This window comes from Pajaroellobacter abortibovis (genome assembly GCF_001931505.1).
In the GTDB taxonomy this organism is placed as follows: domain Bacteria; phylum Myxococcota_A; class Polyangia; order Polyangiales; family Polyangiaceae; genus Pajaroellobacter; species Pajaroellobacter abortibovis.
On record NZ_CP016908.1, the window covers coordinates 172,462 to 230,132 of the forward strand.

Sequence of the window (57,671 nt, forward strand, 5' to 3'; positions counted from 1 at the left end):
TGTCAAGAGGCTGTCCGAGAAGCAACAGGGGAAGATGCGATAGTGATGCGCGGTCATGCCGTGGAGTAATTCCTTCGGGGTGGGTATCTGGAGGAGGGGCTCCAGGCGCTCGAGAGGATCTTGGCTGCGGTGGGGATAAGCATGCCTAAAGCAGCGTGGCATAGAACGCTTTCTCTTTTGTGGCATCGACTGCGGCTTTCGATACAAGGAACTAATTTTACCGCCGAGATCCGGATCAAATGAGTCCGCAACTGCTGCTAAAAGTGGATGTGTGCTGGGCTGCGATTGTGGGGCTATGCATAATGTATCCGAGCCAGGTGGTCAATTATCACGCCCGATACCAGCGTATGGCTTTGGAAGCAGGGGGCCCCTCCTGTAGGGCACGGGGAATGACGATGGAAGCCATCTTTTTTCCTTTTTTGAGGAAAACCTCTCAACGCACTACAGAACTCCTCCAGGTAGCGGAAAGTACCTGGCAGAGAGACAGGCCAAGTAGGAGTGTTGGGACTCATTGAACTTGCAAAAGGAATTATTTCTTGCCAGATTAGTTACTGGAAATGAGCGCGAGAGCAAATCGAGTCAGCGGTAGGAATCCTTTGTCAGCAGAGGGGAGGGACAGCATAGAGGTTAGCGACTGCGCAGGCGTTTCGACTGGTCACTCTATCTTGTGGAGCTTGGCGAGTTATCCTCTGAAGTTCACATGTTTCTGCAGGAAGCCGAAAGATGTGGAGACTTGTATGCTGTGGTGAACCTGCATCTCAATCATACGAATGCAGCATGGCTGTATGCTGATCGACCGGAGGAGGCTGGACGAGAAGCCACCATAGGCGTAGATGTAGAGAAGTTGCCTTCCCGAGACCATATGGCCCAGCACTACTACTTCTTGCTCGCGATAACCCAGGTGGATCTGTAGGAGGGCAAGGGGATTACGGCCCTCGAGCGGGTGAATGGAGATTGGCCTACCTTAGCGAGCACTTCGTTGTTTGGTGCCCATCAGGCGTTGCGCATCGAGGCTACGCATCTGAAGCTCCGTGCGACGCTAGCTGCAGCTCTTGTGGATGGAGGAGCGCCTAGCAAAGCTACTCGAGGATGCTGAAGCCCTGGCGAGCGTACTCGAACAAAAGTGGATAGGGTGGGCTAGTATGCCAGGCTACCCTCAGCCGAGCTGCTATTTACACGCGAAAGGAGGAGAGGTGGCAGGCCATCAAGGCATTTGGTCATGCAAGCCAATCCTTGTCCTTGGACATGAGTGGTTATACGTTGGCTGCCCGTCGACATCAGGCGCAGATGTTGGGAGAAGCTCCAGTGGGCCTCTCCTCGAACTTGGAGAACGAATGGTTTTTTTACGCAATAACGAATTGTTCATCCCTTGAGAGTGGTAGCCATGCTCGCTCCCGGATTGGGAGATGAGCGGCAGTAAAACCCCACCTTTCTACTAGTGGCCCATAGCGTTCTTCCCATGAAGTCTTTCTTGTTCTTTCGACAAGTCTTGTACGATCAAGCAGATGGAAGTGCCGCTCTTTTTATACTGCTGACAGTAGCCGTCACGGTTTTGGGAGCGATCGTAGAATTTACCTACCGGACTCGTCTGCTACCTGCTCCACGCTCTGCGATGTGTGAAGGGGGAGAGTGTCCTAATGGTGAGAGCTGTTTACTTGAGAGTTTGGTCGATCTGCACGCTAGGAGGGTTCTTCACGAGCACAGTCAATGAGGAGAGGACCTCTTGACCTTGTGGACAACGGACCTTATCGCGCCTTGCGCCGTCCCTCCTATCTGGCGATGCTGCTTGCTCTTGAAGCTGTGTGTTTGCTATTGAACTCCACTTTCTGCACCTTGTTATCGATTCTGCTTGTGCTTCTGTCCTATCTTTGTCGCGTCCAACGAGAACAGCGGGTGTTCGAGGCCGAACTGGGTAGCAAGTATGGTGCTTATCGCCAACAAACGTGGAAGTTACTCCCTTTTCTTTTTTGACGGTCTTTGAGTCATCAGCTTGGGATACGCACTGAGTGTGTTTTCATTTGAACGGAAGGAAGGCATGGGTCTGCTTCCTTTCGCACTGAGTCCGAAAGAAAGAAGATGAATGTTTCTGTCATTTCCAATCAGCAGGGGTGCCCTTTTAGGAAAGTTATCGTTTAGAACAAGGAATGAGGGGGAAGTGTTGTCGAGTTACGATTGCCTTCTATTTTTCCCAACATAGCAGATTACGTTAACTAGCCAATGTGCCAAGAAGAGAGCGTTCCGCGTCATATGGATACGTGTGGTCAAAGGCACCTCATAAAAAAATGGGACCTACCTCGGAAAATCATCAAATCATCGCTTGAGCAGGGGAGAAGCGAAGTGCTTATTGTGGAGTGCATACGAACGAGCTGGCTTACGCCGGATCGGTTGGCGTGCATTCCGACATACGTTTGTCTCTTATTTGACTATGCTTGGCGCTCCCATGAAAAACTATCTGTGGAGAATTCTTAGGACAGGACACTTTACGACAGAGATGACGATGCGGCATGCATAGCTGGGCTTTAATACACGTCGTGCTACCGTGTGTTTGCTGGATGGAGGGGGTCCAAAATTACGGCTACCTTATATAGGAGGAAGTGCAATTGTATGTAATAAGAAAAAAGTAGTGGAGGCGCTGGGAATCGAACCCAGGTCCGAAAGCAATGCATCTTATGCTTCTACGTACGTAGCTGACATACTTATTTAACTCAGAATCAGCCTGTCAGCAGGCTTTTTCGTGAGCGAGTAACCTGTTTGATTTCGCCGTACATGCGGTTACCCCGTTTGGGCTAGTCAGCTCGATACATCTTTCAGTCAGTGCTGACATACTGCTGGAAGACGGCTTTTACTTAACCTTAGGCGGCTAGCGCAAAAGCACTTGTTTCAGCGAATGCATATTCGCTGCTTGCGTTATCGTTCGCAGTTATGGTTTCCGCGGGTTTTTACGTGGTCCTGCGGGCCACGGTACGCAGCTATAAAACTATTACCTCCGTCGAATCCAAATCGCCCCCTTTCCATCAACATAATGTATGCGGTTGATCATCTTTGTCAATAACAGAGGACATCTTTGTTGTTTTTGTAAGGTTTTGTTTGAAGCCTGCTTCTCCTTTTCATTTGATCGCTTTTGCGTTAAAAAAGAAGGGATCGCGATGAATGCTTCCTATCCTCCTCTCCCTCCTAAGAAGAACGTTATTCTTGCCCTTCTGGAACTTTCCACGGTTTTTATTCACCTGGATCCACGTCGAGAAGGAGTGGCCGTCCCTCCTTGGCTTAAACGGCAGTTCAATCTGGTTTTGCAGATCGGGTTTCATATGCCTATTCCTATCCCTGACCTGAAGATTGATGAAAAGGGGGTTCACTGCACACTTAGTTTCCAGCGTTCCCCTTTTTTCTGTGTGTTGCCTTGGTCAAGCATCTATGCGTTGGTGGGGGGGGAAGGATCCCCTACAATGCTTTGGCCAGAAGATATCCCTCCTGAGGTGATTGCGCAGGCGCGTTCTTATCAAGAAGAACAACCTGCAGTAAAAGGAAAAAAAACGGATTCTTCCAAGTCCACTTTTGAAGTGATTTCTCCTCTCCCAGATGCTCAAGGTGCAGAGCGGGTATCTAGTGAGAAAGAGGCATTGGAGCAGCCCTCTTCTCCATTGCCAACAGGGCGCAAAGAGAAAAGAAAGCTCCCCCCATACTTGCGTGTTATTAAGTAAGTAAGCGTTATGTTCGGTTGGAAAAGAACCGTGGATGAGTGATCTGCTTTGGTTTAACAGCAGTCAGTCGTACCGCTCGGTATGCAATTGATGGCGCGATGCATTTAATTCAGTTCGCAGGATCTGTCTAACAGCTCCCACCATATCGGAAAGACCGCAGATATAGGCATGAGGTTCTCCTTGTTGACTAGCCATAAGTGTATGCCAGAGCTCTGGTACGTGCTCTTGGACATGTCCTGTGCGCCCTTTCCATTGGGCATGAGACCGAGAGAGTGTAAAAAATAGTTGTAAATTAGGGTGTGATGCTGCCCATTGCTCAAAATCATTTCGGTAGAGAATATCTTCTTCGTAACGACTCCCAAAGAGGAGCCAGAGGGGACTCTTGTCTCCTTGATTGAGAGCGAATTGAATCATGCTTCGAAGAGGGGTAACCCCTGTCCCATTCGCTACGAAAAGAGAAGCTGTGGTGACGGGCAAAGGGCGAGTAAAAAAACCTTGTGGGCCATTCATTCGAAGGATTTCTCCTACCTGAAGCTGATGTAGGTAGGTTGAGCCGAGACCATCCTGAACGTGAGTGACTGCGAGCTCAAAAGAAGGGGTTCCATTCGGGGCTGAAGCGATGGAGTAGGCTCGTCGTGCTTCCGGTTCGGAGATGGGCAAAAAAAGGTTGATCCACTGCCCTGGTTCAAACAGGAAAGGGAGTTCATCTATTCTTGTGAACACAAGCTCCCGCACGGAAGGGGAGAGCATGCGAGCGGAGGTAAGGCGGGCGTAAAAAGTAGGTGGAAGAGCCATGAAAGTCTTGGTATAGGAGGGGGAAGTGTTGGACCCAAATAGTGCAGATATCTGTTTCGGAATGGCTGTAGCTGCTTATAGCGCCTCTACGCTCTCTTTTTTTAAATATTTAATAAGAAACAGGCGAGATAAGCGACCTGCGGCAGTGGCTACTTTTTGTCTTGGGGTGGGGGTTGTTTTTCATTTTTTCTACTTGGGAGTTGTCTCGCTTTCATCGCATGCCTGTCCAATAGAGGGGGCTCCTGTATTGATTAGTATGATGTCTATGTTGGATTGCACCCTCTATCTCATTCTAAGGCGATTTTATCGATTAGATGGGATAGGGGCCTTTCTTACACTTCTATGCTTGGTTATCTTTCTAGCTTCAAGGTTGATTCATCCGGAGGTGTTGAAAGGGGGATGGGAGGAGGCTGCCCACACCAAGAGTTTGCTGTTGCCTATTCACGCGACCGCAAATCTTTTTGGAACGGCCTTTCTCATGTTAGCTTTTGTCGTTGCAATTGCGTACCTTATTCAGGAAAAAGGACTTAAAGAGAAGCGGTTTAAAATGATTTTTGAAAAACTCCCTCCCCTTGATTTCTTGGATCAGGCGGAGGGAGTTTTTCTATATGCAGCTTTTCCCCTTTTGACGCTCGGTATGCTCACTGGCATTGCAGATAAGAGGGTAGTTGTTTTCCATTTGGCAAACATTCTCCGCGTTGTTTTTGGTGTAATTTCCTGGCTTTTGGTCGGTGGATTTCTCAGCCTGCGCGTGATTAAAGGTTGGAGGGGGCGTCGGATAGCCTATGGAACGATCTTGGGTTTTGGATTCATTGTTATCATTTTTTGTTTTTATTTGTTGCGGCAAGAGTCCTCTCCGTGGGTGCTCAAAGGGGGTGCTGCATGATTATTTTGATGGGCCTTTCTCATCACACGGCCTCTCTTCAGGTGCGGGAGAAGCTGGTGATTGATACAGGGGCTCTGTCCCGGGTTTTATTGCAATTAAAAAGCCGGAAGGAGATAGGCGAGGCTGTCATTCTATCTACCTGCAATCGATTTGAAGTGTATGCGTATGCCCACAGAGGGATTGAGAAAGCGAAGCGTGCAATTGGAGAAGTGATAGCGGCGCTGAATGCCCTACCTCCCTGTTTATATGAGCGGGGGGGGAATGCAGCTATTCGACATCTCTTTCGGGTAGCGTGCAGTCTTGATTCAATGGTGGTCGGGGAGCCTCAGATCTTGGGTCAAGTCAAGAATGCCTATGAGATGGCAAAACAAAATAAGTTGGTTGGTCCCTTTTTAAGTCGCAGTTTCCATTCTGCTTTTCATGTTGCCAAGAGGGTGAGGGCCAGGACTGCAATTGGAACAGGCATGGTGAGTATTGGAAGTATTGCTGTGGATATCGCACGGCGTATCTTCGGGGATCTCTCCTCTCGAACAATCCTTCTCCTGGGAGCAGGCAGGATGGCTGAAGCGGTGGCAAAACGGCTTGGCAAGGGGGAGAAGTCGATCCGTGTATGCAATCGAAATAACGGACGCGCACAAGCCCTGGCCGATTCTTTTTCAGGTGTTGCAGTCCCTTGGAGTGAATTGGAAACTAACTTGACCCAGGCAGATATTGTGATTGTGAGCACAGCGAGCTGTGGTTTTGTGATTTCTTGTGAGATGGTCAAACGTGTGATGAAAAAACGGCGCGGTGCTCCCCTCTTTTTCTTGGATATCGCGATGCCACGCAATGTCGATCCTCAAGTGCATCAGCTTGAGAACGTCTTTGTTTTCAACTTGGAGGATATTCTCCATCAGGCGCGTCAGGGAGCGCAACAGCGCGGGCAGAAAGTTGTGATGGCAGAGGCGATGATCGAGGAAGAAGTGAGTCGGTTAGATGCTTGGTTTAAAGAGAGAATGATTCAGCCCACCGTTGTTGCGCTCCGTTCGAAACTGCATGAAACGATGCTTGTAGAGTTAGAGCATACGTATTCTTTACGGCTTCAACATTTAAAAGAAGAGGATAAGCAGATACTGGGTCAAATGATCGAAAGCGCGATCAATAAGTTCCTTCATCTTCCTATTGCTCGTATCAAGGAAGGGGCAAAAAATGGCAATGGGAGAGTCATGGAGGATGTATTGAGGCAGATTTTTGATATTCACTCTGGACACCCCCTCTTGCACTCTTAACTTTGGATACAGTGGCGTATGGGATGAAGATCACAAACAATTGGCAGATTTCTGCTGGGTAAGTTCTTTCCCATGAAATCACCGCTCGTTTATGTTACACGTCGCTCGCTTCTCGCTTTGATGCAGAGCAGAATGGTTATTCATCAGCTCCTTCCGCATGTGCAGGGGGGGCAAGCAGCGTTCTCTGAATTGCAGGTAACCACTACAGGAGATCGCATCCAGCATGTTCCTTTGACAGAGTGGGGGGGCAAAGCGCTTTTTGTCAAAGAGCTCGAAGAAGCGCTTCTGCAGCATCGAGCGGATTTTGCCATTCATTCTGCGAAGGATCTCCCGGCCCAATTACCTTCCGGTCTTGGGATCGCGTCGGTTTTAAAACGTGGGCCGACGCAGGATGTCCTCGTTGCACCTAGCTTCTCTTCGCTCGATCAGTTGCCTCGAGGGGCTCGTGTGGGGACTTCCAGTCTTCGCCGTGCGTTTTCTCTCCGCGCCCTGCGCGGTGATCTGGATATTCTGCCGATGCGGGGGAATCTAGAAACGCGTTTCCGAAAGGTGGTATCCGGGCAGTATGAGGCTATGGTATTAGCCCAAGCGGGGGTTCTCAGACTCGGATGGGGTGCCCGCATCACTCAGGTTTTTACTCCTGAGCAGATGTTGCCTGCGGTGGGGCAGGGGGTTCTGGCCGTTGAATGCCGAGAGGAGGACCAGGAGGTCAAAGCGCTGTTTTCCCTCATTCATGACGAAGAGACTGCGATTTGCCTTTTTGCAGAGCGTGCTGTCATGCATGCGCTTGGGGGGGGGTGCAAAGAGCCTCTAGCCGCTTATGCCCATCCTTTCATCGAAGGGGGGATTCAGCGGTTATCTCTTCGAGCGTGGGTGGCGCATGTGGATGGTTCTCACTACCGCAGTGGAGAAGAGCAAATGCTCTGGCCATGTGATGAGAAGGTCGCTTGGGAAGTTGGCTTATGCTTGGGTAGAAGGCTTTCAATGAATTCATGAAGAGGGGTGGTTTCACAAAGAATGTGTGGGGATACCAAGCATCTCAAATGCTTATCCTCATGATCGCCGTATGGGGGCTATCGGGGAGTGTGGCTGCTGCCCCTAAAAAGTCGGTACCAGAACGCAAGCTGCAAAAACTGGAAATTCCTGGCGCTTCCCCTGCTTTCTATTTTAAGCCTAAAAAAAAAGGAAGATCCCCTGTCTTTATCTATTTGCATGGGAGACACGGGTATCCTGAGAGCGACTGTCAGAGGTGGTCATCGTTGGTCTACGATTTAGGATGGCTTGTCTGTCCGCAAGGCCCTACAAATGAAGGGGAGGGAGCAAGAAGTTGGAATAATGGCTCCATTGTCGGACGAAGGATTATGGAAGCCGCATTGATTGCACTCTCGAAAAAATATAAGGGCCGAGTTCAAATGAGAGGGAATCTCGTGATCGGCTTCAGTGAGGGGGCTTACATTGCCATGCAAGTGGGGCTCTATGATCCTGGCCGATGGAGCCGTTGGTTAATTTTAGGTGCAAGCGATCAGTATTGGCTGGGAGATCGGGATCCCTTCTTGCAAAAAAACAAGAAGAGGATCGCGCGCGTCTATCTACTAACCGGAAAGCACGATGAAGTTGCTCCCCAGACATTGCGCGTGGGAGCTACACTCAAAAAGATGAAAATTCCCCACCACGTTCAGATTATCAAAGGTCTTGGTCACGAAGTTGCATTGGAGAAGCGAGCATCGATCTACCGCAAAGCTCTTCAGTGGTTAATAACAGGCCGATCTTAACTTTCTGTGTATAGCAAGAGCTGATCGCGCATTACCTGTTCCGTAATCCCTGTACGGAGGTGATCTTTAAGGCAGTCAGCCAAGGTAATCAGAAGTTCTTCAATGCCGTTGTCATCTATTAGTTTTTGAAGCAATGCTTTCGCTGCGCAACTCTCATCGTTGCGCAGCAACTGGCGTATTGTTTCAATGGAAATTTCCCCTTGAAAATCAAGATAGATATTCTTTAATAAGTAGTCGACGAGCTCTTTCACGTACATTCCTCCTGCGCGAGTTGATGATTGCCGAATAATGGGGCTATATCTCCCCCGAATAACTCAACGCAAGGAAACTTTTCTTCTTTTTATGGGAAGACAATCGATTCATCCAGTTTTGTCGCTCCAGCAACAGAGAAAAATCCTAGAAAGGGAGGGGTGCTCTCTTGAAGCATGATTTTTGCTCAGCTTTTTGTAAGCTTTAGCTTTTGGAGATGAGGAATGTGGTCCACACTAACGTGATCAGTCCAAGCACCAGCCATACGAGGGGTAACAACATCTTCCATTTAGGTGACCTGGCCGAACGCGAAGAAGAAGGTTGGATCGGAAAAGGATTTCGTAGATTGGGTCTCTCAGTAGAGAGGTGGGTGGTGGTAGGTGCAGCAAAAGGAGGAGGGGGGAGCGGCTGTTTTTCCGACAGGGTCCATACAGCACCCTCTAATGTGTCATCTCTTGAGTTGTGAAGTGCGTTCAAAGGAGAGTGTGATGAATGTTCCCCTTTTTGTATGGGAGGGAGGGAGTTTTTCGCACCCGAGTTTTGAGAAGGGAGGGAAGTGAATTCCAGTAGCACTTCTTGGATCAGTTGGTTAATCCACGAATTTTCCTTATTCCGTGCACCCTTGCGGGTTCCGACACTTTCTTGGACCAATTGCGCGATATCAAAGCTGCTGACGGGTGTTCCATAAGAAAAGAGGAATCGGCATAGGTCTTTCCCAAGTTCCTCTGCGGTACCGTATCGGTCACCGGGCAGTTTTGCTAAGCTACGATGAATAATTTGCTCGAACAAAGGAGGAACATTATGGTTGAGCGAAGAGAGGGGAGGAACAGCAGCCTGTTGCACTTTTTGTACTGTTTGAAGATCAGTCTCCCCTAGAAAAAGGCGTCTTCCCGCAAGTAGTTCCCATAAAATGATCCCTACTGCAAAAATGTCGGTTCGTGTGTCGACAGTATATCCAAAGGCTGCTTCGGGTGAAAGATAACTGTATTTTCCCTTGATAATGCCAGGTTGGGAACGTTCTAGTTGTGAATTCGCTTTAGCGAGACCGAAGTCTACGATTTTGACTTCGCCGTATTTGGTGATCAAAATGTTAGGGGGTGAGACGTCGCGATGCACGATCCCAAGGGGTGATCCTTCTGCATTTTTCAGGGTGTGAGCATAAGCAAGCCCTTTGCAAATTTCGTGACCGATCCAAGCGGCAAAGGCGATGGGAAGGGTTTGAGAAGATTTTTTCATATATTCCGAAATGGTTTTTAAACTGGCTCCATCCACAAATTCCATCGCAATAAAGTAAGTGTCTTTTCCCACACCGATGTCGAATACCTGGACGCAGTTCGAATGATTGAGATTGGCGCTGAGACGGGCTTCGTCGAGGAACATCGAGATAAATTCTTTTTTTTTCACCAATTCGGGGAGCACGCGTTTGATGGCGACCTGCTTGCGGAATCCTTGAAGACCGATACTTTCAGCTCGAAATACTTCGGCCATCCCTCCTGATTCTAATCTGTCAAGGACTCGATATCGCTGTTGAAAATTAACCATACTAAGCTTTGCTGTTTAGAAGAGATTCTCTTAGCAAGAGGCCACCCAATAAAATTAACGTGCCATTTGATTTGCTTTGAATTTACATTGGATTGAAGGCTTTTTCTATGGTCTCTTTTTGGCCTTGTGCATTGATATGCTCGCTACAGTCCTCAGTACAGCTCTGGTGTGCCTTAAGGCTTATCCGATTGGCGTTTAAGTAGAAGTAACGAGAGGGGTCCCTCCCTTTGATTTAGTGTGGTTTGCAGAGTTTGTGGTTCGGAGGAGTCGAGTTAGGGTGAAAAGCGCTTTGTCAAAGTTTGAGATCGATTTGGGGGGTCGTTAGAGCGTTGTGAATTTAGCCCCTGCAGATGTGAAAAGGGAGGGACCAATTTTGATTTAACGATTACTGTGACTATGCTTGCTGCGCTGCAGGTGATCCCTCTCGACCTGTTGAGGGGTATATTCCTTCTCGGTGAACTGTCTTTAACGGAATGCGTACATCCAGTTCGCGGCGTTCTGCCTCAGCTCCTCAGTTTACAGTGCACTTCGATCGATCGCATCTTGCACTCCGAGGAAATGAAGCTGAGGCCGCTCTTGTCCAAGGATTAACAATCCATACGGTCTCGCTTCTATTGAAGCGACTTGTCAAATTCATTCGGGGAGAGATTCGATTGCCTGGGATCTTGCCCCAACTTTCCTACCAAGAAGCACTCGAAGTGGCTGCTACGTATAACCTGATGGGTTGTGAATGGCTCATACAGATCAGCCAAGCTATCTGCGACCTTTCCGAGCTCCTTATCATACAATCAGCAAAGAAGCTCTGATTGGAGGTGGGGAAGATTTGCGCCCTGGGGAAATAACCCTTGCTCACCATGGTGTTCTTTTTCTGGATGAATTGCCCGAATTTTGTCGCTCTACCTTGGAATCGTTGCATCGGCCTTTGGAGGATGGGATGATGCATATTTCGCGTGCTCACGGTTGTCCATTCCATGCCGCTCTTAGTCTATGCCATGAATCCTTGCCCATGCGGATGCGAAGGGGATGGGACGGAGTAATGCCTTTGTAAGCAAGAACAAATAAGGGTCTCCCGCCATCGGATCAGCGGTTCTCTCCTCGATCGTATCGATGTACATGTCATTTTACTTCCTCTGAAAGTAAGACAGTTGCAAAATAAGGTCTCGAAGCGGAGTCGACATTGGTTGTGCGTCAACGTGTGAAAGAAGCGCGAAATGTTCAAAAGATGCGGTTGGGACAAAACAAAGTACGAGCATTTCCCAATGCGCTGCTCTCGCTTCGAGAATGAGAGCAAATCACTTCTCTATGCAAATCTGGGCGCCATTTGTTTTGGATATTGCGATGAGCAACCTTTATCCCCCCGCAAGGGAGGCAGGTCGAGATTCGAGGGCCTGACACGGGGAGGCAGACTACTTTGGCTTTGCATGCTGTTGCGGCAATGCAGCTTCTTGCGGGATTGATGTGGAAGAAAAGTCAAGCAAGGGCTCTTTCTGTGCGTCTGCGTCTCTTTTTTCTTTCTTTTCTTTAGTGCGTTTACAGAAAAGGGAAGTTTTGGTTATGGCTTTTCCGGGTGGAGCTGCAAAACAATTGCGTCAAAGCTGGTGGATGGATAGGGTGTGCTATTTTTTGTCTTGGTTTCAGCTGGTGATCTCTCCTGCCATCTCTAGACAAGGGTGGTACAGTGGAATTCGTGGGGCTTTGGTTCGTGTGTTCGCGCGTCATACCGGAGGAGAATCTGGTTCTTCATGGGGGGGATCCATTCGGCTCTTCATCCAGTATGGGCAATAGATTGAACGGGAGAAGGTCTTAAGTTGTTGCTGATTTCGGTTGCGCCATCCAGCGAGGTAAGCAATGATTTCAGTGCCTTTAATTTCACCCAGCACGATCAGTAAAACGAAGTAAAGAATGCACAATGCGAGGGCGATGAATGGCAAGACTAAGATTGGGAGGTGTGAGAAGCGATGCCCGATCATTACGACACTACCCCACGCTATTAGAACTCGCACTACAGTTCCCATTTGAAGGATTGCTGAAGCGTGGTGCCGCACAAAAAAGAGAGAGCAGAGAAAAGTGAGGACAGTAGAGCAGCTCATGATCAGAGCAGTAGCTTGTAGCTGTAAAAGGCCAAAAGGGAGTTGAGGGACAAAAAGCGTGCATCCGATGATGGCACAAAGTGCTGCGCTAAAGCTAAGCAGAGAAGAAAGTCGCTCGTGTCCGAGGCTTGTTAAAATCGAGTTGTTAAGTTGGAAAAGTGCGAATGCCCCTTGTCCAACGGCTAGAATCGCTAAGGTGCTTTTCCCTCTGGACACGATAACACTTCCGTAGACCGCTTGAAGGAGATGTCCTGGAAGAGCTGCTAAGACACTGGTGAGGAGACCACACACGATCAATCCAATGCGCAAACCGTGAAAAATATGAAGCCGGATTGCTTCGCGCTGTTGATGGGCTTTATCTCGAGCGAGGATGGGGAAGAGCACATGGGTCATGCTGATGAGTAATTGGTAAGGGAGAAAGGCAAATAGCTGACAAGCTCGGTAAATTGCTACCCACTCATTGGCGGATGTTTCTGCGGCAGTTTCTTCTAATCCTGAGCGGAGTGCGGATTGAGAGAGGAATCGTCCTAATAGGGTTAGATCAGCTTGCATCAGGAGATTGGTGAATAGATAAGCGCTTACAAGAGAGCCAAGGAGAGTCCAGTAGGAGCGGATGGAGTGGGTTGGATCAGGGCGTCGGATTAGATTTGTGAGCCAGGAAAACTTCAGCCCTGTGGAAGCAAACGCAATCGGAAGGATAAGGGTGGCAGCGAGCGCAGTCCCTGCAGTTGCGCCGAATGCACCAGATTGACGATATCGAGTTAACAGGAAGCCGAGGCTAAGCATCCCTGTTGTACGCAAAAGAGCGAAGAGGATGTCCAAGCTTGCTTGTTTAAAAAATGAGATCTGTCCATTGAGGACCCCGATCAGAGGGGCATAGAGGCTGTAGGCAGCGATAGTGATCCCCATGAGAGCGAGGGGGTGTGCGATCGAAGGGGCGTGCTCGAGGCGAGCTAGCCAGGGGGCAGCGAGGATGAATCCTCCTCCCCCTAGGATGGCGAAGAGCAGGTGGATGCGCGCGAGGGAATGCAAGGTGGCTTGCTCATTTGCTGGGGAGCTTGCTACTGTGCGGCTGACCGCTTGAGTGAAACTTGTGATGATCACGTTGGTGATGATCGTCGATAGGGCGAGAATTCTCGAAAAAGCGCCGTAAGCAGCAAGACCGAGCAACCAAGGCAAACTGATGTGTTGAATGAAACCGTTGGCAATAAAAAAAACTTTGGCTGCTAGAATAGCGATCCCCCCCTTCTGCCATGACGTATGGGATTTTGCGGGATGAAAGGAAGGGTTCATAGCCTACAATGTATTCTGCAAGCAAAGCGGTCGAGCATAGAAAAATGACTGAGGAGACCTACCACCGCAGGAGCGCGCTCCCCCAGTGAACTCCTGCCCCGAGTGCGAAGACCATGTTGAGATCTCCTACTCTAAGCTTCCCTTCTCTTGTCAATTCGTCGATGAGAATCGGAATTGTTGCTCCACTTGTATTGCCGACTTGTTCAATGTTGGAGGGCATTTTCTCTTTTGGAATTTCTAGCTTTTTCCGGACGTACTCATTGATACGTTCATTTGCTTGATGTGCGAGAAACCACTCAATTTGCTCGAGTGAGGTTGATGTCGAATGCGCGAGGGCCTGTATACTCTCGGGCAATTTGGTGACGGCGAGTTTGAAAAGATCTCGGCCATACATGCGGGGAATATGAGCATCCTGTTGAAGCATTTCTTCTGTCCAATAAGGCCGCCGGCGAAACCCTCCTCCAGGGACATGCAACAGATCAGCATATCGCCCGTCCGAGTGCAGATCGATCCCTAAGAGCCCAGCCTCCCTCGAAGTGGCGCGAAAGACAAGTGCTCCTGCTCCATCTCCAAACAGAATCGCAATTGATCGGTGATGGCTGGCCAATGCCCATTGTTCCTTGCTGACGACGAATTCTTCAGAATCGACAAAGCTCCAGTCCGTCCATGGCATGAACCCAGCATGTGTTTCCGCTGCAACAAACAGAATCACTTTGGCAGCTCCACTGCGAATAAGACTATCGACAAGATGCAACCCATACAGCATCGCTGCGCATTGCTGTCGAATATCCAGAGAAGGGATTCCATCGAGCCCTAGCTTTGTACCGAGCAAACTGGCAGATCCAGGAAATACATAATCCGGGGTCATCGTGGCGAAGATAATGTAGTCAATGTCTTGAGGATTAATCTGGGCTGCAGCAATTGCTTTTTTGGCTGCTTCTGCTCCCAAATCGCTCGCTCCCACTCCATCGGGAGCAAAATGGCGCTGCCGTATCCCTGAACGTTGGACAATCCAATCATCTGAAGTATCCATCGTCTTCATCAGATCTTGGTTTTTTACTGGCTTTCCAGGCAGATAAGAACCTGTTCCAATAATCTCAAACCCTAGGCGCATCAAATCGTCTTCTCAACATGCAACGGATAAATAAGCTACAAGACATTCCGCTAATGATATCATTGAAATGTAAATTGCTTTACATACCACGATTTTCAGAGAAGGATCCAAAGAAGTCTCCGATCCTACAATGACTTCGGTGTTTTTCTTGGAGGGAGAGTGTGTATGGCAATCGGCTTCTGAGGGAGATTGACGGAAGTATCTTCAACGAAGACACAGTTGCCTTTATGATGAAAGAGATGAATAGGATATTGAAGGTCTTTTTGCTGCCGATCTCCTACCATAAGCACTTGTCCTGTGCTGTTGAAATCAATACCCCACAAATCATAGTGTGAGGTGGGGCCGAACAGAGGCTTAGCGATGGAGGCGACCAAAGTTCCGGTGTCTAGTCGGAACGTAATCAGGGAAGTGCGATTCCAGTCGGGGGTGGAATCCATGACAATCGCAGCTCCACATGTTTGAGAAATCGCTATATTGACTGGAATGGCCTCTAATTCCGTCTTGGATAGAAGCATTTCACTGGTTCCCTCCACCAGATCGATACGTTCGATCCCACCGTTTTCTTCCTCTTGAAGAGTAAGATTTCCAGCTTGAGTGACCCATAGGCTTTCTTGAGAAAAGACAGGTGAGTGCAATGGATTCCGTCCCTTCAGTTGAATCACTTCTTCTATCTGCTTGTTATCGACATTGATGGAGAGGAGAGAGGCTGGGTTCTCAGGTTTCCAATCGCGATTTAGATTTTGAAGAAGGACGAGCGCTTTAGTGAGCCCTTTGAATTCTCCGATCCATAGGGCGCTTGCGTGAGGGTTTCCATTTGGGCTGTAGGGAGAAAGATCGATGGATGTACTCCATTCCCCTTTCTGATTGAATACGGCAAGAACCGGCACATCATAGTAAACGACCCACAATTCTTCATTGGGCGATAGGGCTACGTCATGGGGACTTGAAAGGGATTGGGTGGAAGGTAGATGGAGGCTCATTTTTTGTACAGGCGCTCCACACCGATTAAGCAGAAAAAGGAGCTCTCGGTCTCGCGACAGCAGAAAGGCGCGATTGGTAGAAAAAGAAAGAGAAAGATCCTGCCCGAATTCTTCGTTAAAGAATGAGGATATACCCGTTGAGGCGGAAGGGATTCCCTTGGGTGGGATAGTCAAAGAGCCGACCCAGCTTGATGTGAAATCGCTCGCTACCCACATGACCTGATGATCATAACAAGTGGGGTCCTCGTCCAGTGAAGGAGCTAACTCGAGATCGAATCCATCCAGCACCGTGATGGTAGGGTCAAAATGACAGCCTTGAATTGTCAGGAGGGAGATCTCCCCCATCCTTAAGAAAAAGCAAAGCATTGTACCCTGCCCCAGAGGGAACCATCTCATTTCGTTAGGAGTTTGTGTAGGAGAATATAGCCATCTTGCCTAAATGTGGTATGCGGAGACAACCAATGATGGGTACGTACACTTTTTCTTATTTCATAAATATATTATATTGGATTGTATTGATCAATGGAAATGCCTGTAAAGAGGAAGAGGTTTCTCAGTCTGTTCCTCCCTCTCTTTCTCCTTCTGCTATTCCGTTGAAGACGGGTGCGCACCTCTGTCTGTAGGAGAAAGGTGCCTCTCATTTGTCACAGGTGATACCTTATTTCCTCTGGATGTTGCTAGGTATTGTATCGATTCGAGCGAAGAAATTCGGGTCTATGGTGTGGGGGATCGCTATTCCATGGAACAAGTCTGCACCACTGCCTTTGATGGAGAGTGTGAGATCTACAGGTGGCTAGGCGTTCAAAAAGTGACCGCTCTTCGATACAAAGGGGGGACCAGTGCGATTGAGGTGTATCTCTCTGAATTTGCTTCTCCGGTTGGGACGTATGCGGTGTTTACCAAACGGAGGGTTGCTGGTGGGGAATCCTGCCGACAAAACTGTGCCGGAATCCTTAGAGTGGGGTGGAGAGTCTGTAATGGGTATGGGGCGCGCTTGTGTTTGGGAAGGCCCTTATCTCGTTGAAATGCAGTACATCACGAATAATGACGAGGAACCTCTAGAGGAATTGGTAAGCACAAGCTGGCAGGTTTTCTCTGAGCTGGCTAAGCGAGTCGGAGAGCAGTTGCCGGGTACGACCAATCCTCCCACTTCTGTGGCGGCTTTACCTTCTGCTGCTCACATTAGCATTAGAAGGAAGGGGGTTGAATACGTTCTTACGGATCCCTTGGGAATCCCCCTCTATAGGGGAGGGGCAACAGGGTTCTATCAGGAAGGCTCAAAGTGGTATCGGATGATCTCTTTAGTCCGCACTAAGGTAGCCAAGGCCAAGCAAATTATGGCTGTGTTGACTGCTCTCCCCACTGCCTCCAGGCTTTCTGGAATTGAGGACGAAGCTGTTCGCGTGATGCTAAAGAAGTATGGAAAGGAGCAGTTGCGCTATCTTTTTGCTCGTAAAGGAGTTCAAGTCTACAGCATTGGGGATAAAGAGTTGGTACAGAAGGGGGTGGTGGATTCCGCCGCCTCACAGGAGGTCAATCTCTCGGAGGAGGTGAAAATTGGCCTGCTCAAGCAATGGATGAGTGCTTCCCCAGGCGCTCGAAGCAAATCAAAGGTAAGCCCCGATTCTGGCGGCTCTGGGCGCTTTTCTCAATAAAGCTTCGGGTGATCGGGTCGTTGTACCCACTTGCAAGAGGTAATGTTGAATCATTGTGGTGATGATATCGCACAATCCGTCTCATCAGCGTATCCCGAATCCATTTCCCGACGAGGGAGGCAATACAAACGAGCAGATGATGCGTATCAGCGTCTTGTACAAAACGGAGGCGTCCGATGGACTGGATTTTATATTCACTGCAGGCTGAGTTCTCTTGCACGGTGTTGCACGGATATTGACTTAGCAGTTCGAAGTGATGGGGATAATGGCTCATTCCCCCTACTTTTCCACAAGTGATCGAGCAATTCTCCATCGGGTGGCAGGTTGCGGTATGGAGTACCAATTGTTCCATTGCGTGGAGATCCATCGCAAAACGTGATTTTTTCTCTTGATAGGCTTGATTGAGGCGTTTGGTGCAGAGGAGGACACTGCGCGCTTCTAGGACATCGATGCCCTGTTGAGACAGTTCATCGAGATCCTGCAATAGACGCTTGACCAGAGCCGATTCCGCTTCGAAGTGCTCGTCTTCTGCTCCCCAGCACTGAGCTTGGTGGAGGGGTGGACAGGGGACTCTGAGGTTTTCTCTTGGCTCAAGGGATATCTGATGAATTAAGTCATCTGGATTCAATGGCCTTTTCGAGGAGCGGAACGCAATGGCTCTAGCCCACGCCTCCCCCAGTGCTCTTTCATGGAAGGAAACTAGCTTCTTAGAGTCTCCTATTCTTCTTGCAAGGGAAGGAGAGGGAGCTGCTTCAGCAATGGTCAGGCCTTGACTGCACGTTTTTGCGCGGACACAGGTCACCACAAGAGGTCCTAAACGGGGGCCTAGCCCGTTCTCATCAATCCCCGCGACGATAAAAGTTCCTCGCTTCATAGAGCTGTTAACTTGGTTGACGTTGAAGCAATGCATGCTTATCTTTTGCTAGTACATTATCTTACAGAAGAGCATGTCCATTCTAGTTTTTCTCTTTCGTAAGATAAGTACGATGGAGTCTGACGAATCACGAGCATCAACATGGAGCTTGGGGTGAATAAAGCAACGCTCAAAAAATTTAAGGTTCTTTTAACCGAAAAACGGGATGAAATCCTGAAAAAAGCCAAGCAGACGCTTGAACAGGATATGACGCTTGATGTGGAAGATTTGTCCGATGAAATGGATTTGGCTTCAAGCGAGTATTTGCAGTCATTCACGTTTCGTCTACGCGGGCGTGAAAAAGGCCTTCTTGAAAAGATAGAACAAGCTCTGGAAAAGATAGAGAGCGGAGAATTTGGGCAATGCCAGTCCTGTGGGGAAGAGATCGCCATTAAGCGACTGGAGGCGAGACCTGAAACAGACCTCTGTATTCACTGCAAAGAGGAGCAGGAGCGGCTGGAGAAGAACTATACGTGATTGTCCTTAGGCGTGCACGCTCAAAGATTGCGGTCTTCTGGAATTCGGTCTGATGGAGGAGGATGCCTTCTTTGAGCAGCTTGCAGGGCGAGAGTCATGCGGGCAAAGTCTTGTACGGACAGCGTTTCTCCTCGGGAGTTAAGGGAGATGCCGCATGTTTCTGCGCTTTGGACAAGGATTTGCGGCTCAATCCATCCGGCCCACGCATTGCGGAGAGTTTTCCTCCTCTTTTCAAATGCTTTGTGAACAAGCCACTGGAAAAGAGAGGTTTCTTCTGTGATTCTGGGGCGTCGGGGGAGGAGGTGCACGAGTGTGCTTCTGACATTTGGGGAGGGGAAGAAGCAAGAAGGGGGGATATTTTGAATTCGGTGGATTGCAAAGGCATTGTGCACAAAGACGGTTAATGCGCCGTATGATTTGGCCCCTGGAGTTGCGAGGAGTCGATCGGCTACTTCCGATTGAAGCATGAAGACTGCTCGTGAGAGGTGTTCTACCTGCTCCGTGGCTCGGCGGAGCAACGAGCCGGTGATGAAGTAGGGTAAATTCCCTACTAGGATATGAGGGGAGGAAGGGGAGGAGACGGCGAAAAGGGAAGCAATGTCTAGTGTTTGAGCATCTGCTTCGTGGATAGAAAGTTGGTTTGCGCGGAGTGGTTCTTCAAACACGCTGTGGAGAATAGGGATCAGATCTCGATCGCGCTCAACTGCGCTAACACGTTGAGCACGTTCAAGGAGAAAAGATGTTAATGCGCCGACTCCTGCCCCCCACTCGATCACGTGCGCTTTTCCTCTTTCCTCTTCCAGGATGCTGACCTCAGCGATCGTACGGCCGATCGATTCAACGACAAGAAAGTTTTGACCAAACTTCTTTTTAGGGAAAATTCCAGCTTCTTGTAATAAAATACGGGAATTGAGCAAAGCGACCTAGTCTTGTTATTCCAGTGTTCCAGCGTTTTTTTCGTTGGTTCCGCAGCGCTCGAGCAAACCGGTCAAACTCCGGATCAGACGATCCATTCTTGAATCCAGCGTTGGGTGAGAAGGGGTCCCATCCTGCTTGAGTGCTTTTTCGACTTCGGTGATTTGCAGAAATGGGGGGATTGGCAGCCCCGCTCTCGGTCTGGTGCTGTTCAAAACAACAACAATTTTTAGCGGATTTGAGATCAGAGCACTCATTGCAGTGGGATGCGGAAAGAGGGGTGAGGCTGTAAGGAATTTCCAAACGTAAAACAAAGTTGTAGAAGTTGCATTGTTTTTTAATTCATCTGTTTAAAAAAATGCTGTGAAAGAGGGGTTCTATAGAGCTCGACAGCACTGTTTTAATAGCGTATCAAGTGGATTGAGATGGATATTTCTGCCAATTTGAAAAGTACATATCGAGTAAGGGTATGAACCGTTCTAGCTATCGCAACTTGATAAGAGCTATGTCCCTTTTTTGGCTTGGGTGTTATGGAGGAGGGGGAGGGGTTGATCCGCCTTCTGGCCTCTATTTTCCTGTCTCCATGGAAGTTTCTAGAGGGGGGAATGCCTTGTATGTGCTGAATTCCGACTTTGACCTGCGCTATAATGGTAGTACTCTTGAGAGCTTGAATCTCGCTCAAATCCGTCTCGATGCGGCCCGCGCGATCGCAAATCCACTGGATCCCTTGTTGCCCCGCTTATGGAAAATGGAGACCTCTGGGGGGGGTAACCCCTGTCCTCATCACCCACCCCTCTCAAAGCCTGGTCGCCCTGGCGAGCCCCAGTTGCCAGGGGATACATGCATTCCTCGGGTCAATGCAAGCCGATATGAGAAGGACACTGTCGTCTTGGGAGCATTGGGATCAGAAGTGCAGCTTAAGAGAGGCGAGACAGGGGGGGATCAGCTTTTTGTTCTCACACGAGGGGACATGGCATTGACATGGGTGAATGTCTCCAACGATCAGTCGTTGGCTGATGTAGATCCAATCCAAGCAGAGTCGTATCCCTCTTTCTTTTTCCGTTGTGATCAGGATGCAAAGAAACGCTGCAGTGGTACGCATCGAATTACGAGTGGGAGAGGGGGAGAGCGTTTAGTTGCAGACCTCACCATGCCAGCCGAGCCTTTCAGTATGGCGCAAAGTGTAGATGGCTCCATGATCGTCGTGGTCCACCAGTCTGAACCCAAAGCAAGCCTTTTTATAACAAGTGCGGATGGGAAAGCCCCCACCATCCAATTCGTCTTAGAAGGATTACCTCTTGGGGGCGTCGGAATTGCCGCTCTTTCTGATGGGTTTTTCCCAGAGAAGGGGTGTAGTCCATCATTTCTCCTGACGAGTCGGAGTGCTGCACTGGTTACGTTAGTTCGCGCGTATCGACCGGCATCGGCTGCTGCAAAGTCAGGTTATTTTTTGGTGAAGCGAGGACAAACCCCTTTGGTGGCGAATGCGGGGTGGATGGATTCGCGGGGGATTGCTGTCGATCCCACACTCCGGATCAGTTGTAAGCTTCGCGTAGCTCCTGTCGATTTAAAGATCAATCCCCCTCGGACTCAGGCTCAAGTAGACGAGGAGCAGGCGACTTGCCTGCGGTTGCCTGAACGGGTCTTTTTGATCAATCGCAGTCCCCCGTCTCTGCTGATCGGTGAGGTGGGAGATCGCACTGCCGATGCGCGTGGAAATCGCGTTCCTGAACAGTTGCGCATTGCTTCGAGCATCCCTTTACCAGCAGGGCCTTCTCGTGTTTATCTGGCACCCATTGTGGATACAGATGGACGCTATAGCCTTCGGGTTTTTATTATTTGTTTTGATGCCTCTCTTGTGATCATGTATGATCCTGATCGCAGGGCGATTGCCGACATCATTCAGGTGGAATCTGGACCTCATGCAATGGCTTTCGACCCATTTTCATGGGAAGATGTGGCGCGCCGCGCGGTAGTGCCAAAGGATGCGAGATGGTCATCCTTTGAGCTTCAACGCTATCAATTCGGTTATGTGGCAAGCTTTCGGAAGTCGTCTGTACAAGTGTTGGATCTTATGGCAGCTCACCCAACCACTTTTGGGAGACCTGTTCTGACATTAGGGGCAGCTGCCCCGTGAAGAAGCGATGGCTGCTCCGTATTTCTGTTTTGATTCGAATGGGGGTGGGGCTGATTGCGGCTTGTGGGGATCGGCAGCTTCCTCTCCAGCACAGTTCTATTGAACTTCCACAAGATGCTGCTTTCGTTTGCCTCAAGGTGTTCAAACCGGATCCAACATCTCCCGATCGCATGCTCCCTCAACTTCCTGAGCCAGTACCGCTGCCTCATTGCAGTGTCTCCAATGCTGCAGCTAATCTGGCTTATTCCCCTTATCAACTGTTTGCTCTGGTTATGCAGGGGAGCCGGAATGGGCTTGCAGTCGTCAATTTATCGACGGGGGTTATTGTCGATGTCAATCAGGCTTCGCCGGGAGTTCAGGCCGTCCCGATCGGAAATCAGCCAACGGGAATCGCGACCTCTCCAGATGGTCGATCGACTCTGGTCACGACAGCAGAGCCTGGGCGATATGCCCTTTGGGTAGTCGATAACGCGCGTATTTTGGGAGATTCGCAGGGGATTCGGCAAGACCCTCGCCCGGCCCCTCCCCTCTTGACAGAATGGATGGTGTGTGGCCTTCCTCAACCTCCGATGACGGTCCTTTCCGTCCCACGCGCTCCCTCTTCCTCTTCTTTCAGTGGGACTTACGATATCGCTGTTATCTTGCAATCGAATGAACGAGGCCAAGCGAAGGCTTTGATGATCGACCCGGATTCGCTCAAGCAAATCCCTCTTGGCCAGTACCTTCCGTGTCCTTTGGAGGGGGCCATTGAGTTGGCTGCGGATCTTCCCGAGAACTGGACAGCAGGCCCCTCTTGGCCTGATGGAATTCCGTACGCAAGTGGTGGGATCACGCTTGATCTTCCCCAGCCTCCCTCTGTATGTAGTGCAGGATGGGAATGGCAAACACCCCCTAACCCTTTTCCGAAGATAGGAGGTGCTTCTCCTCAGCCAAGAGGTGCAGCTTTTGCCGATCGGATCCTATATATTTCCGATGGTTCTTTCCCGCTCATTCACCGCATTGACCTTTCCAATCCAAAGCGACTAGTTGAGCTGCAGCCCCTTATCGTGACAAGTATGTCTTCTCCGGATCGACAGGTTTCTGTTGGGCCACTAGCAGTAAGCCCTATCACTTCTGACTACCGTCGCTATCTGTATGGGATTGAGAGTGATATCAATGGAAATATTTTGGTGTACGATATCACACAGCCAGATCGTTCCCCTCTTGTCCCTCTGACAAATCCCTATCCTGTGCTCAATCCGCTTCAATCTCCAGACAGGATCTCTTTTGAAGCCCCTGCTGTAGCTATCTCTTTTGTTAGCCATGATGTCCCTGTGACCAAAAATTGGGACGGGACGGGACGGATGGGTGCATTGACAGGGCTCCTCTGCAATCCGAATCCAAACGCTTTTGACCAACAGGGTAATGTGGTTGATTGGGGAGCGTTCTATAGGCCGGGAGAAGCGCTCCTTTCGCGCGATACGAGCTTGCTTCCGAACTCCCTTCGAGGCGTGTTCGCTTTTGTTGCTTTGACAAACGGATCGATCCAGATCGTCAATGTAGACGATTGGGACGCCCCCTGCCGTCGCCCTGTTTTGCTGACGTCTGACGCTCAAGTGAGCTCTCTCAGTCTCCCCCAGCCGGTGCCTTCCTCTTTGGAAGACACAAACCCCTTCCATGCCCCTCGTGCAGAAGGGCGATTGGGGGCTAGTCAAGCTGTTACAGGTGAAATCTTTTTCCCTATCATTAGTCCGCATACAAAACGGTCTAAGTACCTCTTCTCCTTTGATTTAAATCACGGTGGGCAAGTCCCTTATCTGTTGAGTCCGCCTAAATTATTTCTCAATGAGATCTCTCTTCCTATTGATTTTGGAGAGCAGGGAACAAATCCAATTTTATTGCAGGTCCAATCCACATTTGCATACCCGCATTCGGTAGAAGGACAGGAAAATTTGCAGGGTGTGGTCTCGGGGTACATCCCTGTGGAAAAATCTCCTGGAATCCTATTTTCTTTGGAGGATCCTTCTGTTCATAACGATGATGATTGGACCATTGTCTATGAAGGGCAGTTGCCTGGCTTTGAAGGAATTCGGGCAGATATGTCGACGAACGACGATTTTCATACGCTGACGCTGACTACCCAAGGGGTTTCACTCTGTTCCTTGGGGGTGCATGATGTCAAAACAAGCCTAGCGCGCGCTCAAAAAGCGAGGGAAGAGCTGGCGCAGGCAGTCCCCTCTACAGTTCTTTCGCCTTCTGCTCTTGAGCAGGTCGGTGCGCAGATGGGGGATTATGTCCAGATAGCGGATGATTTGTTGCCTGGCGATAACTCCTATTGGAATCAACAGGCAGCCTGTTGGGATTTGGGTGGAACTTCTCTCCGCACGCCGGCAGAGCGCTACCACACCTGTGAGGTGATGTATGGAGCGGTTCAGGACCAGAGCGTTCACAGGGATTTCCCCATCCTTGAAGCGTATAGTGATCATCTTGTGCTTGGCACTTTCTACGGGCCTTCTGGTACACTTATGACACCAGCGAATCGACAACGGATTGGAGCACGTTCCGATAATGTCCCTTGGTTCAAGTTACTGTACTGCTGTTTCCAAGGGAGGGCTTCTTTCCGAGTGCGTACAGGAGGCCAATGGATTGCCATAGGAAAGAGAACGGGATATCTACACCATGTGGGCACTTCGGGGACGGATCAAGCCTGTGTCGATTCTTGTCTCGTGCGCGATGCGCTCCTCAATGCGCGCATCATGGAAGTGCCTCGCACCGCCTCTAGCTCTTTTATGCCTTCTCGGAATAGCGTGCTTGCGCTGCGCAATCCTTTCTTCTCCTTTTTCATGATGGGGGGGATGTTGTCGGCTTCCAGTGATTTCACTGCTTCAAGTCGGGATATGACTTGGAAGTTTTCTACGCGAGGTGGATTTTCTCCCCTCCGCCTTCAGGTGGGGGTGAGAGGGGGGATCCCTTCTAACCGTTATCGTGCGAGCCCTCGTTCGATCCGTTTCATTGAGCCGTACGGTAGGCTATTGGTGATCGATGGGGCAGGGCAGGGGCTTCAACAGATCAGCCTTGATAAAGTCGACTTTATGGGTCCCTCTATTCTATGAGAGGGGGAGCTTAAATCTTCTTTGGAAGATGAGTGAGAGTGATCAAGAATAGGTCAAAAAGATGAAATCAGCTACCTCTGAGGCATCAGCAACTCCTGTGATGAAGCAATACCTCGCTATTAAAGCGAAGCATGCGGATGCTCTTCTTTTTTTTCGTATGGGGGATTTTTATGAGCTCTTTTATGAAGATGCCATCATTGCTGCCCGTGCACTTGATCTGACCTTGACCAGTCGCAATAAAGGGGTGAAGGAGGAGATCCCAATGGCGGGGGTTCCTTATCATGCGGCAAGCTCTTACGTGCAACGGCTTCTTGATACAGGACATAAAGTGGCCATCTGTGAGCAGATGGCTGACCCAACAAAAGTTAAAGGGATCGTTCCCCGCGAAGTCGTACGTATCGTGAGTCCAGGGGTTGTGTTCGATGAGGCAGGCCTCAAAGCGAACCAAAATCATTATTTTTTAGCGATCGAAAAAGGGCCGCAAGGGATATGGGGGGTTGCAGCGTTTGACTTAACGACAGGAGAACTGATCGCTTGTGAACTGAGCGATCGGGAGGATGTTCTTGCGGAAGTGATCCGTCTTGACCCACGCGAGGTCTTCTTGGGGAATGATTCCCATGAGCTTGGAATCGAAATCGAAAATGCGTGTCCCCGGAGGGTGGTCCGCTATGAAAAAAACGGGTTGACTCTCGACTCCGTCTACCGCTTACTTGGCTATGTTCCTGCACAACAATGTGAGCGGGTGACGTGGTCCCACTCGGTTCAGCATGCGGTGGCGCGTTGTATCCACGTAGCTTGCACGAGTGAACCGGGTAAACCTCCACCTATCGCTTCATTCCAGGTGTATCAAGCTAGCCAGACCCTTTTACTGGATCAAACAGCTCAGAGGCATCTCGAGCTCGTGCAGACGATGGGAGGGGAATACCAGGACTCTCTTCTCTCCCAAATCGACCTCACTCAGACTGCTCCTGGTGCGAGACTCTTGCGGAAAAGACTTCTGGCTCCATTAACCTCAGTGTCTGCAATCCACAGCCATCACAATGCGGTTGAACTATTTTTTGAACACTCAGACTTGCGGCGAGAAATTCGAGAACGACTTAGCCGTTTATCTGATCTGGAGCGACTGGCTGTCAAACTCTCCACTCGCCGTCTCCATCCCCGAGATCTGGTTGGACTGCTCGCTTCTCTGCAAGAGCTTCCTTCATTGGTTAGGGCATTCGAAGCATGTCCTAGCCCCCATGCGCGAAGGTCTTTGGGAGTTCCAAGCGAAGGAGCATGGTTGGACAGGTGTGAGGAGGTGGAAGCGCTGCTTCGGCGCGCTCTTATGGATGAGCCGTCCCCACGTTTAGGAGAAGGGCTGATTCTGCGTGAGGGATATGATCAAGAGCTGGACGAGGCTCGTCTGTTAGCGAGGGATGGGCAGCGACTAATGATCGACCTCGAGGCACGTCTCAGGGCGGAGTTTCAGATACTCAGCCTTAAGGTCCGGTATACACGTGTGTTTGGCTGGTACCTGGAGGTGACGCGCGTACATCTGGACAAAGTCCCAAAGGCATGGCGCCGCAAGCAGACCATCGCTACCGGGGAACGATTCACCTGCCGTGAACTTGATGAATTAGCAGATCGGCTAGCGCATGCAGAAGAACGCTGTGCTTCACGCGAATCAGAACTGTACCATGCCCTGATCGAGATGGTTGCCCAACATGAAAGCCGTTTTCGGCAGCTGGCTTCACAACTCGCAGCATGGGATGTGGCCAGTTCTCTTGCAGAGGTTGCCCACTGCCGCGATTACATTCGTCCAGAAGTAGATGAATCACTGCAGTTGATCCTTGAGGGTAGTCGGCATCCAGTCGTGGAAAGATTTACGGGAGTAGGGGGATTTGTACCCAATCACATTCGGCTGGAAGCAGGAGGAGAAGGTCCAGAGGAGGGGCTTGAGGGGCATCAACAGGCGCACCTGTGGTTAATTACAGGGCCTAACATGGCTGGCAAATCGACGCTGATGCGTCAGGCTGCACTTTGTGTCATTTTGGCGCAGATGGGCTCCTTTGTCCCTGCTAAACGAGCAAAAATCGGGATCGTTGACCGCATCCTAACTCGGGTAGGGGCTAGCGATAATGTGGCATGTGGGGAGAGTACATTTATGGTTGAGATGAAAGAGACTGCCCATGTGCTTCAGACCGCAACACGCCGTTCGCTTGTGATCCTCGACGAAATTGGTCGCGGGACAAGTACCTACGACGGTCTTTCGATTGCGTGGGCAGTTGCTGAATATCTGCACGATGTTACCCGATGTCGCGCTCTATTCGCGACCCACTACTATGAATTGACACGTCTATCCAAAACCAAGCAAGGATGCCAGAACTGGAGTGTTTCCGCTCAAGAACACAAAAAGGAAGTAATTTTTCTGCATCAATTACAACCAGGTCCAGCCTCGCGCAGCTATGGAATTGAATGTGCCCGATTAGCAGGTATCCCTGAATCGGTTCTGTCGCGCGCTAGTACTATTCTCAAAGAGCTTGAAGAGGAAGCAAGTGGGATGCGTCCCCTTGCTAGGGACGCGAAGGCAGAGGAATGCTCCCCTCCTGCTGAGGAAATTCTAAAAAGGGAGGAAGCCTCTCTTCTTTTATATTCCATTCTTGAAGAACTTAAGGCTGTCGATCTAAATCAAATGACACCACTAGAGGCTTTTCAGTGGATTGCTTGTTCTAAGAAACGATACCTTACTTGAATTCCTCTTAGGGGAACATTCGGTCCTCGTGCGACTTATTCTATCTTCTCTTCTATTTCCACCTTCTCTGAATCATCAAGTCAACTGCCTTTCCCTAAACCCCTTGCCGATTGAGCCTATGAGCGTCCGACCTACCTCGCGTACCGTTTCTTTCTTGGGTTATTTGATGGTGAGCATTTCTGCCTTATCGTGGGGGACATGGCCCTTTATCCTGCGTTATGCGGAGCAGTTTTCTAGACTTACTCCGCAGCTTGAATCAGTGCTTGTGTTTCTCATCATTGCGGTGAGTACGGCCCCGTTCGCTTGGTTAAAGCGCACTCCTCAAGGGCTCTCCTATAAAAATATAGTAGGCCTTATTTGGCTCGCTGCGTCGAACGCTTTGAGTATCCTCTGTGTCTTTGCCGCTTACCGACGGACGAGTGTGGCGATCGCTGTCTTATTACGCTATTGCATGCCTGTTTTTTCGACCTTGGCTGCCCCTTTTTTTGTTCGGGATAAGTTGTCCAAAGTCACTTGGCTCGCGATGGCCCTTTCTCTTTTTGGCTTGTTTATCTTGCTTGCCCCTTGGGAAGCATATCATCGCGCGCATGACATCCGAGGATGTGCCCTGGCCCTGCTAAGTGCGATTTTTTATGCCTCTACAGTCCTGATGAATAAATGGTTGGTTTCACGGCTGTCTGCCATGGAAATCATTTCCTTTAACTCATTTATCGCATCAGGCATTTTATCCCTTTTCGTGTCAGGCAAGGATTGGTGTCAACTCTCTTTTCCCCCTGCGGTCATCATTGGGATGGGGGGGATGGGTCCTGGAGCACTCGGTGCATTCTTTTTTGTCAAAGGCCTCAGAAAGATTTCAGCGGTGCATGCATCGCTGCTTACCCTGCTCGAGCCATTGGTGGCTGTTGTAGGAGCAAGCCTGATGCTTCATGAAGCTTTAAGCCTGAATGTGGGGATAGGGGGCCTTTTTATTGGAATAGGAGCTATCTTAGTGATGATAAAAGGGTAGAATCGCTTTATGCTGAAACGTATCTTGGTAGCTTAAGAAACGATGACAGAGGGGATGCTGGGTCCCTCGCCTCAAAATAAAGATAAGGATGATAAACGATGAATCACTACCGCTTTACTTCGGAATCTGTCACAGAAGGACATCCTGATAAAATTTGCGACGCGATTTCGGATGCAATCTTAGATGCTATCCTTGAACAGGATCGATACGCCAAGGTTGCTTGTGAGTCCCTTGCCAAAACCGGGATGGTGGTTGTGGCGGGTGAAATCACCACGTCTGCCTGGGTCGACATCCCCACGATCGTTCGCAATACGGTTCGGGAGATCGGGTATGTACATTCCGATATGGGGTTTGATGGGAATACCTGTGCGGTATTGACGGCGATCGAACAGCAGAGTCAGGATATCGCGCAAGGTGTGCTCGAAGGGCAGGGGCTTTATCACGAACAAGGGGCTGGAGATCAAGGGCTTGTATTTGGATATGCTACCGATGAAACACCTCATTTGATGCCTGCTCCAATTTACTATGCGCATCAATTGGCTAAGCGGCTCGCGGAGGTTCGGAAGGAGAAAGAAGTTCTTTTCCTGCGTCCTGATGGGAAAACGCAAGTCACCCTTGAATACCAACAAGGGGTACCCGTCCGTGTCGATACCGTTGTAGTAAGCGCACAGCATGATGAGTCGGTAAGCTTTGAAGCTTTGCGCGATGCGATTGTGTCCCTTGTGATCGAGCATGTGATCCCCTCGACGCTAGTCGATAAGAACACCAAGTTTTACATTAATCCCACAGGTCGCTTTGTGATCGGGGGGCCCATGGGAGATTGCGGGCTTACAGGCCGGAAAGTCATCGTCGATACCTATGGAGGGATTGGTCGACATGGAGGGGGGGCATTCTCAGGAAAAGACCCTTCCAAAGTTGATCGATCTGCCTGTTACTATGCTCGCTACATTGCCAAAAACGTGGTGGCATCTGGGCTGGCTTCTCGCTGTGAAATTCAGATCGCTTATGCCATTGGAGTTGCAAAACCTGTTGGAGTCTATATCAACACCTTTGGAACAGGTGTTGTGGAGGATGAAATCTTAGAAAAATACATCACCGAACACTTCGATATGAGGCCGAAATCGATCATCCATGAACTGAACTTGCTCTCCTCTATTTACAAACCAACGGCTACCTATGGCCATTTTGGCCGAGATATCTTCCGCTGGGAGCAAACGGATCGCGTGGCAAAAATCAGAGAAGACTTCAAAAGCAAGCATTACGGAAGAGCTTTTTCCACCGTATCGACTCAATAAGCTTTTTTAGACTTCTGTCGAAGAAGCTCTTCAGCTTCAATTAAGAGGGGTTCGAGTTGTGTTGTCGTGGATGGATGTGTGTGTTCTCAGATAGGTTTAAGAATCTAAGCGATTCATGCAGTAGGTCTGAACTCGTCAACATTTGTAGAGAAGTGAGTGGGATTTCATCTGTAATGTCTAAGATAAGTCCGGTTAGTTTTGTTGCGGAAATCAGTTGCTTCTTCACGAAGGCGGCTACCTCTAGTGTAAAGCAGATATGGAGGAAATCAAAAAAGGTTTTCTCATCGAATAGCTTCTGAATATTCGAATTTTCTGATGTGAGAGAATGAGAGAGGTGGGTGTTTCTATTGTACTTTCTAAATGCTTTTGACGTAGAGAGGTGTTTAAGTCCTTCGATGAGTGCATCGGTAGTCCCATGGACGGAGAGATACTTAATCTTAGACGCAATATTTCGTAATCAGCTACTGCAATTGGTGAACGTAGCCTGAGATCCATGGCTTCGATAGGTACTAGCGAATCTCCAGCAAGCTCTCTGAGGATACGGGGAATATTCCTATCTTTGCGTGCAACCAATTCAAATTCTAAGGTCATATTCTATCTTCCTTCTCTAGTCTAGTTTCTTTTGCTTTTGGATTGCAATAGCGTGCTCTTCGAGTGAATAAGGTGACATCTTGAGTGGAACCTTAGATGTCCGAGCTACAAGTGTACCTTCGATTTCTGCTAGAGTGAGACCGACATTATGATGAAATACAATCGACCAAGTTTTAGGAAGTTGAGAGGCTTGTTGGAAGAATCCTTTCATGAGATCAGGGCTTAGGAATACCAGCTCTATGAGTTGACCATCCGTTTATGCAACCAGCTTTTAAGACTGTTATCTCTTAAGAGAAGAGGCCCATCGAGCGAGCCATTTCAATGGAGGCTTTTGAGCCAGATGGCTTGAATCCTAGTATCTTTTTCTTCGAGACGAGAAAAGTCACCCTGAATGGCAAACTCCTCGAGGCCTTGGTCGGTGTAATCTGCTTCCAGTAAGACTAGCGTCTTCAGGAAGGGGGGTGGTTCTTACCAATTTGAGGAGAGAGAAATCGACCCACTGCTCAACCTTTTAATTCAAGATATTCCAGTCGAGGGAGCGGCGGGAGAACTTCAAGGGGAAGAGCTTCTGTTGCAGTGGTATGTAGGGGGGAGTTGATTGCCAAGACCCTATCGATTTTAATGACCAAAGCCTCCCGTTTGAATATTTCTGTCGCGCCATCATTTGCAAGTATCTTAAGGATAGTAAGAAAGTATCTTACTTTTCTGATAGCCTGATGAGAGCCTTCTCATCGGATGATACCTGAGATTTCTAAGACAGTCTTTGGCTTTATTCCAATTCGTGCTCTGAAAACCAATAAGACCATAAATTCACCGTAGAGGGGTGGGTGATTAAGGATTGGATAGGAGGTAGGGACTTTTGATTTTGTGAAGAGCCTGGAAGGACAGCATGTTGCGAAACCGTTGGATGCTCTTGTTCGAAAGAGGTCAGTACTCTACATTCTGTGTGAGCAAGAATCCAGCATATAAAAAAAGTAGACTTTGACGCTTGTATCTCATCTCGATCTCTCCTTTAGAAGGTGTCTTGAACAGTTCAAGTGCCTGACAGCAGTCTAAGCAAGGGATACAAGCAAAGTCGGACAACGTTTAAGGATTTTTTATTCTTCAATCTTCCAGAAGCGATTGATAGAGAGAGCGATTGCGGTGCCGAGCCAGGTCCCTGCGATCAAATCCCCAAGGAAATGGAAATTCTGAAGCAGGATAGCAAGTTCTGTCAGGACGATGCCCAACCAAAACAGCCAGCGGGCACGTGGAAAAAATAAACTGAGGCTGACCATTCCAGCGGTGATACAGGTCGCGTGTCCGGAAGGAAATGAAGCGTACTGCACCCCCTTATGGAACCAATGGAAACCATACACTCCATTGCGAATCAACGAAAGGTTTCCATTCGTCCATGTGTTTGGCCACGTTCTTCCGAAAACAGGCTTGAGGACATCCTGCATCCATGCAGAAAGAGCAATAGAAAGAGAAAAATGAAATCCAAAATCACTCAGCCGGGATTGCCTTGCTCCTAACCCGAGTCCGCCGAGAAGGCATAATACCACGAACGCAGTCGGAATGAACAATTCAGGAATTCTCTCAAACAAACGGAACTCGATCCGATAGCCATAGTGCAAAGCCTCTATACGGAAAGCAAGGGGACGATCGATCCAAAAAAAACAGATGATCACTGCGATTAGCAGGCTTGTTAACAGAGACTTTCGCTCCACACCTCACCTAAAAAAAGAGAGTCGAACACCGTCTTCCCTATTCATCAAACAATCGTTTCAAGCGGACGTCCAAAGGTGCATCTTTTACGTGTGCAGAAGAGAAAACCAAGGTTAAAGGATCTGCTAGTGTATGCCAATAAAGAAGAGACCGTGGACGGTTCTGTGGGGGTAGTTCTTGTAGTTGGTGGAGTGCTGAGGTAAACGCTTTCGCTGTATAAATGGGATCCAACGCCATCCCAGCTTGAGCAATTTTTTCTTTAGTCATGGGGTGTTACTATAAAGGATAACCGTAACCCTTTCCTCGATAATTCCAACCGATCTTGAGCAATTCAAAAGCCATCCTTTGCTGCTCGATACCACACCTCTTAATTTTTAGAGCGTGCAGCAACTGAATTATATACCCTTGTCAACCAGCTAGGACGCACCACCACGACAGCACGAACAGGAGTCGGCAGTCCCTCCAAAACTAAACCCACTACAAGTCCTACCGCTGTCTCCCCTGAACCAAGCGGTACGATCACTGCATGAGGGTAAGGTAAACATGCAGCTCGAATTTGTTCCACCAATTCCCTGGCAGCCTACACATATTCTAATGAACTCGTGACATTACTTTCCCCAGGGGGGGTCCAATAAACGCGCCCCCTTTGATCGGAGCGACCAGAGCACAGAGGGGCGACGCCCAATGTGTTCGATCGGGTGTGCATGGATTTCATGTGCCAGAGTAGCTCGCAAATTGTTGACAGCATGAAGACTATACAGCTGAGGGAATAAAAGCGCATCGACTTCCCACTCCTCTTGCTGTGCGAATACAGTAGTTGCAAGGGCATGATGACTCCCTGCAGCCCCACGCTGATGAGTCTGTGTTGCCCATCGGTCTCTTGCTTGAAAGAATCTCTCCAATTTCCCAATTTTATTCCTACCATATCGCTCACTCGTCAGATTATCTTGTTTAATTCACAATTCGCTTTTAGGAGAACAAATGGATGAGATGAGGACAACAGTCGTTGAGTGGTGACCTAACTACCGGGATCGTTCTACCTTATCCAAGAAACAGCCTTTTTCATTCATTTTCACTTGGAGATGCCTTATATTAGCGTGGAGGAGCGAGAACATGAGCCTAGACAAAATCAGTGATCTTTCAAAGCGGCACGGTGCTAAGTTTGTGGATTTGAAATTTGTCGACTTTTTAGGAGCTTGGCGACATACGACGATCCCCGTTCATCGCCTCAATCAAAGTCTCTTGACTGAAGGGATCGCATTTGATGGCTCATCCTTGCGTATGTGGCAGCCGATCCACGCATCGGATATGGTGATGATCCCCGATCCTGAGACAGCCAAGATGGATCCTTTCTTCGTGCAGTCCACCCTAAGCATGATCTGCTCCATCTATGATCCGCTGGCGAAGGCCCCTTACCCGCGCGATCCTCGCTATATTGCTCGGAAAGCAGAAGCTTATCTCCAGCAAACAGGGCTTGCAGATACGTTTTTTATAGGCCCAGAAGCTGAATTCTTTATCTTTGATGACATCCGTTTTGACCATTCTCAATCTCACGCGGCTTTTTATGCGATTGATAGCATAGAAGGGGGATGGAATAGCGGTCGAGACGAGTGCCCTAACTTAGGATACAAGCCACGCCATAAAGGGGCCTATTGTCCCATCCCCCCTACAGACACGCTGGGTGATTTTCGACAAGAAGTGATGCTCGTTCTTCAAGAAGGGGGGATCGAGGTGGAGGTCGGGCATCACGAGGTGGCCAGCGCGGGGCAATGCGAAATTGGCATCAAGTTCCACCGTCTCTTGCCATCTGCTGATCAGCTGATGTGGTTCAAGTATGTTGTTAAAAATGTGGCTCGTCAGCATGGGAAAACGGCCACATTTATGCCTAAGCCAATTTTCGGCGACAATGGCTCAGGAATGCATTGTCATCAATCGCTTTGGAAAGGGGGGAGCTCTCTTTTCGCGGGAGATAAGTATGCAGGTCTTTCTGAACTGGCACTCTATTACGTCGGTGGTCTGATCAAGCATGCCAAAGCGTTAGCCGCTCTGACCAACCCTACCATTAATTCGTACCGCAGGCTCGTTCCAGGGTTTGAAGCCCCGATTAATCTAGCCTATTCGAGCCGTAATCGTTCTGCTGCCATTCGCATTCCCATCACGGTGCCTTCCCCCGACGCGCGTCGGATAGAAGCACGTTTCCCCGATTCAAGTTGCAATCCTTACCTCGCCTTTAGTGCCATGCTGATGGCTGGACTGGATGGCATTCAAAATCGCCTAGAGCCAGGCGCTGCCTTAGAAAAAGATATCTTCAGCTTGGACAAGGAGACCTCCAAAAGAATTCCTAAAATGCCTATTTGTCTCGAAGAAGCGCTTGAATCACTCGCTCAAGATCATACATTTCTCCTCAAGGGGGATGTCTTTACAAAGGACGTCATCGAGGGCTGGATCGAATACAAGCGAACTCACGAGTTGCATTCTGCCTATCAGCGACCTACCCCTTATGAATTTTTCCTCTATTATGATGTTTAAAGCAAGATGAATCTTAACCTAATTTAAATCCCGCACTCATTCTTGCTTGTATCCTCTGGCTTAGGTTTCTGTCGGGTGTTTGAATTGTTCAAGACACCTTCTCTGAAAGGGAAATTAAGATAAGGTGCAAACTTGAAGTTTACCCTTTTCTGTATATTGGATTCTCGCTCACGCAGGATGTGAGGCCCCAAGTTTCCTCGAAGGGGAGCGTCCAATGGTTTCACAACGTGTTGTTCTCTTGGGTTCCTCACAAAGTCGAAAGCTTCTCTCTGCTCCCACATTTTTTGGGATCAGAACCTTCAGGATGATGATGTTGGCGCCTTATGCCTTTTCGAATATAAAATTAAAGAAGTACTGCTAAACGCTATTGAAGCTGGTCTTCCTATCCAACTAAACATCCCTTCAGATGCGCATATTAGTGACGAAGATATTGAGCTTGTTGCGCAAACTGGCATCACAGGACCTTCCTTTAGAAGTCAAGCTGTACTGCTGTCTTCTATAGAGACCCTAGCAGGCTCCTCCTCCCTCAAGGAGTCCATTAAGCATCTAGGAATCGACTGTAGGGATACTGATCAGCTGGTTTGAAGCGGTGGCTAGAAGGTTTGCCAATCAACTAACCTCTCTTCCGTATAGTTACCGTAACGGCAGCCCCTCTTGTGGCAACTCCCCTGCTGTCTCCTCAACTGGCACCTCTTCAATTAGAAGATCGAGGAGTGGCTCCATTTCTCTCTCAAATTGGTAAGAATCACCTCCCCTTCCTGAAGACGCTAGTCTTACTGGAAGCAGATTGTACCAAACAAAACCTAGAGTAACTTGCCGGTCAAGTGGACTTTTCTCATCTTGAAGACCTTGTGATTATCCGTGATACAGGTAAGATAACGGATGGTGGGATTAGAGCCATTTTGGATAAGAAGCATACTTCTTTACGCCACCTCACGCTTCGCTTCCTCAAATTAGGGCGATAGTATTTCATTCAGCCATTGGTTACGCCGAAAAAATGATTCAACTTACTGAAATGCTCCAAGAGCTTGCACGAGGCTCATCAAAACATATTGGATATGTGAGTCTTTAATTTCGGCATGCTAGAGAGATGCAGGACTCAATATCTTGACACAGAGGGAGAGTCTCTAGAAGACGCTGCTCAGGGGACTCAAACCCCTTTCTCAGTCAACTGAGTTTAAAGGTGGCAATAAAAAAACCTTAGTCTATTACATTCCTGTATCAAAAACTGTAAAGGTTAAAGTTAAAAATCTATTTCAAGAAGAGTCCGTTTTTAATGCCTTTGCGTTCTACCTTATCATTAAGGAATGATACAGACCTTCGAGAAGAGGATTGCCGCCTGATTCCTCAAACAAAATTAGATACACTTACCTTAAAAAGTAAGAATATTGCATCTCAGTGTCTACGAATAATGACGAATTCGAGCACCATTTTTTAGCCATCGCTTAGGGATCTATGGTTCCCTGAGAACATGGGTTCGTCCAAGAGACAGAAATTCAAGGCCAAATTTACTTGTCAAGTGCAAGAGCTTGGAGTAGAGAAGCATCTTCTACACACCCCTCTTTCCCCTTCGCCCATCCTCACTCGCCACCTCCCCATTTTTTACCTTAGCAATCTTTTTTCTTTCTCGCTTTGTGTTCTGTTTGGAATGTCTGAAGGGAGCGAAGACGCTCGATAAGAAGCTCTCGAGTTAACTTGAGAGGCTTAGGAAGGGTAGGGCCAAGTTGGTCAAAAAATTCCTCCTGCTGTTCCAGCTCTCGCTTCCATTCTTCAAGGTTGATTCGGGTAACTTCCTCGAATTGCTCAGGAGACAGAGACAACCCTTCGACATCAATGTCACCTGCCCGAGGAACCCACCCGAACGGAGTCTCCTTCCCCCCGCAGCATCCCTTGACCCGATCGATGATCCACTTGAGCACCCGCATGTTCTCGCCAAACCCGGGCCACAAGTAGCGTCCCTTTTGATCCTGACGAAACCAGTTCACCGTAAAAATGGCAGGTGGATCCGTAATGTGAGCTTGCATGTCCAGCCAGTGCTGGAGATAATCCCCCATATTATAACCGCAGAAGGGAAGCATCGCCATTGGGTCTCGCCTGACAACCCCGACCTGTCCTATCGCCGCCGAAGTCGTCTCAGAACCCATCGTGGCCCCCATGAACACTCCATGGGTCCAGTGGAAAGACTGAAGCACAAGAGGCATCGTATCCTTGCGCCGACCTCCAAAAATAATAGCCGAGATCGGAACCCCTTTGGGATCCTCGGCAAATTTCGAGAGAACAGGATTGTTGTGAATCGGAGCGGTAAACCGAGAATTGGGGTGGGCTGCTTTTTCCGAAGACCCCTTCTTCCAAGGGCGCCCCTGCCAGTCGATCAAGTTGTCCGGAGGCTCTTCTGTCTTTCCTTCCCACCATACATCTCCGTCAAGTGTGCGTGCTACGTTTGTATAGAGCGTATTTTTTCGAATGGTCTCCATGGCGTTGGGGTTGGAAGTGTAGTTAGTTCCAGGAGCTACACCGAAGTAGCCAGCTTCTGGATTGATGGCCCAAAGCCTTCCATCCTCCCCGACTTTCATCCAGGCGATATCATCGCCCACCGTCCAGACTTTCCATCCTTTAAAGGAGGCGGGAGGGATCAGCATAGCTAGATTGGTCTTCCCACAAGCGCTCGGGAAAGCCGCTGTCATATAGGTGATTTCTCCTTGTGGGTTTTCAATCCCCACAATCAGCATATGCTCTGCAAGCCACCCTTCTCTCTTACCGAGATATGAGCCGATCCGGAGAGCGAGACACTTTTTTCCGAGAAGAACATTCCCCCCGTAACCGCTACCGACAGACCATATGGTGTTGTCTTGTGGAAAGTGACAGATGTATCTTCTGTCTGGATGACAATCGAGCAGCGCGTGTAGCCCTCGATTAAAGTCAGGAGAGTTACCCAAAACGTCCAGCGCTACACGCCCCATGCGGGTCATGATCCGCATGTTGAGCACAACATAGAGACTGTCTGTGATCTCGACGCCGACCTTTGACATTGGAGAACCAGGGAGCCCCATGAGATAGGGGAGGACATACATCACTCTCCCTTTCATCGATCCCTCCAGCAGCGTGCGGAGCTTACCGTAGGCTTCCGATGGGGCCATCCAGTGGTTGATCGGTTTAGCTTCTTCCTGAGTAGGTGTGCAGATAAAAGTCAAATGTTCGACGCGAGCTACATCGTTGGGATGAGAACTTGCAAAATAGCAGCCAGGTAATTTTTTATGGTTGAGTGGGAGGAGAATCTCTTTTTCAACAGCTTCTCGCGTCAATCGCTCTTTTTCTTCATCAGAACCATTACACCAAACAATCTGATCCGGTTTTGTAAGCTGAGCAATTTCATTAACCCACTGCAGAAGGAAAGGATTGGAAACAAGATGATTTTCTGTCATTTATTGTACCTTTAGCGCATTCTTGATCGCTTTTCTAGGTTCTTAATTGCATCTCTTTCCTTCAGTGTAACCAGTTCTGTTGAGATGAGCTGCCTATCCTCGCCTGCTCACTGAGGAGATCCCAGTCTGAATCCGCAAAAGGGGATGGAAGAAAGGTAACTTGCGATCAACGTTCAAGTGCTTTGCACATTAAATCGGTAAACTTCTGCGTGGATGCGGAGCCTCCGACGTCTACCGTCTTCCCTTCTTTCCCTGAGTAGACGGTCAAGAGCGCCTGCTCAATGCGGTGCGCGGCATCCATCTCATTGATGTGATGAAGCATCATGATCGCGCTTTGAATCAAGGCAGTGGGATTCGCTAACCCTTTCCCTGCAATATCGGGTGCGCTGCCGTGTACAGCTTCAAACACAGCGCATTCATAGCCGATGTTCGCTCCTGGCACAATCCCAAGTCCCCCCACAAGTCCAGCGCCGAGATCGCTCAAGATGTCTCCATACAAATTTTCTGTCACAATCACATCCAGTGCGTTGGCCTGTTTGACCATCTGCAAAGCGCAGGCGTCCACAATTACTTCTGCCGCTTTTATCATGGGATAACGCGCTGCAATGCGGCGAAAGCAATCCAGGAAAAAGCCATCTGAAATCTTCATGATGTTCGCTTTATGGACAGCTGTAACCTTCTTCCTCCCTAGTTTTTTGGCGTGCTCGAACGCGAATTCACAAATGCGGAGACAACTCCGTTCGGTGATGAGTTTGAGCGCTTGTGCAACACCAGGCATGACCATCAGCTCAAGCCCTGCGTACAAGCTCTCGGTATTCTCTCGGACGATGATGAGGTCAGTCCCCTCAAACCTGGGCTCAACTCCGGGCAGACTTCGGATCGGTCTCAGGTTGGCGTATAGATCGAGCTCTTGACGCAGGGTAACGTTGACCGAGCGGAATCCTTTGCCAACAGGGGTTCCGATAGGTCCCTTGAGCGCCACTTTGTTGCGGCGAATGGAATCGAGCACTTCTTGAGGGAGGGGAGTTCCTTGAGTGGTTGCTACTGCTGCCCCTGCTTGATGGACTTCCCATTCAATCTGCACCCCTGAGGCTACAAGGATTTTTTGAGTTGCTTCAGTTACTTCAGGTCCAATTCCGTCGCCGGGGATAAGTGTGAGTGTATGCATAAGTGGGCCTCTTTGGTCAGGTGTTCATCCTGAACTGGGGGGTGAGACGAAACGACATTCTACTTTAAACGTTTCGTCGATTTCCTCGAGCAATTTTATCACTACAAAATGTCAAAAAGGGGGTAAAGGAAAAAGGAAGGGATCTAAACTGTTTCTTCTGGGCTGGCTTCGAACCATGACAACATCTCCAACTTCTCATTTTATCTACGCGAACGGTCTTCAACAACATGTGCTTGAATGGGTAGGCGAGAGGGAACCTACTGCAGTTGCTATCCTTTTGCATGGCTATATGGATGCTGCTGGAACATGGGATCTTGTTGCTCCCGCATTGACTTCCGCTTCTTTTCGCGTGATTGCACCCGATGTGCGGGGGTTTGGAGAAGCGTCTCATGCTGTGCAAGGGCATTATTACTACTTTGCGGATTATATTGCGGATCTCGAAGCTTTATTGGAGGAGATGAGCCTTTTCAAAGATCCTGTTCTCCCGCTTTTCATGGTGGGCCATTCGATGGGGGGAATTATCGGTACCCTGTACACCGCAACCTTTCCAGAACATATCGCTCGGTTGGCGCTGTTGGAAGGGCTCGGCCCTCCATCTGAGCCATTGAGCGCTTCGGTCGATTGTATGCGCAACTGGCTCAAGGAGATGAAAGTGATCCGAGCTACTTGTCAACAGGAAGGAGTGGAAGGGATGCCTCTTGAAGAGGCGTACCGCCGCCTCTGCCTGCGCCATCCTAGGGTCGATGCAGACGTTTTGAGAAGCCGCCTCTCTTACCTCACCAAATCCGTTGGGGAAGATCGTATCGTGTGGTGTGTGGATCCGCGTTACAAAGCGGCTTATCCTTATCCCTTTAGACAGGATTACTTCCGAGCCTTTGCTGAGCGGATCGCTCAGCCGGTATTGTATATCCATGGAGGTCCTACGGGATTTCGTCCTCCGGATGAAAAAGAACGGCTCGCTTCCTTTGCCAACCTCACTCAGGCTGAGCTCAATCAAGCTGGGCACATGATGCAGTGGACTCAGGCGGCGCAAGTTGCACGGCTTTTGATCCGTTTCTGGGGACAGGGGCGAGTCGACGATGCTTCTGAATCCGGCTAGGCCCCTTCCCACCCATGGACGATATCAGAGAGCCTTTGGCGCGCTTCTCTCGGTAAGAGCCCTACGGCTACTACATTGAGACGCGAGGGCTGAATCAGCATGCGAGCCATTTCTTGGACGTCTGGACAGGTTACTTGCCGGAGAACTGCGAGCTTCTGCTCGGAAGTTTGAAAGCGGTTGGCCAAGAGCCCATATCCATAAGAACTAGCTATGTCTTCAGGGGAATCGAGCATGGATCGCAGATCCCAGCAGCAGCGCTGATAGGCTTGGTCGAGTTCTTCTTGATAAGGACCCTGCGTAGCTAATTCATGTAGAAGAGAAAGGATCCCTTGGGCGACCAAGGGGACCTGTGTGTGGTGAGCGTAGGCTGCAAAATCGATGATTCCGTCATCTTCATATCCGTCGTATCCAGAGGATACATCATAACAGAGCCCTTTTTGGTTGCAGATCTGATGGTAGAGACGTGTCGACATCCCATCGTCGATGATACGGAGTAGCAACTCGAGGGCAGGGTACCGAGAGTCAGTCTCTGCAATAGCGCGAAAACACAGGCGCAGCGCCGTTTGACTCGAAGGGTGTCGCACAATCTTAAGGCGTGCTTTTTTCTGGCGATGTACAGGTGGAGGGGTGGAGAGAACAGACCCTCTGGGGAAATAAGCGAAAGCGCGCTCGGCCCATTCTAAGCTGCGCTGCGGATCGAGCGCTCCTGATAAGACTAAAACGCAAGATGCCCCCGTATAATGGAGCGTGTGATGAGCATGGAGCATGCTTTCTTCAAACGAAGAAACTGTCTGCGCGTCGCCTGGGATGGTTAATCCTAAAGGATGGTGGGGGTAGATCAGAGCTCGAGAGAGATTGTCGGGATTGATCGGCCTTCCATACTCATCGAGATCTTCTAGGATCTCTTCACAGACTACCTTCTTTTCAATATCGATATCGTAAAATTGCGGGGAACCGATCACTTCTCCGCAAAGAAGGGAGACTTGTTCAAGCGACTCAGGCGGAACAGAGGCTGAAAACGTCGTGCTATCCGCTTGTGTGGATGCGTAGAGGAAGCTGCCCAGGCGTTCAAAGGAGAGGCCGATCGCATGAGCGCTCGGGAGACGTTTGGTACCTCTGTAAACCATATGTTCCAGAAAGTGGCTGAGTCCATGGCTTTCGCGTGTTTCAAAGCGGGACCCTGCACGTACAAAAAGTGTTAAATGAGCCGTATGCAAGTGGGGCTGAGCAACCGTAACGACACGCAGCCCGTTGTCAAGTGTTGTCTGTTGTATGTTGAGACCTAGATCTGTGAATTGTGCCAATCGAGTTCTTCACCCTCATGCAGTTATAGCAGACTAAGAATAGCTATCCCGTCTCATCCTCTTCTGCTTCTTCTGAAACGGAAGATTTCTCTGTACTCTCGGTATCAGCATGGTGATTGGAAGAGTAGATCTTGATCTCCCCTTTCGCTTCATTCCAGAGCTGTTGAGTATAAAGGGCAACCGCCTCTTGCTGCTTAATAGCCAAGAGCTTTTGCGTATAGCTATCCCGCTCTTTGTCATAGTCCTGTTGGGTTGCAGAGATGTGCTCTTTCAACTGCAACAGGACCCAGTGATCGTCAACCTGTACTGGCTCGGGGAACAGGGCCCCTTTTTGTGCCTTGAAAGCAAACTCGCGCAGTTTCTTTTCTGTTTGCGGATCGATTCTCAGGAGAGCGGAAAGAGCTCTTTCTTGATTCTGGAAAGGGGCGAGTGGGGTGAGCTTGGGACGCTCAGGATCGTTGAGTACTGTGCGTGGAGGGGGAGAGAAGAGAAAAGCGTCTTTCTTGCCTCGTGCCTGAGTTGATGCTGCTTTTTGTTCTTCTGAAGAAGTAATCTCCTCAGTGTAAGGCTGTACAGAGAGATGGGGGATCGGATCAGAACGCTTGGAGAGCGTCCGCAATGCATCTGTGATAGCAGCCTCCCCCTCTTTTTGTTTGTCTCGAATTTGATGAAGAATCATCGAAGCGAGTGTGTGTGCCTCTTCTCCCCCTTTTTCTTTTTGATATAATTCACGAGCGATAGCGTTGCGGAGTGCCTCCTCAGAAGGGGAAGGGGCTTGAGGATCGTCTTTGAAGATCAGATGATATCCAAATAAGGTCTGGATGGCGTTCTTGGTCACCTGACCTGGAGATAGCTGTTCTGCTGCTTTTCGGAAAGGAGGGACAAAATTCTCTAAACGATCGCCAACATCACCCCCTCGAGAGGCGCTGCCTATGTCCTCTGAAACATCGCGTGCAACCTGTGCGAATGGCTCTCCGCGGCGGATTCGATCCGCAGCGCTGGCTAATTTAAAAAGCGCTGCCTGTTTTTGCTCTTCTGAGCCATGGGGGGGACAGTTGACAAGAATATGTCGAATATGGCCTGCCTTAGGGCTCTCTTCCTCCTGTCGGGTCTTCACGAGATCTGCAATCCGCTCTGCGTGCGTTTTCTCTTTTGCCCATTCGCTCCATCTATCCGCTCCTTTTGAAAGCCCGTAACGTGCTGCAAAAGAAGGGAGCACAGCGATGGACGTCAATATCACCTGATCGTGTTCGAAGGCATAACTCTGCCAGATTTCTTGATCGCTGAGCCGTACGGACAACTGAACAAACTCGAGCAATTTGGCTGCGAGCAGTTCTTTTTTCTGTTCCTCTCGGAATTCCTCAGGGGAGTATCCGAGCATCCAACGCAGGGTCCGTTCGTAGATCTTCAGATCGAACTTTTGTGTTGCTGGATTGCGGAAGCCCACATAGATTTTCCCTTCCGGAATGTGCGAGAAATAAGGGAAATCTGTCTGATGGTGAGGGAGGCTCACCTGAATGAATCCATTGTACAGTGAATCGGTGACCTCTTCTTCTGTGACGCGAAATCCGAGCTCGTTGGCCCGCTTCATCAGGAGTTCTCGCTTGATAAGCCCTTCGAGAACGATCCGGTTGAGTCCCATCTTGTCAGCCTGCTTTTTTAAAGGCTGCCCTTGATCATCACGTGGAACAAGGAGGAGATAAGCAGCGCGTTGACTCTTGAGTTCAATGCAACGCCCTTTAACGCGCGCAGCGCACCCTTGAAGAAAAGGATTTTTGCTTTTCGTGAGAGCAGGTCGAAGCTGGATCGCGAAGACAACCGCTATAGCTGCAATGAGCACCATATAAACGGTTGCTGTGACACCTCTCTTTCGAAGCACATGAAGCATAATTTTATTCTAAATACCACGCGTTCCGTGAGGAGTCGATGGTTCTTAGCGTCTTCTTCTGGTAGACAGCCACTTTTTCTTTCCTCATCGACGGCGTTTCTAAATGCTTTTGATGGATCATTTCTTTATAAAGGAGCTGGACCCCAGAGCTATTTCTTTCCTGCTTTTCAATCGCTTTTTTCAGTGTTGCCTCCATCACCTTGTATCCACCCTTCTTATATACTGTGAGCGCATTTTGAGCGTTCGTGCGAGGGATACTAGTTTTTTCTACTTCGATGTCAGTAATGGTGAAAGATTGGTTGTTGTGTGAGGTTAGCTTATACCTGAGATGAAATGTATCATTATTGATTTTGGCGGGATGGGAAGGTGTCGCTGTTACATTGACCCAACAAACTGTCTCGGATGTTGGCTTTTCTACGGTCGTTTCTAATTGGTATTTGTTGATCTTCTGTAGACGAGATTCCCATTTTTTAGCGACCAATTGGGTGATTAAATCGACGATAGTGTTTTTTTGTCCTTCTGTAATTTCCTTCTTATCTAGCTGAGCCTTAAATTTTTCACCGACTACCGTTGCAAAATTGACCTTCTCTCGGAAGAGAGCGAGAAACTGGTTAGTTTGTTTGTTGGATACCATGGAGCCTATGGATTGATGGATGCTGTTCACAAACTTGAGAGCCTTATCATCCATGGTGGAAGTGGTTGATTTTGGAGGAGTAGCAGAGGTTTGGTTCGGGGATGCCAGAATAGCTCCAGATGCTAAGGAAAGGGCTATGGTTGTTAGAGAGCAAAAACGGCGGTGGTGCATAGATAATTAGGGTCCTTTCTGTGCCTTAAAGTCCTTCCACGGTTTTCCCCTCAGTCGGGTGGGTGATATGGTTGGCTGCTTAAAGCATTAGTTGTTGATGCCTAACTTAATGGAATTCGTTGTCCTTCCTTTGATTTGAAGTTTTTTCTTGTAAAGAATTAAAAATGATTCTTTACGCCTTTTTAGATAATGCATAGAGCGACTTAAGAAGGCTTGGGAATTGTGATTTGAATCCTTATCTCATTTGGATGTTTTTTTAATAAAGGATCTCAATGAGAGTTCAGCTCTGCATTCTGGAGGATGAATGAGCGCGTAAATTATTAAAACTTGTTTTGCTTTGTCATGTTTCACATGAAGTGGGGGTGGGCGAGACATTAAAGAATGACTTGTATTTGCATGCGCAACTCAAGTCAACTCTGTGATAAATGGAAATTAAAGGGGGATTGAGAAAAGTTTTCTTGCTCAAATTGAGAAAGAAAAGAGAGTAGTAATGAGCGATGCTCAAGCGTGCGATCACTGCTCACGTGGCAATAGTAGCAATTTTTTCAGGGAAATGCCCGTCGATTAGAAAGCACTAGAGGACGCTTTTGAAAACAACGCCCCAGAAATACGAAGTACACAGTTACCTTCATTTAACTACGAGAGAAGTTTGAGGGTGGTGGATGGAGTGACGGACCTATAGATAGATGCATGTGTGTGTTACATCGGATGGAAATTATTTGGGCCTCGATCCGGTTAGTTCTCGCGAACAGTACCGATGGATGCAGCGATTTATCCCTTTGGTAGTCGATGAAGAATTACATGCGAAACTTCAGCAGGCTATTGATGGGAGGGGGGCATTTCTTCGTTTTAAAGATGTTCTGATGATGCCAACAGAAGAACATGAACCGTGGTTTGCCTTTCGTAGCGATCGACTTCGCACGTTTATGGGAGAGTGGCTCGAGGCTAATGCGATTCGGGTTACCGTTCGTCCGTATTGGAAGGCCGCTCCCGGTGGACCGGAAAGCGAAAGAGACTCCTGCGTCGGCAGTCAACCTCTCCGCGCGCCGACTTCCTCTGCGGGACTTGATTCTCCCAGAATGGTGTTTGAGCGATGGGTTCGGAGCGTGAGGTTTTTCGCTGTCAACTTTATGAGTTGAACCAAGTGCTCGAGATGAAGGAGCTTGAATTGATGGTGTTATTTGCTGAATTCTTCAAGGTCTGACGTGCTGCAAGAGATTTCGCAAGGCATTAATGAAGGTCAGTTGCAAGAGAAAGCAAATCATGTGGTAAGGGAAGTTGCTTTAAAGTCACAACCCTCTACAATGAGGAATCTTTTTTGCTCGGTTGACTATCTAGGCCAAGTGAAGCAAGCATTTTCCTTACTTAAGACTTTAGGAACCCCTGCAAGTGGACGGAGAGAATTTTCATGTGAGAAGTCGGGGTCCTCAATCTGATTATTCCTGGTTGCTTCAAATCTGCTCTTCGCCCATTATTCAGGGAGAGATACGAAGGCTCTCTTTGTTATTCAAAAAAACTTTACAGCTTCTGCCTGCTTTTTCTTCATATAGAAGGAGCTATTGGCTTCGGTGGAGATGGAGGACATGGTGGCTAGGGGGAGCCTTGATACCTCTCTGTGCAGCACAGGCTGCTTCTCTTCATGTCGAAGAAAGAATGGTGGATCAGGTTGCTGTCCGCTTTTACCTGCCTGAACTTGGAGGGGTGGAGAAGCCCCGGTTCATTACCCAACGTATGCTTGCGTTTGAGGCCCGGATTCAGTCTTTAATCAGTAGAAGAAAAGGAGCGCCTGAAGAGGGAGAGGTTACTGACAGGAGCATCCAAATAGCTTTAGAGGTGCACTTGGCGGAAGAAATTTTTTCTTTTCTTGCAGAAGATATCCTGACGAGGGAACCAGCTTTGCTCAAGCCAATGCTTCAGTATGTTCGCACTATCTTTTACGAGCAGGTCGGTGGAATTGGCCCTCTCTTAAAAATGGCTGAGAAAGAAGGGTTAGGTGAATCAGAGCTAGGGGCTTTGATAGAGCGACGCACGCGTGCTTTTTTATATGTTAACAGTGCATTCACCGATCTTCTTCATCCTTCGGAAGAAGATCTGAATACGCTCTATCGAGTGATCTTCTCTTCGCTCGATCCGCCTTCTTTTGATGACGAAGTGAGGAGAAAACTGGTGCATCAATTTTCGCAAGCTCGCTTTAATCAAGTCGCGCTTTCTTTTCTGCAAGCTGCACAATTTCGTTTGAAATTAAAGTGGGTTAGACCCACTCCGACTCTCTCTCCTCCGTCGTGATAGGTGGGTGATGGTGAATGCTCGTTGAGGTTCTTTTAGGAGTTAAGGGATCGTGTGGATGTACTCTTTGGAGCCGCTCTTTCCCTGGATTCAGATGAGCAGTCGGTTCCCGCTCGAGGTAGCGAAAAATGGTGCGAGGATCGATTCCTAGATCGCGCGCTGTTTGGGTTCGATTTTCGTTATTGCGCTGTAGAACGTTGAGGACATACTTGCGGTGGAACTCTTCTTTGGCTTTTTCAAGAGTCAGGATCACCGTCTTTCTTTCTTCTTCGATATTGAGATCTTCTGGACCTAATAGAGGTTTTTCGCAGAGAACAACCGCTTTTTTAATTTTGTTTTCAAGCTGACGAATATTTCCAAGCCAGGAATGTTTTTTAATCAGCGCCAGTGCTTGTGGGCTGAAGCCTTTGATGGGAGAATTAAATTCCGAGGCATATTGATTGAGAAGCATTTTGGCGATGACGATAACATCATCTTCGCGATCTCGTAGGGGTGGAAGCCAAAGGTTGACTACGTTCAGTCGGTAATAGAGATCTTCTCGAAAATGGCCGTTGCGGATTTTGTCTTCCAGGATCCGGTGGGTGGCTGCTATCGCACGAATATTCACCACTTTTTGTGGTTTAGAATCTCCAACGCGTGTGACAGTGCGTTCCTGTAGCGCACGCAGGAGTTTGACTTGCAGATTGAATGGAGGCTCTCCGATTTCATCCAAAAAGAGAGTCCCTTTATCCGCTTCTTGGAATTTGCCTGCTCGGGATGATGTTGCGCCTGTAAAAGCCCCTTTGACATGACCAAATGGTTCACTTTCAATGAGGTTTTTAGGGATTGCTACGCAATTGGCAGCTATAAAAGGCCTATTTGATCGCACTGAGCGGCAGTGGATTTCTCGCGCGATGATCTCTTTCCTGGTCCCTGTTTCTCCTGTGATCAAAACGCTGATATCGGTTGTAGCTACTTTTTGGAGCTTGCGAAACACTTCTACCATAGAGGGGCAAGCCACAATAATTTCACCAAGCCTTTTGTCTTTGAGTTCTGCACTAAGTTTTTTGTTGTCTGTCTGCAATGTGGAGAGGAGTAATACGTTCTGCAAGATCGGGGAGGCTTGGCTTGCGAAAATAGATAAAACGTCTAACTGGTTTTTCTTAAAAAAACCTTGATGCGATCGTTGCCGACGTAGAGAGCCCCCATCACCATCCCCTGGGCGATGAGCGAAGCGCACATCACGCTGGAGGGTTTGAGCGTTACGACGCTTTCGCTTTTATTGAATTGTGCATCATTAATGGTATCACTCACCATAAGCGGCCGTCCTATTTGAAGTACTTTGGCGACGATGCTATCGGAGATCGTCTGGTCATCAGCGGCCTCGGTATGCTGTCGGATGTGTCGGGAGATAATCATGGGACGTTTTTTCCCTTTTCCTGCTGAATGGGATGCTGTACATGCTAGTGGGTTGTTCAAGAGCGGAAGAAAGCCTTTTTCTGCTCCAGTCACTTCAATGGTGGAGTCCAATAAGGTTTCAAGCAGCGGATCAAGCCCCTTGGTGACCATCAATTTTTCGCTGAACTCGTGTAGTTTGTGAAGGCCTTCGAAATGCTGGACAAAAAGCGTAGAAGCAAGCAGAAGAAGAGTCGAGAGGAGGGGGATCCAGATATTCTCTTGCGCATGGAGGTTCATCAAACATGCTGAACCGCAGATGAGCATCCCTTACCATCAGTCGATCGCCGTGGATCAGTCGGGCTCGGTACTTTTTATGGCCATTGATACAGATTTCTTTCTGTTTATCGACTACCTCGATGTTAAAATCATGCCCGTCAAAAAGCATTTGAGCGTGGACTTCAGCGATTCCGTGGTCCGGCAAAGAGATGTCATTTCCCTCCGCATTGCCAGGTGTGGTAACTGCTTTGTGAAGTACATGTTTTTGTGGACTACCCTGTGAGGGGAATCACTTAAGAATCGGCATGGACGTCAAAAACCTTCATAAAAAAAAGAAAAAAGGTACTTCTTGAGGAAAGCTTTCGGTTTAATTTTTTTCGAAAGAGAGAATGGAAATGACCGAGAGTAAAGTAAGATGATCCAATCAACAGATATAAAAAGTAGAAGATTTGCTTTGATTGATTGACGAACTTCTTTTACCACAGCTAAAGTAGCCTCATCAATGTCGTTATTTTTTTCAAAGGAGCATTCTATGCAAGGTTTTTCTAAGTTTGGTTTAGTTACAATAGTTGGGATGATGGCTGCTTGTAGTGCTGAAAGGCCTCCTGTTAATGATGTGACGACGATCACGCCTCCTCCCATGGAATCTATGCCTTCTCATGAAAGCATGGGACAAGAGAACAATACCGCTGCGGCTCCAGCAACTTCGGCAGCAGCCCCAACTTCGGCAGCAGCCCCAACTTCGGCAGCAGCCCCATTTGCTACTCAGTAGAAGTAGTTGATAAGAAGGGATCAAAAGATTCCTGAAAGTGTGAATAATCCCCCTCCGTTGCCGGCAGGAAGAAACCCGACCCCAAGAGGGAGCTTTTTCTTGCTGATTTGCACGGGGGGGGGAGCACTTGATGTTTCTTGAAGGTGAGAAGTCAGTAAGCTGGCAAGAACAAGGCCGCCCATTCCGCCGGCTGCATTCGTGACAAGTCCGTATCCTGCGTGCGTACCTTGGCAAAGGTATACAATGTAGATAAATGAAGTGGCTAGCGCGCCGCTTCCATATCCTATCCACATCCAGTTTTGAGCACTAGGAGAGGGTTTATAAACGGAAGAGAGCGCTCCTGTGGTTAGGAAGCCTGTTGTGTATCCAATGAGTCCTCCGAGGGTGGCTCCCTCTTTCCAATCTCCCTGGATGGAAGTCAGGCCAGCCCCTAATAAAGCTCCCGTGATGCCTCCCCAGCCTCCCCCGCTGCCAATGAAGGTCAGTGAAGCGGGAGAAGGATGTGTTGCTTGTCCAAAGGCATAGCCTGCAATGCCTCCTACTGTTGTTGAAGCCATGGTTACTGTGAATTGAGTTGAGATAGACCATGGTTGATAGCGGGAGCCTGCATGTTGTGATTGGGTCATGAGAATGCCTATCGCGGTTCCCGCTCCTAGCAGAAGGCCTGTTCCTATGGATGAAGGGACCCCCCTTGCAAACGGATCCAGTGAATCCCACAGGTAGAATGCTGTGGGAAACAGGATGCCAAGTCCGATGGGAGTCAACATGGCGAGTCCGGGGTCTCGGATTGGGGCGATCGTGTCAATCCATATGCCCGAGGTAACGCCATAGAGCGCACTGGTGCTGTAAAGGAAAAGTATCTCTTCGTTGCTGCGCTCTTCGGAGACGAAGGATGTGTCGGCTTGAAATTCGACTGGGCCCGCTTCTCTGTACGATTCGTTGGTATTGTTCCCTTCGGAGGGGTTGTGGTCGGAATAGGATGGAGTCCCTAGGGCGATAGAGGTATAGGTTAACCCCAACGTAAATCCCACTCCTACCTTCAAAGAGAATAATATCCTCTTGTATTCGTTTTTCTTTTTTTGAGGTATGGTCATTCTTGGCTCTTCGGTGGGTCTGTTCACTTGGATAGAGAGTAAAAAGGGAGAAAAGCGTGGGCGCAGGTGATGAGGGGGTTGCTAATCTGTGTGTTCTTGGATGTGCATTGTATCGAGGAATTATCATGAATTATGTTGTTAAGGAGAGAGCAGATGTCGATCTGCATCAAAAAAAAAGAGGAGGGCGTGACCAGAGGATAACCTCTCCGACTTCTTTTTGGAATTGGCTGTTGCGAGGTGTGTATTGGAGTCTTTGGTTTTTTATTCTTCCGGCTGCTCTTGCCGTCTTTTGCGTATGGGGAATTATCCCGGATCCATCTTCTTCCTTGGTGGTGAAAGGGGGTTGGTTTGAAGAGTGGGTGTGTGAACAGCCTGTGCCAATTGGAATCATCTGTTTTACTCTCTTTGACATGATCTTCTGGTCCATGCGTTATCACCTTCCTTGGGCGTCAGGGCTGTATCCGTCTTTGCCTCACAATATCCCTAGGCGTCTCTGTCCACTGTTTGAACGAGCTCAAGGTTTGCAAGAAAAGGTGGATTCCATCTTTCTCAACCACCAGCGCGATGTTGAGAGGCGCCTTGCTGCTCATGAGCATCAGCAGGTTCAGAGGAGTATACAGCAGTTGTTTCATGCGATGGAACGAGTTCCGTTGGATGAGTATGAGTTGGTGGAAGCCCTTCATCAGGCTGAACAGGATGTGGACAGGATCCTGTCCCCTTGGAAAAAGAGTATGGTGCGCGAGTATCTTGAGTCCATTTTAATGGCTGTAGGGATGGCGTTGCTCCTTCGTACTTTTTTGGTAGAGGCTTTTAAAATACCCAGTGGCTCTATGATCCCTACCCTTCAAGTGGGGGATCATATCTTTGTTAATAAATTCAGCTATGGTCCTGCGATTCCCTGGGTGCAGACTCGTTTGTGGCCCCATTTGCCTCCCAAGCGAGGTGATGTGATCGTGTTCGCTTTTCCGGAACACCCCGAACAAGACTTTATTAAGCGGGTTATGACCATTCCGGGGGATGTTCTTGAAGTGAGGGAAGGGCATCCCTGGATCAATGGGTGGCAAGTCCCGTCGTGTAAGGTGGGAACGTATTCATATCTTGAATCTCGTTTTTCTCCTGTCAAACACGAAGGAGAATTGTATGTTGAATTTCTGGAGGGAGTGGCTTTCCTGACGTTTTACGATCGGATGGGGGTTGTTCGTGGACAGGTACAAGGACCTTACCTCGCAAAACCAGAAGAGGTTTGGGTCATGGGGGATAACCGCAACAACAGTCAGGATTCAAGACGGTGGTGGGGGGAGAAAGGAGGAGGAGTCCCTTACTCTCACATTCGCGGGAGAGCGATGATGGTTTGGTTGAGTCTCTCGAGTCGGGGGGTCGACTGGAGCCGTTTTGGGGTTAGAGTTATGGATAGCCCCCATCTTCCTGCGGCTATGAAAGCGCTTCAGCCGGTTTTGGACCGGTGTATGGCACGTCGCCCTTCCTATGTGGAGACAGTCCCTCCTAAGCCTGGTCTATTGGATCAATAAAGGGGGACATGGGTCGCACGGTGCTTATACTGATGGTGGCTTAGATGGACGTCTATTGTGCTCCCAATTACAAAGATACGCTATACAATTGTCAGAAGTTTTGCCGTAAGCGGTTCGATTGTATCCATCAGCGCGTCAATAGAGAAGGGGAATACCGAGATCAGCCCTATGAACGGTGAATGAGGTGGGGTATGGACGGAAAACGGTGTAAATGGCAGTTAGGGATTGCGATCTTGATTAGGGTGGGTATGCTCCTTGGAGCAGGCTCTTGTTCTACAATGCAGTCGAGTGCATCCAAAGATCCGCTTCGCTGTGAACGAGACCTCGCGTGCAGAAAGGATAAGGCTGCGGCAGAGGATTGTGCAACCCAATGTGCTTACGGTCCTGAGTGCATGGAGCGATGTCGAGAAATGACCAAAGGGCTTCCTTTGCATGAGATCTGATGAGATGAAGTGTTTTAAGGATGGGGAAAGGGGGGCATGTGATGGGCGAGCCATTGACCTGTAGCGGTTGGTTGAGCATACAACTGAGCGGATTTTCCCTGAAAAACGATGGTCCCTCCATCCTTTCCTGCCTCGGGTCCGAGTTCGATCACCCAGTCGGCGCGGGTAATCAGATCGGGATGGTGTTCGATGATGACCAATGTATCCCCTCGTTGCACGAGCCGATCGAAGACTGTGATTAATTGGTGTACGTCTTGGATATGGAGTCCAGTGGTCGGCTCATCGAGGACATAGAGCGTTGGCTCATGCGCGATGCCAGCTGTCAGTTCTGCCGCTAATTTGAGGCGTTGGGCTTCCCCTCCCGATAGTGTGTGCGATCCTTGCCCGAGCTGGAGGTATCCGATCCCAAGATCGCAGAGGGTTTGAAGCGGCTTGACGATCTTGGTGTGGGCAGAGAAGAGTTCGGCTGCTTCAGCAGCAGAAAGGCGGAGCACCTCTCCGAGGTGTTTGCCAGCGTAGCGAATGTCCAAAGTGGCAGATTCAAAGCGATCGCCTCGGCACGCCTCACAGGGCGAGAGAACGGGTGGTAAGAAAGTCATTTCTGTGACCAATGTACCCTGTCCTTGACAGGTGGGGCACTGACCTCCTTTAGCAGTATTGAAAGAGAAGCGGGCAGCTGTATAGCCTCGCACTTTGGATGTGGGTAGGGATGCGAAGAGTGTTCGGATATGATCCCATACTCCTAAAAAAGTAGCTGGAGTTGAGCGGGGGGAACGGCCGATTGGTGATTGATCAACGGCAAGGGTGCGGCGGATCGCTTCTGAACCTTTGAGGGTGTGAAAAGGGCCTGGTTCTTGTGCGACCAGGCCTAACGAGCGTCGTAAAGCGGGATAGAACACATGGTTGACAAGGGTGCTTTTCCCTGAACCGCTGACTCCGCATACGACGGTCATCCTCTGGACAGGAATTCGGAAGTCGACTGCTCGTAGGTTGTTTGCACGTGCTTTTGTGAGCTCAATCCATTGACTTGGTGGTTCTGGGTGGGGATCGCGAATTGAAATGTGGACTTTAAGAGCTTGTCCGGTAGGGGAATCCGGGTGCGAGAGAACGTCCTCTGACGGTCCTGACGCCATGATGCGTCCCCCGTTGCGTCCTCCATTTGGTCCTAGATCGAGTACATAATCTGCTGCCCGGATGGTCTCAGCGTCGTGTTCAACGACGATGACTGTTGAGCCTGTATCTACGAGTTTGCGTAAATTGTTGAGCAAACGAGAAGTGTCTTTGGGATGGAGGCCGATGGTGGGTTCGTCTAAAATATAAAGAGTTCCTGTTAGACCGCTCCCCAGTTGAGCGCTCAGTCGCAGGCGTTGCATCTCTCCACCGGATAAGGTGGATGCGGGTCGATCCAATGCGAGATAGCCGAGTCCGATATCGACCACAAAGGAAAGACGGCGGATCAGCTCATTCCAAGGTGCAGTTGCAATCTCGGCCTCCTGGCCTAGAAACTTCCATGTTTTCGCTTGTTGGAGGGCGCTTTCTGCAGGGCGTGAAGTGAACTCCGCGTAGGTCTCCTGCCCTAACCGAACACGTCTCGCAACGGGGCTTAGCCTACTCCCCCCACAGGCTGAGCATCGCTTGCGAGGAGATGTCAAGAGGATGTCCTTCTCGCTCGTTGAGCCGGTCCCCTGGCAAATTTCGCACTGCCCTTGCACTGTATTGAATGAAAACCATCTGGGATCCAGTTCAGGAACGCCTGTGCCACATTGTGTACACGCGCGGGTGGTTGACAGGATTTCTTCTCGCTCCTTGGAAATCGTGCGGGGTTCTCCATCGGCCAGCCGGACCATCCCATTCCCCCAAGCCAGCGCTTGATCCAAAGTTTTGCGATCGAGTTGCTGCAGTGTTCCATAGAATACGATCAGGTCGATATCGTGGACTTGAGAGCGCTTTAAAGAAGGGGGCGGATCGATCCCGATGATCACTCCATCCACCCGTGCTGTTTTGATCCCTGTCCGTGCGGCATTGGTGAACAGATCAAGATAAATCCCTTTTCTCCCCGTCACCGCAGGAGCATAGAGGGTTTTGCGATGGGTATCGCGTCGGCTGTGCAGCTGATAAAAGAGCTCATCTGCCGACGAAGAGGCAATTTTTGCGTCACACTGGGGGCAGTGTCTCTCCCCTACTTTTGCAAAAAGAAGACGGAGATAATGGGCAAGCTCAGTGACTGTGGCTACCGTGGAATGAGCGCCAGCTCCGTGGAGCCTCTGCTCAAGTGCAATACAAGGGGGGATTCCGCTCACTTCATCCACATTGGCTCTCGGTAAAGTGGGGAGAAATTGGCGGGCATAGGGGGTCAAGGTTTCCATAAACCGCCGTTGTCCTTCTGCAAAAATGACATGAAAAGCCAATGAGGACTTACCTGAGCCGCTTGGTCCAGTGATCACGCAGAGTTGACCATGTGGAATGTCACATGAAACTTCTTTTAAATTGTGCTCGCGTGCGCGCACGATCGAAAGCACAGGTGTCTCTTTGTGTATTGGTGAAAGTGCGGCGGAAGGGGAGAATTGCTTGGAGTGACACCAAGCTTGGAGGGCTTGGCCTGTTTTGGTGCTCTGTTTTGCGATCCGACTTGGAGGGCCCGAAACGACGATGTGGCCCCCGTCTGGACCAGCCCCAGGGCCCAGTTCAATCAACCAGTCAGCATTTGCGAGTATATCTAGGTCATGTTCTATGAGAACAACGTGTCCTCCTTCTTCTACAAGGATGTGGATGGCTTCGAGGACGGGGCGTATGTCTTCGGAGTGCAAGCCCGCACTTGGCTCGTCGATGATGAACATCACCCCGTGGGGTTTTTCGGTCAAGGCTCGCGCCAATTTAAGGCGCTGTGCTTCTCCACCTGAAAGAGAGGAGAGTGGCTGGCCGAGCTGGAGATATCCCAGTCCGACTTGGTGGATAGGAGTCAGCGTCCGGTGCAGGGCGGGGTCATGAGCATGAGGAGGATCGAAATGAGCGAGCGCTTCGTCAATAGTCATCCGGAGGACATCGTCGATCGTCTTCTCCCGGTAACGAATTTCTAGGATCTCTTCTTTAAATCGTTTCCCTTGGCATACTGGACAGAGAAAGGATACGTCCGCGAGAAATTGCATTTCGACGCGCTCATAGCCTTCTCCTTTACAGTTTTCGCATCGCCCGTGAGCCACATTGAATGAAAAATGGCTTGGGGTCAATCCTGCTCGGACGGAAGCGGGTTCTGCGGCGAAATGCTTGCGGAAAAAATCCCAAGCTTTGGTGTAGGTGGCAGCGTTCCCTCGGGTCGTTCTGCCCAGGGGAGATTGATCGACCAATACAACCCGTGCGATTGATTGCAATCCTTCTATGCTGTCATAAGTGCTCGGTTTGAGGATGGATGTGTCTCCGAGTTCTCGTGCGATCGCTGAATAGAGGGTTTCTACAGCAAGGGTCGATTTCCCTGACCCGCTTGGTCCACAGATGGCGCAAACGTTGCCAAGAGGGATCGAAACATCTATCCCTTGAAGATTGTGTCCCTGTACTTTCTTCAGTGTGAGCCATTGATGGGTGGGGCGTGGGACCCGGAAGGAACGGGGTCTGCTCCAGGCTCGCCCTGTTGCTGTTTCGAGATGGTTTGCCAGGGCATCAGGGGGGCCATCGAACAAAAGTCTACCTCCTTGAGTACCTGCGGCAGGTCCCAGCTCGATCACTCTGCTGGAATGGCGTATCAGGTTCTCTTCATGTTCGACGGTCAATACAATGTTCCCCCTCTGTGCTAACTCTCGAAGAGCCTGGGTGAGGGGGGGGACGTCCGTTGGATGAAGGCCAATCGTCGGCTCGTCTAAAACGAAAAGGGTTCCAGTCAGCGCTGTACCCAGTGCTGTGGTAAGGCTGGCTCGCTGTGCTTCTCCTCCACTCAACGTTTTAGCTTGTCGATTGAGGGTTAGATAGCCAAGTCCTACTTGATGCAGGTATTTGAGTCGATTCTGTAACCCTCTGAGTGCATGCTCCCCTTGCGGCTGAGAAGGGGCAAATGTTGCTGCTCGATCTTTAGCCTGGGTGACAGTGAGCGCATGCCACTCGGCGATGTTGAGGCCAGCAATTCGATAGGCAAGCGCAGTCGGATTGAGCCGCTGCCCTTGACAGGTAGGGCAGGGGAATTGTTTTCGATAACGGGAAAGAAAAACGCGAACGTGCATCTTATAAGTTCGCGATTCAAGCCATTGGAACCAGCGTCGAACCCCTGGAAACCAATCCTTTTTCCTCTCTTTTCGCTCTTCTTTGGGTTCCCCTTCGAGGAGTAGCGTTCGGTGTTCTGGACTGAGCCTTTCCCAAGGGGTATCCAAAGGAATTGTTTGCCTCAGCGCAAATTCTTTAAGCGCTGCTCGTTCTCCTTTTGCGCTGGGTCCCGTCCAGGGACGGATTGCTCCTTGGACCAAACTTTTGCGCGGGTCTGGGATCACTTTGTCCCAGTCTATGTCAAGCATATACCCGAATCCCCGACATTTGGTGCAGGCTCCAAGCGGTGAATTGTACGAAAAAAAGGAAGGTTGAGCGGGTTTGAATACGCGGTTGCAACTAGGGCAGATCAAACCGTGTGTGAGAATTAGAGGGGGCTCTGAAAACGTTTGAATAGAAGGGGATGGAGTCGTTCGAAAATAAATCTCCCGTTCTGTTAGGTCCCAAGCGGTTGCAATGGCTTCTTGCAAGCGCGATTGCTCTTCGTAGCAGAGGACTAACCGGTCGATGATCACTTCTATGTTCCCGTAAGGAATCACCTCGCTCGGACAGACGGTGTCTATGTCGCGGATGCTTTCCCCTAAAAAGATCCGGTGGTACCCTTCCTGAAGGAAGCGTTCGCGTAAAGTGAGAAAGTGCTCTGGGGTCTCAATCGAAACCGGATAGCTGATGAGAACAGGTTTCCCCTTGTGGCTGTGGAGCAACCGTTCTGCGGTGTTGGCTGCTTGCGCGACATGCGCAGCAATTTTGCAGTCGGGGCAGGTTGGGATGGCTTCACAGGCGAAAAGGGCTGCTAGGTAAGGCTCGAGATCTGTCAAGGTGGCTAACGTGGATCGACTCGATTTAATCAGAGCCCGTCGATCGACAGCAACGGCGGCAGCAACGGGATCAAGCTTATCCATAGGGGGGCGTGCAGGCCTTTCCAAAAATTGCCGAGCATAAGGGCTGAAGCTCTCTACATAGCGGCGTTGCCCCTCCGCATACAATGTATCCAGAGCCAATGACGATTTTCCCGATCCGCTCGGTCCTGTTAAAGCGATCCATTCTCCTGGGTGGAGTTCGAGGTTAAGATGCTGGAGGTTATGGGTGTGAGCTCCTTGAAGGCGGATCGAATGCATCGGAATTTTTTAAGAACTGGGGCATTCTCTTGCCTTTTTTAAAGAGAGGCAAGAGAAGAGGTAGAAAAAAGTAGTAAAAAAATTAGGGTGAGCTTATTGGATGT

At 49.3% G+C, this 57,671-nt stretch carries 50 protein-coding genes, 1 other RNA gene and 1 pseudogene (1 of these 52 running past the window's edge); 28 read left to right on the forward strand and 24 right to left on the reverse strand.

Features of this window, described 5'->3' with window-relative positions:
* The 5 genes from BCY86_RS00875 to BCY86_RS00900 all read left to right on the forward strand — a co-directional run.
* Positions 1-69: the 3' end of a hypothetical protein gene (locus BCY86_RS00875; RefSeq protein WP_156864960.1), read on the forward strand. The gene continues 300 nt to the left of window position 1, outside the view; 69 of the gene's 369 nt are visible here — the last part of the coding sequence; its start codon lies beyond the left edge, outside the window; its stop codon occupies positions 67-69.
* A gap of 676 nt (positions 70-745) precedes the next feature.
* Positions 746-913: a hypothetical protein gene (locus BCY86_RS00885; protein WP_156864961.1), complete on the forward strand. Its 168-nt coding sequence runs from the start codon at positions 746-748 to the stop codon at positions 911-913.
* A gap of 145 nt (positions 914-1,058) precedes the next feature.
* On the forward strand, positions 1,059-1,373 hold the full coding sequence (locus BCY86_RS00890; protein ID WP_075276034.1) for a hypothetical protein: 315 nt from the start codon (positions 1,059-1,061) through the stop codon (positions 1,371-1,373).
* An 86-nt stretch (positions 1,374-1,459) separates the two neighbouring features.
* On the forward strand, positions 1,460-1,711 hold the full coding sequence (locus tag BCY86_RS00895) for a hypothetical protein (RefSeq protein WP_156864962.1): 252 nt from the start codon (positions 1,460-1,462) through the stop codon (positions 1,709-1,711).
* A gap of 20 nt (positions 1,712-1,731) precedes the next feature.
* Positions 1,732-1,971, forward strand: a complete 240-nt coding sequence (locus tag BCY86_RS00900; protein WP_172824757.1) for an isoprenylcysteine carboxylmethyltransferase family protein — start codon at positions 1,732-1,734, stop codon at positions 1,969-1,971.
* Positions 1,972-2,621: 650 nt separating this feature from the next.
* Here the strand turns inward: BCY86_RS00900 and ssrA are convergent.
* Positions 2,622-3,008, reverse strand: a transfer-messenger RNA (tmRNA) gene (ssrA, locus tag BCY86_RS00905).
* 138 nt (positions 3,009-3,146) lie between these two features.
* On the opposite strand from ssrA, the gene BCY86_RS00910 reads away from it, so the two are divergent.
* Entirely contained in the window at positions 3,147-3,701 is a 555-nt protein-coding gene (locus BCY86_RS00910; RefSeq protein ID WP_156864963.1) for a ClpXP protease specificity-enhancing factor SspB, read from the forward strand.
* Between the two features lie 63 nt (positions 3,702-3,764).
* Here the strand turns inward: BCY86_RS00910 and BCY86_RS00915 are convergent, their stop codons facing one another.
* Entirely contained in the window at positions 3,765-4,496 is a 732-nt protein-coding gene (locus BCY86_RS00915; RefSeq protein ID WP_075276040.1) for a ferredoxin--NADP reductase, read from the reverse strand.
* A gap of 28 nt (positions 4,497-4,524) precedes the next feature.
* Here BCY86_RS00915 and BCY86_RS00920 point away from each other — a divergent pair, with 28 nt between their 5' ends.
* From BCY86_RS00920 to BCY86_RS00935, 4 genes are all read left to right on the forward strand, one after another.
* Positions 4,525-5,382 carry a cytochrome C assembly family protein gene (locus BCY86_RS00920; protein WP_156864964.1) on the forward strand — a complete coding sequence of 286 codons (858 nt, stop codon included), beginning with the start codon at positions 4,525-4,527 and terminating at the stop codon, positions 5,380-5,382.
* A complete protein-coding gene (hemA, locus tag BCY86_RS00925) occupies positions 5,379-6,650 on the forward strand; it encodes a glutamyl-tRNA reductase (protein WP_075276042.1) in 1,272 nt (423 codons plus the stop codon). The genes BCY86_RS00920 and hemA overlap by 4 nt, the downstream gene beginning before the upstream one ends.
* 72 nt (positions 6,651-6,722) lie before the next feature.
* The gene (gene hemC, locus BCY86_RS00930; RefSeq protein WP_075276043.1) at positions 6,723-7,646 is read left to right on the forward strand and encodes a hydroxymethylbilane synthase; all 924 of its coding nucleotides are present in this window, start codon (positions 6,723-6,725) and stop codon (positions 7,644-7,646) included.
* Positions 7,643-8,422 (forward strand): alpha/beta hydrolase, encoded by a 780-nt coding sequence (locus BCY86_RS00935; protein ID WP_075276044.1) that lies wholly within the window; start codon positions 7,643-7,645, stop codon positions 8,420-8,422. The genes hemC and BCY86_RS00935 overlap by 4 nt, the downstream gene beginning before the upstream one ends.
* Here the strand turns inward: BCY86_RS00935 and BCY86_RS00940 are convergent.
* Together BCY86_RS00940 and BCY86_RS00945 are read right to left on the reverse strand one after the other, a co-directional pair.
* Positions 8,419-8,673: a hypothetical protein gene (locus BCY86_RS00940; RefSeq protein WP_075277491.1), complete on the reverse strand. Its 255-nt coding sequence runs from the start codon at positions 8,671-8,673 to the stop codon at positions 8,419-8,421. The genes BCY86_RS00935 and BCY86_RS00940 overlap by 4 nt on opposite strands.
* 202 nt (positions 8,674-8,875) lie before the next feature.
* A complete protein-coding gene (locus BCY86_RS00945) occupies positions 8,876-10,213 on the reverse strand; it encodes a serine/threonine protein kinase (protein WP_075276045.1) in 1,338 nt (445 codons plus the stop codon).
* Positions 10,214-10,609: 396 nt separating this feature from the next.
* Between BCY86_RS00945 and BCY86_RS10650 the strand changes: the two genes are divergently transcribed.
* The gene (locus BCY86_RS10650) at positions 10,610-10,804 is read left to right on the forward strand and encodes a hypothetical protein (RefSeq protein WP_420814535.1); all 195 of its coding nucleotides are present in this window, start codon (positions 10,610-10,612) and stop codon (positions 10,802-10,804) included.
* Positions 10,805-10,943: 139 nt separating this feature from the next.
* The gene (locus BCY86_RS10655) at positions 10,944-11,261 is read left to right on the forward strand and encodes an ATP-binding protein (protein WP_075276047.1); all 318 of its coding nucleotides are present in this window, start codon (positions 10,944-10,946) and stop codon (positions 11,259-11,261) included.
* Positions 11,262-11,928: 667 nt separating this feature from the next.
* Here the strand turns inward: BCY86_RS10655 and BCY86_RS00960 are convergent.
* The 3 genes from BCY86_RS00960 to BCY86_RS00970 all read right to left on the reverse strand — a co-directional run bounded on the left by BCY86_RS00960 (position 11,929) and on the right by BCY86_RS00970 (position 16,056).
* Entirely contained in the window at positions 11,929-13,596 is a 1,668-nt protein-coding gene (locus tag BCY86_RS00960; protein WP_075276048.1) for a lipopolysaccharide biosynthesis protein, read from the reverse strand.
* A gap of 58 nt (positions 13,597-13,654) precedes the next feature.
* On the reverse strand, positions 13,655-14,710 hold the full coding sequence (locus tag BCY86_RS00965) for a 3-oxoacyl-ACP synthase III family protein (RefSeq protein ID WP_075276049.1): 1,056 nt from the start codon (positions 14,708-14,710) through the stop codon (positions 13,655-13,657).
* Positions 14,711-14,835: 125 nt separating this feature from the next.
* The gene (locus BCY86_RS00970) at positions 14,836-16,056 is read right to left on the reverse strand and encodes an NHL repeat-containing protein (RefSeq protein WP_075276050.1); all 1,221 of its coding nucleotides are present in this window, start codon (positions 16,054-16,056) and stop codon (positions 14,836-14,838) included.
* Between the two features lie 373 nt (positions 16,057-16,429).
* Here BCY86_RS00970 and BCY86_RS09530 point away from each other — a divergent pair, with 373 nt between their 5' ends.
* Together BCY86_RS09530 and BCY86_RS00975 are read left to right on the forward strand one after the other, a co-directional pair.
* Positions 16,430-16,714, forward strand: coding sequence for a DUF6599 family protein (locus BCY86_RS09530; RefSeq protein WP_156864966.1), 285 nt, complete (start codon positions 16,430-16,432; stop codon positions 16,712-16,714).
* The gene (locus tag BCY86_RS00975) at positions 16,674-17,345 is read left to right on the forward strand and encodes a hypothetical protein (protein WP_156864967.1); all 672 of its coding nucleotides are present in this window, start codon (positions 16,674-16,676) and stop codon (positions 17,343-17,345) included. The genes BCY86_RS09530 and BCY86_RS00975 overlap by 41 nt, the downstream gene beginning before the upstream one ends.
* Here the strand turns inward: BCY86_RS00975 and BCY86_RS09535 are convergent.
* The gene (locus tag BCY86_RS09535; RefSeq protein WP_075276052.1) at positions 17,257-18,219 is read right to left on the reverse strand and encodes a ribonuclease H family protein; all 963 of its coding nucleotides are present in this window, start codon (positions 18,217-18,219) and stop codon (positions 17,257-17,259) included. The two genes, BCY86_RS00975 and BCY86_RS09535, sit on opposite strands and share 89 nt — an antisense overlap.
* Positions 18,220-18,372: 153 nt before the next feature.
* Between BCY86_RS09535 and BCY86_RS00985 the strand changes: the two genes are divergently transcribed.
* On the forward strand, positions 18,373-18,735 hold the full coding sequence (locus tag BCY86_RS00985) for a TraR/DksA family transcriptional regulator (protein ID WP_075277492.1): 363 nt from the start codon (positions 18,373-18,375) through the stop codon (positions 18,733-18,735).
* A gap of 20 nt (positions 18,736-18,755) precedes the next feature.
* Here BCY86_RS00985 and rsmA read toward each other — a convergent pair whose 3' ends face one another.
* A complete protein-coding gene (gene rsmA, locus BCY86_RS00990) occupies positions 18,756-19,652 on the reverse strand; it encodes a 16S rRNA (adenine(1518)-N(6)/adenine(1519)-N(6))-dimethyltransferase RsmA (protein WP_075276053.1) in 897 nt (298 codons plus the stop codon).
* A 15-nt stretch (positions 19,653-19,667) separates the two neighbouring features.
* The gene (locus tag BCY86_RS10020) at positions 19,668-19,907 is read right to left on the reverse strand and encodes a hypothetical protein (RefSeq protein WP_172824759.1); all 240 of its coding nucleotides are present in this window, start codon (positions 19,905-19,907) and stop codon (positions 19,668-19,670) included.
* Positions 19,908-20,155: 248 nt separating this feature from the next.
* Here BCY86_RS10020 and BCY86_RS01000 point away from each other — a divergent pair, with 248 nt between their 5' ends.
* The 5 genes from BCY86_RS01000 (at position 20,156) to metK (ending at position 29,911) form a co-directional block, all read left to right on the forward strand.
* Positions 20,156-21,787, forward strand: a complete 1,632-nt coding sequence (locus tag BCY86_RS01000; protein WP_075276055.1) for a YncE family protein — start codon at positions 20,156-20,158, stop codon at positions 21,785-21,787.
* On the forward strand, positions 21,784-24,879 hold the full coding sequence (locus BCY86_RS01005) for a YncE family protein (protein ID WP_156864968.1): 3,096 nt from the start codon (positions 21,784-21,786) through the stop codon (positions 24,877-24,879). The genes BCY86_RS01000 and BCY86_RS01005 overlap by 4 nt, the downstream gene beginning before the upstream one ends.
* 61 nt (positions 24,880-24,940) lie before the next feature.
* Positions 24,941-27,610 carry a DNA mismatch repair protein MutS gene (gene mutS, locus BCY86_RS01010; protein WP_075276057.1) on the forward strand — a complete coding sequence of 890 codons (2,670 nt, stop codon included), beginning with the start codon at positions 24,941-24,943 and terminating at the stop codon, positions 27,608-27,610.
* Positions 27,611-27,638: 28 nt separating this feature from the next.
* Positions 27,639-28,616, forward strand: a complete 978-nt coding sequence (locus tag BCY86_RS01015) for a DMT family transporter (RefSeq protein WP_156864969.1) — start codon at positions 27,639-27,641, stop codon at positions 28,614-28,616.
* Between the two features lie 98 nt (positions 28,617-28,714).
* Positions 28,715-29,911, forward strand: a complete 1,197-nt coding sequence (gene metK, locus BCY86_RS01020) for a methionine adenosyltransferase (RefSeq protein ID WP_075276059.1) — start codon at positions 28,715-28,717, stop codon at positions 29,909-29,911.
* 1,688 nt (positions 29,912-31,599) lie between these two features.
* Here metK and BCY86_RS01035 read toward each other — a convergent pair.
* The 4 genes from BCY86_RS01035 to BCY86_RS01050 all read right to left on the reverse strand — a co-directional run bounded on the left by BCY86_RS01035 (position 31,600) and on the right by BCY86_RS01050 (position 33,111).
* Positions 31,600-32,211 carry a phosphatase PAP2 family protein gene (locus BCY86_RS01035; protein ID WP_075276062.1) on the reverse strand — a complete coding sequence of 204 codons (612 nt, stop codon included), beginning with the start codon at positions 32,209-32,211 and terminating at the stop codon, positions 31,600-31,602.
* Between the two features lie 37 nt (positions 32,212-32,248).
* A complete protein-coding gene (locus tag BCY86_RS01040; protein WP_075276063.1) occupies positions 32,249-32,476 on the reverse strand; it encodes a hypothetical protein in 228 nt (75 codons plus the stop codon).
* Between the two features lie 100 nt (positions 32,477-32,576).
* Entirely contained in the window at positions 32,577-32,774 is a 198-nt protein-coding gene (locus tag BCY86_RS01045) for a hypothetical protein (RefSeq protein ID WP_075276064.1), read from the reverse strand.
* A gap of 43 nt (positions 32,775-32,817) precedes the next feature.
* Positions 32,818-33,111 carry a hypothetical protein gene (locus tag BCY86_RS01050; protein WP_075276065.1) on the reverse strand — a complete coding sequence of 98 codons (294 nt, stop codon included), beginning with the start codon at positions 33,109-33,111 and terminating at the stop codon, positions 32,818-32,820.
* A 211-nt stretch (positions 33,112-33,322) separates the two neighbouring features.
* Between BCY86_RS01050 and glnA the strand changes: the two genes are divergently transcribed.
* Positions 33,323-34,738, forward strand: a complete 1,416-nt coding sequence (gene glnA / locus BCY86_RS01055) for a type I glutamate--ammonia ligase (RefSeq protein ID WP_075276066.1) — start codon at positions 33,323-33,325, stop codon at positions 34,736-34,738.
* 1,607 nt (positions 34,739-36,345) lie between these two features.
* Here the strand turns inward: glnA and BCY86_RS01065 are convergent.
* Both BCY86_RS01065 and BCY86_RS01070 read right to left on the reverse strand, forming a co-directional pair.
* A complete protein-coding gene (locus BCY86_RS01065; RefSeq protein ID WP_075276068.1) occupies positions 36,346-38,160 on the reverse strand; it encodes a phosphoenolpyruvate carboxykinase (GTP) in 1,815 nt (604 codons plus the stop codon).
* A gap of 166 nt (positions 38,161-38,326) precedes the next feature.
* On the reverse strand, positions 38,327-39,328 hold the full coding sequence (locus BCY86_RS01070) for an isocitrate/isopropylmalate dehydrogenase family protein (protein ID WP_075276069.1): 1,002 nt from the start codon (positions 39,326-39,328) through the stop codon (positions 38,327-38,329).
* 175 nt (positions 39,329-39,503) lie between these two features.
* On the opposite strand from BCY86_RS01070, the gene BCY86_RS01075 reads away from it, so the two are divergent.
* The gene (locus BCY86_RS01075) at positions 39,504-40,427 is read left to right on the forward strand and encodes an alpha/beta fold hydrolase (RefSeq protein WP_075276070.1); all 924 of its coding nucleotides are present in this window, start codon (positions 39,504-39,506) and stop codon (positions 40,425-40,427) included.
* Here BCY86_RS01075 and BCY86_RS01080 read toward each other — a convergent pair.
* The 3 genes from BCY86_RS01080 to BCY86_RS01090 are packed head-to-tail and all read right to left on the reverse strand — an operon-like array spanning position 40,424 to position 44,424.
* A complete protein-coding gene (locus BCY86_RS01080; protein ID WP_075276071.1) occupies positions 40,424-41,731 on the reverse strand; it encodes a M16 family metallopeptidase in 1,308 nt (435 codons plus the stop codon). The two genes, BCY86_RS01075 and BCY86_RS01080, sit on opposite strands and share 4 nt — an antisense overlap.
* A 43-nt stretch (positions 41,732-41,774) precedes the next feature.
* Positions 41,775-43,619 (reverse strand): peptidylprolyl isomerase, encoded by a 1,845-nt coding sequence (locus tag BCY86_RS01085; RefSeq protein ID WP_075276072.1) that lies wholly within the window; start codon positions 43,617-43,619, stop codon positions 41,775-41,777.
* Positions 43,620-43,623: 4 nt separating this feature from the next.
* Positions 43,624-44,424 (reverse strand): hypothetical protein, encoded by an 801-nt coding sequence (locus BCY86_RS01090; RefSeq protein ID WP_156864970.1) that lies wholly within the window; start codon positions 44,422-44,424, stop codon positions 43,624-43,626.
* Between the two features lie 686 nt (positions 44,425-45,110).
* Between BCY86_RS01090 and BCY86_RS01095 the strand changes: the two genes are divergently transcribed.
* Together BCY86_RS01095 and BCY86_RS01100 are read left to right on the forward strand one after the other, a co-directional pair.
* Positions 45,111-45,563 carry a UPF0158 family protein gene (locus BCY86_RS01095; protein WP_075276074.1) on the forward strand — a complete coding sequence of 151 codons (453 nt, stop codon included), beginning with the start codon at positions 45,111-45,113 and terminating at the stop codon, positions 45,561-45,563.
* A 463-nt stretch (positions 45,564-46,026) separates the two neighbouring features.
* The gene (locus BCY86_RS01100; protein ID WP_156864971.1) at positions 46,027-46,710 is read left to right on the forward strand and encodes a hypothetical protein; all 684 of its coding nucleotides are present in this window, start codon (positions 46,027-46,029) and stop codon (positions 46,708-46,710) included.
* Here the strand turns inward: BCY86_RS01100 and BCY86_RS10230 are convergent.
* The 3 genes and pseudogenes from BCY86_RS10230 to BCY86_RS10435 form a co-directional block, all read right to left on the reverse strand.
* On the reverse strand, positions 46,676-47,710 hold the full coding sequence (locus tag BCY86_RS10230) for a sigma-54 interaction domain-containing protein (protein ID WP_245776239.1): 1,035 nt from the start codon (positions 47,708-47,710) through the stop codon (positions 46,676-46,678). The two genes, BCY86_RS01100 and BCY86_RS10230, sit on opposite strands and share 35 nt — an antisense overlap.
* Before the next feature lie 128 nt (positions 47,711-47,838).
* Positions 47,839-48,384 (reverse strand): GAF domain-containing protein, encoded by a 546-nt coding sequence (locus tag BCY86_RS10235; protein ID WP_075276077.1) that lies wholly within the window; start codon positions 48,382-48,384, stop codon positions 47,839-47,841.
* A gap of 46 nt (positions 48,385-48,430) precedes the next feature.
* Positions 48,431-48,583: pseudogene (locus BCY86_RS10435) on the reverse strand (FHA domain-containing protein); the annotation flags it as partial.
* A gap of 312 nt (positions 48,584-48,895) precedes the next feature.
* Between BCY86_RS10435 and BCY86_RS01120 the strand changes: the two are divergent.
* Complete coding sequence (locus tag BCY86_RS01120; protein WP_075276079.1) at positions 48,896-49,135, forward strand: hypothetical protein; 240 nt, start codon at positions 48,896-48,898, stop codon at positions 49,133-49,135.
* 20 nt (positions 49,136-49,155) lie between these two features.
* Here the strand turns inward: BCY86_RS01120 and BCY86_RS01125 are convergent, their stop codons facing one another.
* Positions 49,156-50,229 (reverse strand): hypothetical protein, encoded by a 1,074-nt coding sequence (locus tag BCY86_RS01125; protein ID WP_075276080.1) that lies wholly within the window; start codon positions 50,227-50,229, stop codon positions 49,156-49,158.
* A 56-nt stretch (positions 50,230-50,285) separates the two neighbouring features.
* Between BCY86_RS01125 and lepB the strand changes: the two genes are divergently transcribed.
* From lepB to BCY86_RS01135, 3 genes are read left to right on the forward strand one after another with little or no spacing between them, the layout of a single operon-like run.
* Positions 50,286-51,758 (forward strand): signal peptidase I, encoded by a 1,473-nt coding sequence (lepB, locus tag BCY86_RS01130; RefSeq protein ID WP_075276081.1) that lies wholly within the window; start codon positions 50,286-50,288, stop codon positions 51,756-51,758.
* Positions 51,759-51,802: 44 nt separating this feature from the next.
* On the forward strand, positions 51,803-51,937 hold the full coding sequence (locus tag BCY86_RS10440) for a hypothetical protein (protein WP_275935834.1): 135 nt from the start codon (positions 51,803-51,805) through the stop codon (positions 51,935-51,937).
* 12 nt (positions 51,938-51,949) lie between these two features.
* A complete protein-coding gene (locus tag BCY86_RS01135; protein WP_075276082.1) occupies positions 51,950-52,201 on the forward strand; it encodes a hypothetical protein in 252 nt (83 codons plus the stop codon).
* A gap of 14 nt (positions 52,202-52,215) precedes the next feature.
* Here the strand turns inward: BCY86_RS01135 and uvrA are convergent, their stop codons facing one another.
* Positions 52,216-57,567, reverse strand: a complete 5,352-nt coding sequence (gene uvrA, locus BCY86_RS01140) for an excinuclease ABC subunit UvrA (protein WP_075276083.1) — start codon at positions 57,565-57,567, stop codon at positions 52,216-52,218.
* Positions 57,568-57,671 lie beyond the last annotated feature (104 nt).

Bases quoted from the DNA above. Each gene is read 5' to 3' on its own strand.
- BCY86_RS00890 (WP_075276034.1), top strand. From the start codon at position 1,059: ATGGAGGAGCGCCTAGCAAAGCTACTCGAGGATGCTGAAGCCCTGGCG.
- BCY86_RS00895 (WP_156864962.1), top strand. From the start codon at position 1,460: ATGAAGTCTTTCTTGTTCTTTCGACAAGTCTTGTACGATCAAGCAGAT.
- BCY86_RS00910 (WP_156864963.1), top strand. From the start codon at position 3,147: ATGAATGCTTCCTATCCTCCTCTCCCTCCTAAGAAGAACGTTATTCTT.
- BCY86_RS00915 (WP_075276040.1), bottom strand. From the start codon at position 4,496: ATGGCTCTTCCACCTACTTTTTACGCCCGCCTTACCTCCGCTCGCATG.
- hemA (WP_075276042.1), top strand. From the start codon at position 5,379: ATGATTATTTTGATGGGCCTTTCTCATCACACGGCCTCTCTTCAGGTG.
- hemC (WP_075276043.1), top strand. From the start codon at position 6,723: ATGAAATCACCGCTCGTTTATGTTACACGTCGCTCGCTTCTCGCTTTG.
- BCY86_RS00935 (WP_075276044.1), top strand. From the start codon at position 7,643: ATGAAGAGGGGTGGTTTCACAAAGAATGTGTGGGGATACCAAGCATCT.
- BCY86_RS00945 (WP_075276045.1), bottom strand. From the start codon at position 10,213: ATGGTTAATTTTCAACAGCGATATCGAGTCCTTGACAGATTAGAATCA.
- BCY86_RS10650 (WP_420814535.1), top strand. From the start codon at position 10,610: ATGCTTGCTGCGCTGCAGGTGATCCCTCTCGACCTGTTGAGGGGTATA.
- BCY86_RS10655 (WP_075276047.1), top strand. From the start codon at position 10,944: ATGGCTCATACAGATCAGCCAAGCTATCTGCGACCTTTCCGAGCTCCT.
- BCY86_RS00960 (WP_075276048.1), bottom strand. From the start codon at position 13,596: ATGAACCCTTCCTTTCATCCCGCAAAATCCCATACGTCATGGCAGAAG.
- BCY86_RS00965 (WP_075276049.1), bottom strand. From the start codon at position 14,710: ATGCGCCTAGGGTTTGAGATTATTGGAACAGGTTCTTATCTGCCTGGA.
- BCY86_RS00970 (WP_075276050.1), bottom strand. From the start codon at position 16,056: ATGCTTTGCTTTTTCTTAAGGATGGGGGAGATCTCCCTCCTGACAATT.
- BCY86_RS09530 (WP_156864966.1), top strand. From the start codon at position 16,430: ATGGAACAAGTCTGCACCACTGCCTTTGATGGAGAGTGTGAGATCTAC.
- BCY86_RS00975 (WP_156864967.1), top strand. From the start codon at position 16,674: ATGGGGCGCGCTTGTGTTTGGGAAGGCCCTTATCTCGTTGAAATGCAG.
- BCY86_RS09535 (WP_075276052.1), bottom strand. From the start codon at position 18,219: ATGAAGCGAGGAACTTTTATCGTCGCGGGGATTGATGAGAACGGGCTA.
- BCY86_RS10020 (WP_172824759.1), bottom strand. From the start codon at position 19,907: ATGAGTGCTCTGATCTCAAATCCGCTAAAAATTGTTGTTGTTTTGAAC.
- BCY86_RS01000 (WP_075276055.1), top strand. From the start codon at position 20,156: ATGTCCCTTTTTTGGCTTGGGTGTTATGGAGGAGGGGGAGGGGTTGAT.
- mutS (WP_075276057.1), top strand. From the start codon at position 24,941: ATGAAATCAGCTACCTCTGAGGCATCAGCAACTCCTGTGATGAAGCAA.
- metK (WP_075276059.1), top strand. From the start codon at position 28,715: ATGAATCACTACCGCTTTACTTCGGAATCTGTCACAGAAGGACATCCT.
- BCY86_RS01040 (WP_075276063.1), bottom strand. From the start codon at position 32,476: ATGACTAAAGAAAAAATTGCTCAAGCTGGGATGGCGTTGGATCCCATT.
- glnA (WP_075276066.1), top strand. From the start codon at position 33,323: ATGAGCCTAGACAAAATCAGTGATCTTTCAAAGCGGCACGGTGCTAAG.
- BCY86_RS01065 (WP_075276068.1), bottom strand. From the start codon at position 38,160: ATGACAGAAAATCATCTTGTTTCCAATCCTTTCCTTCTGCAGTGGGTT.
- BCY86_RS01070 (WP_075276069.1), bottom strand. From the start codon at position 39,328: ATGCATACACTCACACTTATCCCCGGCGACGGAATTGGACCTGAAGTA.
- BCY86_RS01075 (WP_075276070.1), top strand. From the start codon at position 39,504: ATGACAACATCTCCAACTTCTCATTTTATCTACGCGAACGGTCTTCAA.
- BCY86_RS01085 (WP_075276072.1), bottom strand. From the start codon at position 43,619: ATGCTTCATGTGCTTCGAAAGAGAGGTGTCACAGCAACCGTTTATATG.
- BCY86_RS01090 (WP_156864970.1), bottom strand. From the start codon at position 44,424: ATGCACCACCGCCGTTTTTGCTCTCTAACAACCATAGCCCTTTCCTTA.
- BCY86_RS01095 (WP_075276074.1), top strand. From the start codon at position 45,111: ATGCATGTGTGTGTTACATCGGATGGAAATTATTTGGGCCTCGATCCG.
- BCY86_RS10235 (WP_075276077.1), bottom strand. From the start codon at position 48,384: ATGAACCTCCATGCGCAAGAGAATATCTGGATCCCCCTCCTCTCGACT.
- BCY86_RS01120 (WP_075276079.1), top strand. From the start codon at position 48,896: ATGCAAGGTTTTTCTAAGTTTGGTTTAGTTACAATAGTTGGGATGATG.
- BCY86_RS01125 (WP_075276080.1), bottom strand. From the start codon at position 50,229: ATGACCATACCTCAAAAAAAGAAAAACGAATACAAGAGGATATTATTC.
- BCY86_RS10440 (WP_275935834.1), top strand. From the start codon at position 51,803: ATGGACGTCTATTGTGCTCCCAATTACAAAGATACGCTATACAATTGT.
- BCY86_RS01135 (WP_075276082.1), top strand. From the start codon at position 51,950: ATGGACGGAAAACGGTGTAAATGGCAGTTAGGGATTGCGATCTTGATT.
- uvrA (WP_075276083.1), bottom strand. From the start codon at position 57,567: ATGCATTCGATCCGCCTTCAAGGAGCTCACACCCATAACCTCCAGCAT.